Origin of the sequence: Arthrobacter sp. UYCo732, assembly GCF_040547265.1 — a bacterium.
GTDB lineage: Bacteria > Actinomycetota > Actinomycetes > Actinomycetales > Micrococcaceae > Arthrobacter.
This window is the reverse complement of record NZ_JBEPPJ010000011.1, coordinates 1-55,425: the sequence shown is the minus strand read 5'-3', so window position 1 is coordinate 55,425 and position 55,425 is coordinate 1. Positions and strand designations below refer to the sequence as shown.

Annotated in this window: 55 protein-coding genes, 1 tRNA gene and 1 pseudogene (1 of these 57 only partly in view); 36 read left to right on the top strand and 21 right to left on the bottom strand. The window is 66.2% G+C overall.

The window, feature by feature from the left end; genetic code table 11:
- On the bottom strand, positions 1-443 hold the 5' portion of the coding sequence (locus tag ABIB45_RS14480) for a phosphatase PAP2 family protein (protein WP_354216610.1). It extends 250 nt beyond the left edge of the window; the window shows 443 of its 693 coding nt (coding positions 1-443); the start codon lies at positions 441-443; the stop codon falls past the left edge of the window.
- 130 nt (positions 444-573) lie between these two features.
- Here ABIB45_RS14480 and ABIB45_RS14475 point away from each other — a divergent pair, with 130 nt between their 5' ends.
- Positions 574-1,080 (top strand): nucleoside deaminase, encoded by a 507-nt coding sequence (locus ABIB45_RS14475; protein ID WP_354216557.1) that lies wholly within the window; start codon positions 574-576, stop codon positions 1,078-1,080.
- A 69-nt stretch (positions 1,081-1,149) separates the two neighbouring features.
- On the opposite strand, the gene ABIB45_RS14470 is transcribed toward ABIB45_RS14475, so the two are convergent.
- The 4 genes and pseudogenes from ABIB45_RS14470 to ABIB45_RS14455 form a co-directional block, all read right to left on the bottom strand.
- Positions 1,150-2,220: a glycosyltransferase family 4 protein gene (locus tag ABIB45_RS14470; protein WP_354216556.1), complete on the bottom strand. Its 1,071-nt coding sequence runs from the start codon at positions 2,218-2,220 to the stop codon at positions 1,150-1,152.
- Between the two features lie 2 nt (positions 2,221-2,222).
- Positions 2,223-2,618, bottom strand: coding sequence for a 6-pyruvoyl trahydropterin synthase family protein (locus tag ABIB45_RS14465; protein ID WP_354216555.1), 396 nt, complete (start codon positions 2,616-2,618; stop codon positions 2,223-2,225).
- Positions 2,619-2,621: 3 nt separating this feature from the next.
- Entirely contained in the window at positions 2,622-3,665 is a 1,044-nt protein-coding gene (locus tag ABIB45_RS14460; protein WP_354216554.1) for a zinc-dependent alcohol dehydrogenase, read from the bottom strand.
- A gap of 137 nt (positions 3,666-3,802) precedes the next feature.
- Positions 3,803-4,183 (bottom strand): annotated as a pseudogene (locus ABIB45_RS14455) (HNH endonuclease signature motif containing protein); the annotation flags it as partial.
- Between the two features lie 522 nt (positions 4,184-4,705).
- Between ABIB45_RS14455 and ABIB45_RS14450 the strand changes: the two are divergent.
- Positions 4,706-4,795 (top strand) — tRNA-Ser (locus ABIB45_RS14450).
- Positions 4,796-5,013: 218 nt separating this feature from the next.
- On the opposite strand, the gene ABIB45_RS14445 is transcribed toward ABIB45_RS14450, so the two are convergent.
- Genes ABIB45_RS14445 through ABIB45_RS14435 form a run of 3 tightly spaced genes read right to left on the bottom strand, consistent with a single transcriptional unit; the run spans position 5,014 to position 5,794 of the window.
- Positions 5,014-5,232, bottom strand: coding sequence for a hypothetical protein (locus ABIB45_RS14445; protein ID WP_354216553.1), 219 nt, complete (start codon positions 5,230-5,232; stop codon positions 5,014-5,016).
- A complete protein-coding gene (locus ABIB45_RS14440; RefSeq protein WP_354216552.1) occupies positions 5,229-5,633 on the bottom strand; it encodes a substrate-binding domain-containing protein in 405 nt (134 codons plus the stop codon). Before ABIB45_RS14440 ends, ABIB45_RS14445 begins: the two co-directional genes overlap by 4 nt.
- Positions 5,603-5,794 carry a LacI family DNA-binding transcriptional regulator gene (locus tag ABIB45_RS14435; protein ID WP_354216551.1) on the bottom strand — a complete coding sequence of 64 codons (192 nt, stop codon included), beginning with the start codon at positions 5,792-5,794 and terminating at the stop codon, positions 5,603-5,605. Before ABIB45_RS14435 ends, ABIB45_RS14440 begins: the two co-directional genes overlap by 31 nt.
- 112 nt (positions 5,795-5,906) lie before the next feature.
- Between ABIB45_RS14435 and ABIB45_RS14430 the strand changes: the two genes are divergently transcribed.
- Positions 5,907-6,347: a hypothetical protein gene (locus ABIB45_RS14430; protein ID WP_354216550.1), complete on the top strand. Its 441-nt coding sequence runs from the start codon at positions 5,907-5,909 to the stop codon at positions 6,345-6,347.
- A 53-nt stretch (positions 6,348-6,400) separates the two neighbouring features.
- Complete coding sequence (locus ABIB45_RS14425) at positions 6,401-7,549, top strand: cation:proton antiporter (RefSeq protein WP_354216549.1); 1,149 nt, start codon at positions 6,401-6,403, stop codon at positions 7,547-7,549.
- A 105-nt stretch (positions 7,550-7,654) separates the two neighbouring features.
- Here ABIB45_RS14425 and ABIB45_RS14420 read toward each other — a convergent pair whose 3' ends face one another.
- Positions 7,655-7,999, bottom strand: a complete 345-nt coding sequence (locus ABIB45_RS14420; RefSeq protein ID WP_354216548.1) for a hypothetical protein — start codon at positions 7,997-7,999, stop codon at positions 7,655-7,657.
- 175 nt (positions 8,000-8,174) lie between these two features.
- Here ABIB45_RS14420 and ABIB45_RS14415 point away from each other — a divergent pair, with 175 nt between their 5' ends.
- The 8 genes from ABIB45_RS14415 to ABIB45_RS14380 all read left to right on the top strand — a co-directional run bounded on the left by ABIB45_RS14415 (position 8,175) and on the right by ABIB45_RS14380 (position 20,491).
- Positions 8,175-9,251, top strand: coding sequence for an NAD(P)H-dependent flavin oxidoreductase (locus ABIB45_RS14415; RefSeq protein ID WP_354216547.1), 1,077 nt, complete (start codon positions 8,175-8,177; stop codon positions 9,249-9,251).
- Positions 9,252-9,317: 66 nt separating this feature from the next.
- Positions 9,318-10,703 carry a hypothetical protein gene (locus ABIB45_RS14410; protein ID WP_354216546.1) on the top strand — a complete coding sequence of 462 codons (1,386 nt, stop codon included), beginning with the start codon at positions 9,318-9,320 and terminating at the stop codon, positions 10,701-10,703.
- 81 nt (positions 10,704-10,784) lie between these two features.
- Positions 10,785-11,402, top strand: a complete 618-nt coding sequence (locus tag ABIB45_RS14405; protein ID WP_354216545.1) for a hypothetical protein — start codon at positions 10,785-10,787, stop codon at positions 11,400-11,402.
- 88 nt (positions 11,403-11,490) lie between these two features.
- Positions 11,491-12,249 (top strand): YcnI family protein, encoded by a 759-nt coding sequence (locus tag ABIB45_RS14400; RefSeq protein ID WP_354216544.1) that lies wholly within the window; start codon positions 11,491-11,493, stop codon positions 12,247-12,249.
- A 111-nt stretch (positions 12,250-12,360) separates the two neighbouring features.
- Entirely contained in the window at positions 12,361-12,987 is a 627-nt protein-coding gene (locus ABIB45_RS14395) for a DUF4232 domain-containing protein (protein WP_354216543.1), read from the top strand.
- Between the two features lie 43 nt (positions 12,988-13,030).
- Positions 13,031-14,515 (top strand): FAD-dependent oxidoreductase, encoded by a 1,485-nt coding sequence (locus tag ABIB45_RS14390; protein WP_354216542.1) that lies wholly within the window; start codon positions 13,031-13,033, stop codon positions 14,513-14,515.
- Between the two features lie 86 nt (positions 14,516-14,601).
- On the top strand, positions 14,602-19,593 hold the full coding sequence (locus ABIB45_RS14385) for an ATP-dependent helicase (RefSeq protein WP_354216541.1): 4,992 nt from the start codon (positions 14,602-14,604) through the stop codon (positions 19,591-19,593).
- On the top strand, positions 19,586-20,491 hold the full coding sequence (locus ABIB45_RS14380; protein WP_354216540.1) for a DNA-formamidopyrimidine glycosylase family protein: 906 nt from the start codon (positions 19,586-19,588) through the stop codon (positions 20,489-20,491). The genes ABIB45_RS14385 and ABIB45_RS14380 overlap by 8 nt, the downstream gene beginning before the upstream one ends.
- Positions 20,492-20,533: 42 nt before the next feature.
- On the opposite strand, the gene yczE is transcribed toward ABIB45_RS14380, so the two are convergent.
- A complete protein-coding gene (gene yczE, locus ABIB45_RS14375) occupies positions 20,534-21,181 on the bottom strand; it encodes a membrane protein YczE (RefSeq protein WP_354216539.1) in 648 nt (215 codons plus the stop codon).
- Between the two features lie 288 nt (positions 21,182-21,469).
- On the opposite strand from yczE, the gene ABIB45_RS14370 reads away from it, so the two are divergent.
- A complete protein-coding gene (locus tag ABIB45_RS14370; RefSeq protein WP_354216609.1) occupies positions 21,470-22,453 on the top strand; it encodes an RluA family pseudouridine synthase in 984 nt (327 codons plus the stop codon).
- A 41-nt stretch (positions 22,454-22,494) separates the two neighbouring features.
- On the opposite strand, the gene ABIB45_RS14365 is transcribed toward ABIB45_RS14370, so the two are convergent.
- The 4 genes from ABIB45_RS14365 to ABIB45_RS14350 form a co-directional block, all read right to left on the bottom strand.
- The gene (locus tag ABIB45_RS14365) at positions 22,495-23,016 is read right to left on the bottom strand and encodes an O-acetyl-ADP-ribose deacetylase (RefSeq protein WP_354216538.1); all 522 of its coding nucleotides are present in this window, start codon (positions 23,014-23,016) and stop codon (positions 22,495-22,497) included.
- A gap of 59 nt (positions 23,017-23,075) precedes the next feature.
- Complete coding sequence (locus ABIB45_RS14360) at positions 23,076-25,514, bottom strand: hypothetical protein (protein WP_354216537.1); 2,439 nt, start codon at positions 25,512-25,514, stop codon at positions 23,076-23,078.
- Positions 25,515-25,623: 109 nt separating this feature from the next.
- Positions 25,624-25,824 (bottom strand): hypothetical protein, encoded by a 201-nt coding sequence (locus ABIB45_RS14355; protein WP_354216536.1) that lies wholly within the window; start codon positions 25,822-25,824, stop codon positions 25,624-25,626.
- 59 nt (positions 25,825-25,883) lie between these two features.
- Positions 25,884-26,075, bottom strand: coding sequence for a hypothetical protein (locus ABIB45_RS14350; RefSeq protein ID WP_354216535.1), 192 nt, complete (start codon positions 26,073-26,075; stop codon positions 25,884-25,886).
- Positions 26,076-26,291: 216 nt separating this feature from the next.
- Here ABIB45_RS14350 and ABIB45_RS14345 point away from each other — a divergent pair, with 216 nt between their 5' ends.
- From ABIB45_RS14345 to ABIB45_RS14335, 3 genes are all read left to right on the top strand, one after another.
- A complete protein-coding gene (locus tag ABIB45_RS14345; RefSeq protein ID WP_354216534.1) occupies positions 26,292-26,495 on the top strand; it encodes a hypothetical protein in 204 nt (67 codons plus the stop codon).
- A gap of 253 nt (positions 26,496-26,748) precedes the next feature.
- Positions 26,749-27,456, top strand: coding sequence for an AfsR/SARP family transcriptional regulator (locus ABIB45_RS14340; RefSeq protein WP_354216533.1), 708 nt, complete (start codon positions 26,749-26,751; stop codon positions 27,454-27,456).
- A gap of 104 nt (positions 27,457-27,560) precedes the next feature.
- The gene (locus ABIB45_RS14335) at positions 27,561-28,196 is read left to right on the top strand and encodes a DedA family protein (RefSeq protein ID WP_354216532.1); all 636 of its coding nucleotides are present in this window, start codon (positions 27,561-27,563) and stop codon (positions 28,194-28,196) included.
- Between the two features lie 18 nt (positions 28,197-28,214).
- Here ABIB45_RS14335 and ABIB45_RS14330 read toward each other — a convergent pair whose 3' ends face one another.
- Positions 28,215-28,520: a hypothetical protein gene (locus ABIB45_RS14330; RefSeq protein ID WP_354216530.1), complete on the bottom strand. Its 306-nt coding sequence runs from the start codon at positions 28,518-28,520 to the stop codon at positions 28,215-28,217.
- A 401-nt stretch (positions 28,521-28,921) separates the two neighbouring features.
- Here ABIB45_RS14330 and ABIB45_RS14325 point away from each other — a divergent pair, with 401 nt between their 5' ends.
- From ABIB45_RS14325 to ABIB45_RS14275, 12 genes are read left to right on the top strand one after another with little or no spacing between them, the layout of a single operon-like run.
- The gene (locus ABIB45_RS14325) at positions 28,922-29,251 is read left to right on the top strand and encodes a hydrogenase maturation nickel metallochaperone HypA/HybF (protein WP_354216529.1); all 330 of its coding nucleotides are present in this window, start codon (positions 28,922-28,924) and stop codon (positions 29,249-29,251) included.
- Between the two features lie 3 nt (positions 29,252-29,254).
- Positions 29,255-30,199 (top strand): hydrogenase nickel incorporation protein HypB, encoded by a 945-nt coding sequence (hypB, locus tag ABIB45_RS14320; protein WP_354216528.1) that lies wholly within the window; start codon positions 29,255-29,257, stop codon positions 30,197-30,199.
- 29 nt (positions 30,200-30,228) lie between these two features.
- Positions 30,229-31,287, top strand: a complete 1,059-nt coding sequence (locus ABIB45_RS14315) for an NADH-quinone oxidoreductase subunit B family protein (protein WP_354216527.1) — start codon at positions 30,229-30,231, stop codon at positions 31,285-31,287.
- Between the two features lie 30 nt (positions 31,288-31,317).
- Positions 31,318-33,111, top strand: coding sequence for a nickel-dependent hydrogenase large subunit (locus ABIB45_RS14310; protein WP_354216526.1), 1,794 nt, complete (start codon positions 31,318-31,320; stop codon positions 33,109-33,111).
- 6 nt (positions 33,112-33,117) lie between these two features.
- The gene (locus ABIB45_RS14305) at positions 33,118-34,035 is read left to right on the top strand and encodes a NifU family protein (protein WP_354216525.1); all 918 of its coding nucleotides are present in this window, start codon (positions 33,118-33,120) and stop codon (positions 34,033-34,035) included.
- Between the two features lies 1 nt (position 34,036).
- Positions 34,037-34,708, top strand: a complete 672-nt coding sequence (locus ABIB45_RS14300; RefSeq protein ID WP_354216524.1) for a DUF5947 family protein — start codon at positions 34,037-34,039, stop codon at positions 34,706-34,708.
- On the top strand, positions 34,708-35,373 hold the full coding sequence (locus ABIB45_RS14295; protein WP_354216608.1) for a DUF6084 family protein: 666 nt from the start codon (positions 34,708-34,710) through the stop codon (positions 35,371-35,373). Before ABIB45_RS14300 ends, ABIB45_RS14295 begins: the two co-directional genes overlap by 1 nt.
- Entirely contained in the window at positions 35,370-36,761 is a 1,392-nt protein-coding gene (locus tag ABIB45_RS14290) for a hypothetical protein (protein WP_354216523.1), read from the top strand. Before ABIB45_RS14295 ends, ABIB45_RS14290 begins: the two co-directional genes overlap by 4 nt.
- On the top strand, positions 36,758-36,877 hold the full coding sequence (locus ABIB45_RS22635) for a DUF6893 family small protein (protein WP_502909192.1): 120 nt from the start codon (positions 36,758-36,760) through the stop codon (positions 36,875-36,877). The genes ABIB45_RS14290 and ABIB45_RS22635 overlap by 4 nt, the downstream gene beginning before the upstream one ends.
- Positions 36,878-36,884: 7 nt before the next feature.
- A complete protein-coding gene (locus tag ABIB45_RS14285; protein WP_354216522.1) occupies positions 36,885-37,373 on the top strand; it encodes a hydrogenase maturation protease in 489 nt (162 codons plus the stop codon).
- Positions 37,374-37,384: 11 nt separating this feature from the next.
- Positions 37,385-37,711, top strand: a complete 327-nt coding sequence (locus ABIB45_RS14280; protein WP_354216521.1) for a HypC/HybG/HupF family hydrogenase formation chaperone — start codon at positions 37,385-37,387, stop codon at positions 37,709-37,711.
- The gene (locus ABIB45_RS14275) at positions 37,680-38,048 is read left to right on the top strand and encodes a prolipoprotein diacylglyceryl transferase (RefSeq protein WP_354216520.1); all 369 of its coding nucleotides are present in this window, start codon (positions 37,680-37,682) and stop codon (positions 38,046-38,048) included. Before ABIB45_RS14280 ends, ABIB45_RS14275 begins: the two co-directional genes overlap by 32 nt.
- 83 nt (positions 38,049-38,131) lie before the next feature.
- On the opposite strand, the gene ABIB45_RS14270 is transcribed toward ABIB45_RS14275, so the two are convergent.
- Complete coding sequence (locus ABIB45_RS14270; protein ID WP_354216519.1) at positions 38,132-38,905, bottom strand: DUF6390 family protein; 774 nt, start codon at positions 38,903-38,905, stop codon at positions 38,132-38,134.
- A 148-nt stretch (positions 38,906-39,053) separates the two neighbouring features.
- Here ABIB45_RS14270 and ABIB45_RS14265 point away from each other — a divergent pair, with 148 nt between their 5' ends.
- From ABIB45_RS14265 to ABIB45_RS14255, 3 genes are read left to right on the top strand one after another with little or no spacing between them, the layout of a single operon-like run.
- Entirely contained in the window at positions 39,054-40,208 is a 1,155-nt protein-coding gene (locus ABIB45_RS14265) for an ABC transporter substrate-binding protein (RefSeq protein WP_354216518.1), read from the top strand.
- Entirely contained in the window at positions 40,198-41,295 is a 1,098-nt protein-coding gene (locus tag ABIB45_RS14260; protein WP_354216517.1) for a FecCD family ABC transporter permease, read from the top strand. The genes ABIB45_RS14265 and ABIB45_RS14260 overlap by 11 nt, the downstream gene beginning before the upstream one ends.
- Positions 41,288-42,031: an ABC transporter ATP-binding protein gene (locus ABIB45_RS14255; RefSeq protein WP_354216516.1), complete on the top strand. Its 744-nt coding sequence runs from the start codon at positions 41,288-41,290 to the stop codon at positions 42,029-42,031. Before ABIB45_RS14260 ends, ABIB45_RS14255 begins: the two co-directional genes overlap by 8 nt.
- 39 nt (positions 42,032-42,070) lie before the next feature.
- Here ABIB45_RS14255 and ppc read toward each other — a convergent pair whose 3' ends face one another.
- Together ppc and ABIB45_RS14245 are read right to left on the bottom strand one after the other, a co-directional pair.
- The gene (gene ppc / locus ABIB45_RS14250) at positions 42,071-44,902 is read right to left on the bottom strand and encodes a phosphoenolpyruvate carboxylase (RefSeq protein WP_354216515.1); all 2,832 of its coding nucleotides are present in this window, start codon (positions 44,900-44,902) and stop codon (positions 42,071-42,073) included.
- Between the two features lie 338 nt (positions 44,903-45,240).
- Positions 45,241-45,921, bottom strand: a complete 681-nt coding sequence (locus ABIB45_RS14245; protein WP_354216514.1) for an NADPH-dependent F420 reductase — start codon at positions 45,919-45,921, stop codon at positions 45,241-45,243.
- Positions 45,922-46,057: 136 nt separating this feature from the next.
- Here ABIB45_RS14245 and ABIB45_RS14240 point away from each other — a divergent pair, with 136 nt between their 5' ends.
- Positions 46,058-46,894 (top strand): DUF1684 domain-containing protein, encoded by an 837-nt coding sequence (locus ABIB45_RS14240; RefSeq protein ID WP_354216513.1) that lies wholly within the window; start codon positions 46,058-46,060, stop codon positions 46,892-46,894.
- Between the two features lie 2 nt (positions 46,895-46,896).
- On the opposite strand, the gene ABIB45_RS14235 is transcribed toward ABIB45_RS14240, so the two are convergent.
- Both ABIB45_RS14235 and ABIB45_RS14230 read right to left on the bottom strand, forming a co-directional pair.
- Positions 46,897-48,102, bottom strand: coding sequence for an acyl-CoA dehydrogenase family protein (locus ABIB45_RS14235; protein WP_354216512.1), 1,206 nt, complete (start codon positions 48,100-48,102; stop codon positions 46,897-46,899).
- Positions 48,099-48,914 (bottom strand): SDR family NAD(P)-dependent oxidoreductase, encoded by an 816-nt coding sequence (locus tag ABIB45_RS14230; RefSeq protein ID WP_354216511.1) that lies wholly within the window; start codon positions 48,912-48,914, stop codon positions 48,099-48,101. Before ABIB45_RS14230 ends, ABIB45_RS14235 begins: the two co-directional genes overlap by 4 nt.
- Before the next feature lie 133 nt (positions 48,915-49,047).
- On the opposite strand from ABIB45_RS14230, the gene ABIB45_RS14225 reads away from it, so the two are divergent.
- Complete coding sequence (locus tag ABIB45_RS14225) at positions 49,048-50,214, top strand: glycoside hydrolase family 76 protein (RefSeq protein ID WP_354216510.1); 1,167 nt, start codon at positions 49,048-49,050, stop codon at positions 50,212-50,214.
- A 6-nt stretch (positions 50,215-50,220) separates the two neighbouring features.
- Here the strand turns inward: ABIB45_RS14225 and ABIB45_RS14220 are convergent, their stop codons facing one another.
- Positions 50,221-50,970, bottom strand: a complete 750-nt coding sequence (locus ABIB45_RS14220) for an ABC transporter permease (protein WP_354216509.1) — start codon at positions 50,968-50,970, stop codon at positions 50,221-50,223.
- Positions 50,971-51,196: 226 nt separating this feature from the next.
- Between ABIB45_RS14220 and ABIB45_RS14215 the strand changes: the two genes are divergently transcribed.
- Genes ABIB45_RS14215 through ABIB45_RS14205 form a run of 3 tightly spaced genes read left to right on the top strand, consistent with a single transcriptional unit; the run spans position 51,197 to position 55,018 of the window.
- Positions 51,197-52,252, top strand: coding sequence for an iron ABC transporter substrate-binding protein (locus tag ABIB45_RS14215; protein WP_354216508.1), 1,056 nt, complete (start codon positions 51,197-51,199; stop codon positions 52,250-52,252).
- Between the two features lie 4 nt (positions 52,253-52,256).
- The gene (locus tag ABIB45_RS14210; protein WP_354216507.1) at positions 52,257-53,852 is read left to right on the top strand and encodes an ABC transporter permease; all 1,596 of its coding nucleotides are present in this window, start codon (positions 52,257-52,259) and stop codon (positions 53,850-53,852) included.
- On the top strand, positions 53,849-55,018 hold the full coding sequence (locus tag ABIB45_RS14205) for an ABC transporter ATP-binding protein (RefSeq protein ID WP_354216506.1): 1,170 nt from the start codon (positions 53,849-53,851) through the stop codon (positions 55,016-55,018). Before ABIB45_RS14210 ends, ABIB45_RS14205 begins: the two co-directional genes overlap by 4 nt.
- The last annotated feature ends 407 nt before the right edge of the window (positions 55,019-55,425 follow it).

Sequence of the window (55,425 nt, the reverse complement as noted above, 5' to 3'; positions counted from 1 at the left end):
AATTGCAGGCACATGATGTACACAATTACGCCGATCACCACAGTGGTGTTCAACGTGTGACCGCTGGGAAAAGAGGGCGACGTCTCGTAAGGCGGGACCGCGTCGGCATGGTCGGGACGGGTGCGGCCAACCAAACGCTTGCCCACTGTGGTGGCCAGGGTGGACACGGCCGCCGCGCCGCCCACCAGGATGATGGGCCGCCAGGTCCTGCTCAGCACGGTGAGCCAGGCGGTCAGGATGCTTGCCAGGATGGGCATGCCGATTCCGCCGCCAATATTAGTAAAGGCTGTGACGCCCGCGTCCAGTGCGGGGGCCCGCAGGCTCTCGGAAAGCTCCAAAGCGGGCTGGTCCAGGGACGTCAGCCCTGCGTCGTCCACCACGCTGTCATAGACCTCGGCACCCAGCAGCGCCATGATCACCACCAGCACGCCGCCCACCAGCATGGTGACCCACAACGCGGCATACGGTCTGAACCACTGGCCGGCACGGGCCCTGAATGTATCGACGTCCACGAGTTCCTCCTGGCATCGGCGGGTGGCAAGGATGGATATCCCTCGAAACTATCATTGAGCCATGGTCCCCGGCGATAAGAAACACAGTGAGTGGATGGGTCTTGCCCTCGACGAAGCCCGGCGTGCACTGGCCACCGAGGACGTGCCCATCGGTGCCGTTGTCATAGGGCCCGACGGCGGCTTGCTGGGTTCCGGACGGAACCAGCGGGAGGAACTGGGTGACCCCACCGCCCACGCGGAGGTGGTCGCCATCCGCCGGGCAGCGGACCGGCTGCGTGCGCTGTCGAAACTGGATGGCGGCACCGGCGACGGCTGGAGGCTGGAAGATTGCACACTGGTTGTCACGCTGGAGCCGTGCGCCATGTGCGCAGGAGCGGTGGTGCTGGCCAGGATTCCCCGAGTGGTTTTCGGCGCCTGGGACGAGAAAGCCGGGGCGGCCGGCTCAGTGTTCGATGTCCTCCGCGAGCGCCGGCTCAATCATTGGGTGGAGGTCTACGGCGGCGTCAGGGAGGACGAGTGCCGGGCCCTGCTGAGGGATTTCTTTGCCGCCCACCGCGGCAAGCTCTAGGTATCGTGGCAAGTTCTAGGCAACAGATAGCGCTTCGCCCAGAGCCCGGGTCGGTTGTGGCATGTTTGGTCATGCCTGATGGGGCACCTGCGGGAACGCACCGAGGACCGCCGCTACGTTGCGCGCGGTGGATTCCCAGTGGGGCATATGTTTCCGGGCATCAAGCGCTGCGGCTCGCCAATCCGTTCGGAAAGTGCGGTCCGATAGCCACTCCCGGATCGTCCCTGCGAGAATCTCCGGCTCGCCGCTTTCGCTGCCGGCAAGGACGACGGCGCTTCCCGGCAGGACCGGCCGGGCGCCCATGCCCAGTGCTTCCACAGCCCCGGTGCCGGCACGGACGATGACCGGGATTCCCCGGGCCAGCGATTCCGTAACCACCAAACCAAACGCTTCGGCTTTGGAGACAAGCACGCTCAGGTCGGCCCGGTTCCATTCGTCCGTCAGGGCGTGTCCGGCGAGCTGACCGGTTAGCCGGATCCGGCCGTCCAATCCGTGCGAGGATATGGAAGCCTGGAGTTGCGCCGCGTAGGCGGGGTCGGCGTCGTCCGTGCCCACCAGGGATGCCGTCCATGCCAGGTCCTGGAGCTTGGCGAGCGCTTCCACCAGGAGTATCTGGGACTTGTTGGGCAGCAGCGCGGCTACCGAAATAATGTGTACTGGGTCCGAACCCGCCGAAACCGGCGCAGGATCCGTGCCGGGCAGGGCCACCCGGCTGGTCGCAAAGCCGTGTAGTTCCCTGACGTGGTCAGCGGCTGACGTGCTGGAGCAGATCACGCCAGCGGCTGCCTGCAGGGACCGCTGCTCGCCGTCGGTATGGCTGGGGAACGGCATATGGAGCAGCACCCATGCGCTGCGCCCCGCAGCGGCGGCAGCCTCCAGCTCTTCAGGGGCACCGCACGCGATGAGCCCGTCCACCACCGTGACCGCGGCCGACTTGATCTCCGCCTCCGGTTCGCCTGCTCCCAGCAGACTGCCCAGCCGCCGTCGGTCACTCATCCCGGCATCCGGCCACTCCCCCTCCACCGAGAGAACCTCGACGTCGACACCCAAAGTCCTCAACCCCTCGACGAGGCGTGCGTTATAAACGTTGCCGCCTGAGATGTGGCGGACGTTGCCGGGAACCAGGAACCTGACGCGCATGGTCAGGCGGACAGGTCCAGGGAACAGGAAGCCCAGGCGTCAGGATTTTCGCGCAGGGTGACGTCGATACCTGCGAGCTCGCGGCCGTCAGCGTCGTCCTCGACCTGCCCTGCCACGGCCTGGGCGATATATTCGGCCAGCGCCTCGGTGGTGCTCAGCCTGCCGAAGAAGTCCGGGTGCTCGTCGAGGTTGGTGTAATTGAGCCCCGCCAGGACACCTTCAATGATGCCGCCGGCGGCTCCGATATCCAGCACTATCGCATCCTCGTTCAAAGCACGACGCCGGAACGTCACCTCCGCCACGAAGGTGGCCCCGTGCAGGGCCTGGGCGGGGCCGAAGACCTCGCGCGGGAGGCTGTGGGCGATCATGAAATGTCGGCGGATAGTCAGGCTGAACACAGGCTACGTCCTGTCTCCGGGGGCTGGATCACTGTACTTTTCAGCGTTGGGGTATTCGATCACGTGACACAAGGCTTCGAGTTGTCCGGTGGCCAGGTTCTGCACCACGTCCGGCAGGTCTGAGAAGGGAGATGCGCCCGTGAGGAAGGCGTCGAAGACGGGGTCCTTGAGGAGGGATACTGCAAGGTTCAGGCGGTCGGCGGTCGTTCGCCGATGCCGTCGTGCCCGAGCCACAACGCCCACCTGACTGGCCCTGATGGAGAGCCGGCGGGCATGGAAGTCCTCGCCGAGCGGCAAGGTGACGCCGCGGTTGGCGTACCAGGACATTTCGATGACATCGGCCTCGTCGCCGGCCAGTTGCAGGCTGCGTTCCAGACCCTCCTGCGACGCCGAGCAGTGGAATACGACGTCGCAGTCCGCTTCGGCATCATCCGGGTGGGCAAATTCCACGCCGAGCCTGTCCGCCAGCTGCTTCCGTTCCAGGTCCAGGTCCACGAGCTGCAGGCGGGCCAAAGGGAATGTGCGCAGGAGTGTGGCCACCATGCCTCCCACCAGCCCGGCACCGACGACGGCGATCCTGTCCCCGAGCCTCGGTCCGGCTTCCCACAGTGCATTGACGGCTGTCTCCACGGTCCCGGTGAGCACGGCGCGGCGGGCGGGGACGCCGTCGGGAATTCTGGTCAGTGCGGCGGTGTCGATGACGTAGCGGTCTTGGTGGGGACTCAGGCAGAAGACCTTTTGGCCCATCCAGTCTTCCGGGCCCTGTTCAACGATGCCGACAGATAGGTAGCCGAACTTCACTGGAGACGGGAACGATCCCTCCTGGTGTGGCGCACGCATTGCCTCAGCCACCCGAGGCGGGACGGAGCCGGTGTGAACCACAATTTCCGTGCCTTTGCTGATGCCGGAGTAAAGCGTACGTACCAGTGCTTCGCCCGCTCCCGGGGGATGCAACAGCTCGTCCCGGAGTTCACCGTGTTCCGGGCCGGTGGTCCAATACGCCGTTGCCTGAGCTGCCTGAGGGGTTGGTTCATCTGGAGTAGCCATCTTGCTGATGAATCTAGTCCGCTGGAGGTGGCTGGCGGAACCGCGCAACGCTGCTGGCAATGGCGCCACTCGTTAAGGAGTTTCCACCGGATAGGCAGATGATCCCTGGCCGTTGGCATTCGGGATAGCCGTCCGAGGCAGGGCTGGCCAGGGTTCGAGATCCCGGTGGTCCCGCCGTTGGCGCAGGCCAGGTCATGGTCCGCTTCGTTGTCCAGGGACTGGTTATTACAGCCCGGGAAGGGGCATCTCCCGTCCCCCAGCCTGAGCCAGCGTCGTGGGGCTTTGGTGACCCGGTAGCTGGCCCGCCCGATCTCCAGGGGTGCACCGTCACGCGGGTCCATCAGGGCCCGGTGGAAGGAGTCCGCGCCGTCGGCGACCAGCCGCCGGGCCATCGACGGCGGGATCGGACCGTACCCGTCCAACATCGCCGGCTCCTCCCTCGCACCCAGCAAAGCCATCACTGGGACCGTGATCAGCACCTGCGCGCGCGGCGACGGAACACCAGCGCCGGAGCCACCAGGACCGCCGTCGGAACCACCTATAGTCGGAGCTGCCTGGTTCGGGTTCTCTCCGGTGATGGCGTTAACGTCGATGGTGCAGTTACCCCCGAGGAGCCAGGTTGCTCGCGCGAGGGCTTCCGCAGCACGCGAGTAGCCCGCCGCAAGATGGACTCTCAGTGCCGACGTCTTTGCGTCAATCCGGGAAGTCTCAGCTAACCCGTCCAGGAAATCATCCGCCAACATCCGCAGCGGATCAGCTTCGCCACCAGACCCGTTCCGGCAGATCCTGTGCCCCGCAAAGCTACAGCAAGCGCAGTGGCAGAAGCAGCCAAAGCCTCCGCAACCTCCACCGCAGCTCTTCGTTCCATAACTAAATCATCCAGCGAGAGTCCGGCACACGATGTCAGGAAAAACTCGTATGTGGATAACTTTGCGACCGAGGCGCCTGATGTCCTCAATGGCAACCCCGGTACGTGAAACCGAGCCCAATCACCAGCCGTTTTGGGGATGTGAGCCTTGCTCCGGTACCCTAGTCAGGTTGGTGACGTGTCCGAGCGGCCGAAGGTGCAACACTCGAAATGTTGTTTGGTGTCAAAGCCAACGTGGGTTCAAATCCCACCGTCACCGCCAATGAGAAAGGCCCCGGTTCCGTGTAAACACAGGTAACCGGGGCCTTTGCTTTGCCCCATGGCGGTGCCCACTGGCCGGTTGTGTCCAGTCCTTTGGCCAGGGGTGGGCTGACCCCCGTTCCCGAAGATTCTCGTCCAAACTCGATTGTTGCCCCACCGGCTGATCAAGAGAGAAGGATCCCTGTGGCCCTCGCGCCGGCGCTGGGACACAACGGGCATTCATCGGCCGGCGGCAGATGAGTGGCGGGTCTGCCGATGTGCGGCGAAGGCGACCCACTGGCGCAGCATCGGGTATAACCGCATTTCAGCCAGCGGTGGACGTGCCGGCAGGTCACGCTTGTCCGGGAACGGGTGCCCGGAAGTTCCCGGGGCGCCGGCGTCGTGGAAATAGAGCAGTTCCCGGCCATCGGCCAGCCGGGCGGGTGTCGGCTTGTTCACGACGACGGGCCCAAAGTTGCCCCGGGCACGAATTGGCCGGTGAACTTTTTGTGCCGGACCTCGGTCCCGCCCGGATCATTCATGAGACGTTCGAGGACTTCAACCCCGCGCGCCGCGACTTGCTCCACCGGGATGCGCAGAGTCGCCAGTCCGATCAGGTCCAAGCCCTGGATGATGCCATCGCAACCTGTCACCGATACGTCGCCCGGGACGTCGAGGCCGGCGGCGCGGGCCGCGCGGAGGAAGATCATGGCCCGGTTGTCGTTGGGGAACATGGCGGCTGTGGCCGCGCCGTCGCGAGCCAGGTCCACGATCCGGGCGATGCCGGCAGTCGGCTGGCCGAAGGCGTCGGTGTCGACCCGGTGGACGGTCAGCCCGCGGCCCTCCAGATGAACCGCCATGGAGCGGAGACCGGCGGGTTGCCCACCAGCACTTGGGAGACTGTCGCGCGGGACACATTGGCGGCCCGCGCCACGTCTTCCATCCGGACCGTCAGTCCCTCGCGCCGCACGTCCTCGTCCGCCTGGGACCGGCCGCCCGGCGTCTTGCGTGTCCTCGGCATGGGATATCGCCCCTCAGCGGGAGCCGTGGCAAAGGGAAGGCCTGCGTGGCTACGACTTTGAGGCCTTTCGATTGAACGCAGCGTTGACCGTCGTCTCGGTGCGTAAGTACTGTTGAGCACCATCATCCGCGCCGCGGTGCCACCAAGGGAGAACGCCATGCACGGTGAAGACAAAAGCGAAGTTCTCTGGCTGCCCGCACCCGAGGACCAGGATTATCCGAACGCGTCCAGCTACCTGTCCTTGCTGGCTGCGGACGACGTGGCCGGCTCCCTCGTCTCGGCGCTCAGGGATGCCCCGATCGAGCACCGCAAGGCCAAAGACATCCTCCGGGCCGCCCGGTTGGTGCTGCTGCCTCCGGACAACGCCCATGTGGCTTCGGACCTGAAGAAAATCAGGGACGGCAAACGGCTCTCGCCCATCCTGATGGTCTGCGGCGACCTGGCCAGCGGCGTTCCCGCGCAGGTCGCGGACGGCTACCACCGGGTCTGCGCCAGTTACTACACGGACGAGAACACGGACATCCCGCTCAAACTGGCCCGGCTGCCACAGTAACTGCCACCGCGTTCCTCGGGGCGCCAATCACAGAACGCCAGGAGAGGAGGCACGTGTCATTTTTTCAGCTTTCGCTGATCGCCACCGTTGCCTTGCTCGGCCCGCTGCTCGCACTGCCCCAAAAGTGGCACCTTCCCGTAGTGCTGGGACAACTCGTGGCGGGCATCGCCATCGGGCGGACGGGGCTGGGGCTGGTGGATTCGACGGATCCCACGTTCACCTTCGCGGCCGACGTTGGATTCGCCCTAGTTATGTTCGTCGCCGGCACGCACGTTCCCGTCAGGGATAAGGCCCTCCGTCCCGCGCTCGGTACCGGAGCCCTCCGCGCCGGGATCGCGGCAGCGCTCGCCGCCGTCGTCGGAATCCTGATCGCCCTGTCATTCGGCACCGGCCACGCCCCCTTATACGTCGTTCTGCTGGCATCGTCCTCAGCGGCGCTGGTGCTGCCGATCATCGATTCCTTGCGGCTGTCCGGGCCCAAGGTCCTGACCACCACGGCGCAAGTGGCGATCGCCGACATCGCGTGCATTGTTGCTCTTCCGCTGGCTGTTGACCCACCAAATGCCGGGCGGGCCGCCCTCGGAGCCGCGGCCGTTGCCGGTTGCGCAGCGATCCTCTACTTCGTCCTGCGCAGCCTAGAGCGCAACGGTACACGGGCCCGGATGCACGACGTGTCCGAGGACCGGAAGTTCGCCCTTGAACTGCGCATCCAACTAGCTTTGCTGTTCGCACTTGCAGGGCTGGCCGTCGCAGGGCATGTCTCCATCATGCTGGCAGGGTTTTCCTTCGGTCTGGTGGTCTCCGCCGTCGGCGAGCCGCGGCGCCTGGCGCATCAGCTGTTTGCGGTGAACGACGGATTTCTGGGGCCCGTGTTCTTCGTCTGGCTGGGCGCATCCTTGGATTTGAGCGCCTTGGCTGGCAGTCCCCGGATGATCCTCCTGGGGTTGTGCTTGGGAATCGGCACACTGCTGGTGCACGCAAGCCTGCGGATTCTGGGCCAACCACTGCCGCTGGCACTGATGTCGGCATCCCAGCTGGGTGTTCCAGTCGCCGCCGCCACTATCGGCTCACAATTGCACTTGCTGGAACCCGGCGAAGCAGCGGCCATAATCCTGGGGGCCCTCCTCAGCATCGGAGCGAGCGCTGCGGCAGGCGCCCGGGCAGCACTCGCGTACGGAATGCGCATGCAAAAAGCGCCCTAGCGTGCCGCCCGCGGCCGCAAGGAGCGGCCAAGGCAGCCCTGGGTAACCACGTCAGAAGAACCCTGCTGTTCCGCGGCCGAAGCCGTCTCTCCAAAGGCTGACCGGCTACAGCTTGTCCGTTTTGTCTTCTCCCTTGTGTCCGCCGCCGCGGAGGTTTTCCTGGACCTTGCCGAAAAGATCCTTGATGGTGGACTCGGTGTTCGTCAGCATGTCCGGCTGGAGATACACATGCTGAGTGCCAGGGAGGCTGTAACTGGACTGCAGGCCGCCGCTTCCTTCCACACCCCGCAAGGCAATGGTGACTCCGCCTTCCTTCCGGGCTATCGCGCCAATCTTGCCGAACACAAGTGTGAATTCGTCCGGTTCGAAGCTGACCGTCTGACCCACATGCGTCCGGTTGAGCTCGCTGGCCAAAACCGCTTTTTCGTTGCCAGTGCCTGAGTAGTTCATCGTGTTCTCCCTGAGGTAGTTGGCGACTTACGCCAGCAGTCTAGCCGGGCCCCATGTCCGGGTACATACCCCGACGAACCAGCAGGGGAACGTCCCAAAATCCACCCCAACTTGGGGCCAGGAGGCGGCCCTGCGAGACTGGACCCGAAGCCACCGTGACCTTCCAGGAGCCCACATGACGCCCGATCACCGCACCTCCGCCCGGCCGAACCGCATCACTGAACTCCTTGGTACGGACGTTCCGGTGGTTCTGGGGCCCTTCGGCGGAGTATCGTCGGTGGAGCTTACGGCAGCAGTGAGCGACGGCGGCGGGCTGGGTTCCTACGGCCTGTACGGCTACAGCTCCGACGCCATCCTCACCACCGCGGCCCAGCTCAGGAACGCCACTGCCAAGCCGTTCGCCCTCAACCTCTGGATTCCCACCGGCGACGAAACCACTTCCATCCCACACACGGACTTCGACCAGTACGTCGGAACGCTGAAGCCCTACTTCGACGAAGTGGGGCTCCCCCTTCCGGAAATGCCCGGCCAATACATGCCGGACTACGACGAGCAGGTGGCTGCCACGCTCGAGGCGGGTCCCGCCGTCGTGAGTTTTGTCTTCGGCGTACCGGCCCCGGAACTTGTGGAGGAGGCCCATCGCCTTGGAATTGTACTGATCGGCACCGCCACCACCGTGGCCGAAGCAGTTGCCCTGGAAGCCGGCGGCGTGGATGCCGTGGTTGCCAGCGGCATGGAGTCCGGCGGCCACCGGGTCTCTTTTCTGAAGCCCGCGGAAGAATCCCTTATTGGCACCTTCGCTCTGGTGCCCCAGGTAGTGGACGCCATCAGGATCCCGGTGATCGCTGCCGGCGGCATCGCGGACCACCGCGGCTACGCTGCCGCACGGGCCCTCGGCGCAGACGCAGTCCAGGTGGGCTCGGCGTTCCTGGCTACCCGGGAATCCGCCGCCGTGCCGGCCTATCGACACCTCCTCCACAGCGCGGCCGCAGGGGAAACAGTGCTCACACGCGTTCTGAGCGGTCGATTGGCGCGCGGCATCCCCAATCGCATCATCGGCGAACTCTCGCAAGTCACGGAAAGAGCCCCCTTCCCCGTCCAGAACTGGCTGACCGGCCGTTTCCGGCCGCAAGCGGCGGCCCAGGGCAACACGGAGCTGATGTCGCTGTGGGCAGGCCAGGCCACGCCACTGATTCGCCACGAAACTGCCGCTGAAGTGCTGTCCGAACTCCTCGCCGGGAGCGCGGTTTAGTAAGCTCCCCAATAACCCGCGGAACAAACAAAGGCCAATCCCCAACGAGGACCGGAGGCACATCCCTTGACCAAAAGAACCGGCAAGTCCAAGACCAAAAGCAAGAACCAGCGGCACCTCAAGGCGGTACCGTCGGCCCCCAAGATGCCCCTGCAACTGGTTTTGAACCATCGGGTGATTGATTCGATGGCCGTTGACTTCATTCAGCACACCACTGAATTCCCTGATCCTGCCGACGCCTTCGAGTGCCTCGAGCTGGTCAAACTCTTCCTCACCGCACAGCACGCCATCAACGGAACGAGCTCAGCCACGGCCATTGACAGTGAGGGCGTGGAGGCCGCGGCCGGATCGATAGCGGTGTCCCTGGACCCTGAAGAATTTGATGATGCGTTCCACAACATCTACTTCGCATTGCACTCTTTTATCCACTTCCTGAAGGGGACCGGCCGCTGGACCGGCTCCGCGGAAGCTTATGAGGAACTCCATTCGGCACTCGGAAGCGGCATCGCCTCAGCAACCCCGAGCCTTCCGGACATCCAGGTGCCTGACCTCAGCGACGAGGAGCAGGACGCCGCCTTCGAAGCCATGCCGCTCATCCAGCGGGCCTCCTCCCTCCTGGAATGGCTGGGAACGGGCAAGGACGTCACCAGTACCGGCGCCCTGCGGCTGAAGGACATCGAGCCGGCCGCCGCAGCAGTCGGCGTCCTGGCCCGCGGAAAGCGCGCTGCGGGGCGACCTGCGGCGCTTTTCGAGCTGGAAGCTGCTGAGGGCCGGCCGCAAACGCTGCAAGTGGGCACGATGCATGACGTGCCAGTGCTCCGCGAAATCTGGGCGGCACTGGTGGGTACCGGCCTGATCAAGCTCGGCTCCACCCGTGCCGTTCCAAGCCAGGAAGCAGCCGCTTGGAACAGCGCAAAAATCGAAGACCGGCTCGCCCTCCGCCGGGCGCTTTCGTTGGTTGTCCTCGTTGGAGTCCTCACCGATGTGGATCAGGTGTGGGACCAGGAAGCAGTCGCCGGCACGCTGCTGGCCGTCCTTGCGTATGGCAGCACCGACGAGCCGATGCCCGTGGCCGAACTCGAAAGTCTGGCATCGATGGACCTTGCGGGCTCCTTCCTGAGTGACACCGATCTTGAGAACACCTATCCGGGGGACACCGACGTCGACGATCCGGAATCCGACGCGGCCAATCTCCATGCAACCGGCTTCGAAGAAATCTACGCGTCGTTCGCGGCCTTTGAGGCAAAGCATAAACTCACCTTGCTCGCTGAGCTCGGGCTGGTGGAGACCGGCACGGACTATGTTGTTCCACCCGTGGCCATCCAGTGCGTCCAGCAGGCCATGGGGTTCCTGAATCCCGCGGACCAGCCAGCCCAGGTGCTGGATTCCGGGTCCAACGTCGTCGCCCTGCATGGCCCGCCACGGAGCGGCCGCCCGCCTCAAGGCCGGTAGAATCTGAACGTCGCCGCGGGCCCCCACAGTGGCCCGCACCAGCCGGCACGCTGCCGCCAGCATCGAATCCAGGGAGGATCCGTGCGAACTCACCATGCCCGGGCTCCCTTCCATTCCCTCCGTGCCGCGTCGCTGTCCACGGGGATCCTGGCCCTCGCCTCCGGGGCACACGTCCTGGGCGGCGGTGATCTCCCAGCCCCAGGCATCCTGCTCGCCGTCCTCGCACTGACAGTCCTGACGGCCAACACCGCCACCCGGCTAAAGCTGAATGTCGCCACCATGACCACCGTGCTGGGTGCCGGGCAGTTCGCACTGCACGAAGTGTTCACGACCTTCAGCGGTCCGGTCCAAACAGGCAGCCACGCGCCTGCGGCCGCCCACCACCTTTCCGGCGCAGCCATCCCCACGCTGGACGCCGGTCACATCCACGCCGCGGGTTCGCCCGCGGGCATCCTGATGCTCGCGGCCCACACCGTGGCAACCGTCGCGTGCGCGCTCCTCCTCGCCAAGGGTGAGGCTGCCCTCTGGTCACTCGCGGTGTGGCTCGGGCCCGTCGTCCGGCTCCCCGAAGCATTAGCGCCCGACGCCGGTCCCCTGCCGGCGGTGCCCGGCCCACCGGCGGCTCTCCCCCACCTCCCCTGGCGGAACCTCAGGCAACACAGCCGGCGCGGCCCGCCTTCCGTCGTCGCGCTTCCCTGACCCAGCCCGTACCGGACCCACCGCTGGACGGGCCCAACCCCTCTACCTCCGCACGCCCGAAACGGGCGTGCGTCCGAAAGGCCCACCCATGAACACCACCGTCCTCCGCCGTGCCCTCACCTCGGCCGCCGCCGCTGCCGGCACCGCCGCCCTCCTGCTCACCGCCGCCGCCGGCGCGTCGGCCCACGTTGGCGTCACCCCGGACAAGACCGCGGCCAACTCCTACGCGCTGCTGACCTTCGGCATCCCGCACGGTTGCGAGGAGTCCAGCACCACCAAGGTGGCCATCACGCTGCCGGCAGAGCTCAACGACGCCCAGCCCACGGTGAACCCGAACTGGACCGTGGAAAAGGTGACTGAACAGCTCGCCGAGCCCAAAAAACTGGCCGACGGCTCGTCCATCACCAAGCGAACCAGCCAGATCGTCTACACGGCTAGGACCCTGCTGGCCCACGAACTGCGCGACGCCCTGGTGCTGTCCGTGAAGCTCCCCGACGCCGCCGGCTCCACGCTCTACTTCCCCACCCTGCAGAGCTGCGAAACGGGGCTGACGAACTGGTCTGAGATCGCCACGGACGGCCAGGACCCGCACTCCCTGAAGGCGCCGGCTCCGTCCATCACCATTTCTGAGGCAGCGGACGCCCACGCCGCAGACGGCCACGCGGCCGCCACGGGCGACGCCGCTTCCACCGATACCCAGCAGGCAGCCGCCGTGACCGACAGCGGTGCGGACGCCCGCAGTTGGGCAGGCCTCGCCGCCGGCCTCGGCGGACTGGCCCTCGGCGGTGCCGCGTTTGTGCGGAGCGGCGCCACGCGCAAGCAGGCGGCCGGGACCTCCGGCCAGTAACAGCCCTCACCAGGCAATTTGATGCCCGGATCATCACGATCCGGGCATCAAATCGCCCACTGGATACGCGTCGTCGTTGACTCACGCAACCCCTGCCGCGAAGGTTATGGCATGAGGTCTCAGCGAATTTCACAAGGGTTTTTGATTACGACGGCGGCTGCCGCGGCGGCACTGATGCTCACCGCATGCGTTCCAAGCCAGGCGCAACCGCAGGGCACCAGGGAACCCGCCACGGGCTCAGCCAGCCCCACGGCGTCCTCGGCGGCTCCCAGCACGTCGCAGCCGCCGTCGTCGTCCGCTCCTCCAACGAGCGCGGGTCCGGCACTCTGCAAGGCCGCATCCCTCTCCGCGGCCACTGACGCCACCGGCGGCGGGGCCGCCGGCAGCGTCTACATGACCCTGACCCTGACCAATATCGGCACCGAACCGTGTCTCCTGACGGGCTACCCCGGAGTGTCCCTCACAGCGGACGCCAACGGTGCCCCCATCGGCGCCCCAGCCAAACGCGACGAGTCCACCCCCGTTGCCGACGTTCTGCTGGCGCCCGGCCAGGGTGGGAACGCCGTCCTCCGTTATACCCAGGCGGGCAACTACTCCGACTGCGCGCTGACCCCCGCGGCGGGTTACCGGATCTACCCGCCGAAAGATACGGCGTCGCTGTTCCTCGCCGAGCCAAGGCAGGCCTGCAGCAACGCAGCGATCGAACTGTTGACCATCGGAGCCTTCCAGTCGTCCTAGATGATATGGGCGTAACCGCCGATAGTCAGTAGACTTAGCTTCCATGACGTCCATCTGGTTGGACCGCGGGAACGCCTTCAGCCCTGACCCCTTCAACGCAGGCACGAAGTACGACACTGTGGTGGCCGGGGCGGGACTGACCGGACTGGTCACCGCGCTGTTGCTGGCCCGGTCCGGGCAGAAGATCCTGGTGATCGAAGCCCGGTTCCCGGGGGCTGCCACTACCGGAAATACGACGGCCAAGGTCAGCCTGCTGCAGGGGACCGTCCTGGCCGCTTTGTCCCGGCAGTATTCGGACAAGCAGGTCCAGGCCTACGTGGACGCCAACCGGGAGGGGCAGGCCTGGTTGCTGCGCTACCTCGACGAGAACGGCGTCCCCTACCAACGCCGGCACGCCTACACGTACGCCACCACCGGCGGGGGTGCCGAGAAGCTCCGTGAGGAGCTGATCGCGGCAACCACCGCTGGACTCAACGTGGAGTACGTGCTCGACGCCGGCCTCCCCTTCCCCATCCAGGGCGCCTTGCTGCTGGCGGACCAGGCCCAGACCAACCCGATGGATGTTCTGGACACGCTCCTGGGTGACATCCGTGCCCGGGGCGGCAGTGTGGCGGGCGGGGTCCGGCTGCGGGATGTCAGCGGAAGCGGGCCCCTGACAGTCCAGACGGATCAGGGCACCGTCACGGCCGAGCACGTTGTGCTGGCCACCGGGATCCCGGTACTTGACCGGGGCCTCTACTTCGCGAAGCTGAAGCCGCACCGGTCCTATGCGGCGGCGCTGGAACTGGCGCCCGGCCTCACTCCGCCGCCGGGCATGTACCTTTCCGCCGAGGAGCCCACGCATTCCCTCCGCGACTACGAGGCGGACGGACGCAGGCTCCTGCTCGTGGGCGGGCACGGGCATCACGTGGGGCGGACCTCGTCGGAAAAGTCCCACCTGGCGGACCTGCTCGGCTGGGCGGGGACACACTTCCCCGGCGCCGCGGCCACCCACACGTGGTCCGCGCAGGACTACCAGGCCACCAACCTCATGCCGTTCTTTGGCAAACTGCCGCGAGGGCGGGGACGGATTCTTTTCGGCACCGGCTACAACAAGTGGGGCATGACGAACGCCGTGGCGGTCGCCCTTGGGATTTCTGCCGACATCCTGGGCGGCCAGCTCCCGTGGGCGGACACCATCCATCACCGGGTCACGTCGGCCGCCGGCGCGTTCTCGGCCGTGGCCGTCAACGCCAAGGTGGCTGCGACGCTGGCCACCGGCTGGCGGAAGCTCGCTTCTGACGGGACGCCACCGCCCGACGGCGAAGGGAAAGTCTTCCGCGACGGCATCCGGCCGGTGGCGGTCTCCACAGTGGACGGAACCACGTGCAGGCTCTCCGCCGTCTGCACCCACCTCGGCGGAATCGTGCACTGGAACGACAGTGAGCTGACTTGGGACTGCCCACTCCACGGTTCCCGTTTCAGCCGTGACGGCCAGCTTCTCGAGGGACCCGCCACGAAGAACCTCCCCCGGGCAGGGCAGGGTTGATTGGTCCATCCCGCGGGTCCGGCCGTCCTGGCCCTGGCAATCGTGGACCCCGGAACCCTGTCAGTGGGGTAGGGCATGATGGAGGAATGCAGGAGCAGCTACCGCCGGGAGCGCGTCCGGACGCCGTGCCCGGCCCTCAAATGGGCCGGTTCAGCCGCCCCACCCGCGACTGGTTTTTGGGCGCCTTTGCGGAGCCAACCCCTGCCCAGGAGGGTGCTTGGGACGCCATCGCCTCAGGGTCGCATGCCCTGGTTGTAGCCCCCACCGGCTCCGGCAAAACGCTCGCCGCTTTTCTGTGGGCCCTTGACCGGCTGCTCGTTTCGGCTCCTGCCCCGGCCCAGGAACTGCCCAGGCTGGACGCCGCGCCCGCCAAAGGCCGCCGCGGTTCCCGGCCGCCCAAGCGCAAAACCCGGGTCCTGTACATCTCACCGCTGAAGGCCCTTGGGGTGGACGTCGAGCGGAACCTGCGCGCGCCCCTGATCGGCATCACGCAGACGGCCATGCGGCTGGATCTGCCCGCTCCGCTCATCACCGTGGGGGTCAGGTCCGGGGACACGACGACGGCGGACCGGCGTTCGCTGCTCAGCAACCCGCCGGACATCCTGATCACCACGCCGGAATCGCTGTTCCTGATGCTCACCTCCAAGGCCCGGGAAACCCTCACCGAGGTGGACACCGTGATCGTGGACGAGGTCCACGCCGTTGCCGGAACCAAACGGGGCGCGCATCTGGCGGTCTCCCTGGAACGGCTGGATGCCTTGCTGCCGAAGCCCGCCCAGCGGATCGGGCTGTCGGCCACGGTGGAACCGCGGGAGCTGGTGGCCCAGTTCCTGGCCGGATCCGCGCCGGTGGCGATCGTAGCGCCGCCGTCGCGGAAAAACTGGGACCTGACCGTGTCCGTGCCTGTGGAGGATATGTCGGATCTCCAGGGTGCGGCGGGCGCCTTTGACTCCGGGCCGGCCTCCGGGCTGCAGCCACAGGCGTCGATCTGGCCCCATGTGGAGGAAAAAATTGTCGACCTGGTGCTGGCCAACCAGTCCACCATCGTTTTTGCCAACTCGCGCCGCCTGGCTGAGCGGCTCACGGCGCGGCTGAATGAGGTCTACGCTGAACGTCAGCTGGTGGCCGTCGGTGGCGGCTGGGACCCGCCGGCCGCGGAGCCGGGGCTTCCAAGCATTCCCACATCCACGTCCACGCCGGCCCACATGATGGCGCAGGCCGGCAGCACCGCTGGAGCAGATCCGTTGCTGGCCCGCGCCCACCACGGGTCAGTCTCCAAGGACCAGCGGGCCATGATCGAGGATGACCTGAAGTCCGGCCGGCTGCGGTGCGTTGTGGCCACGTCGTCCCTGGAACTCGGCATCGACATGGGTGCGGTGGATCTGGTGGTGCAGGTGGAGTCGCCGCCGTCGGTGGCCAGCGGCCTGCAGCGCGTAGGCCGTGCCGGGCACCAGGTCGGCGAAATCTCCCAGGGCGTGCTTTTCCCCAAGCACCGTGCGGACCTGGTGCACACTGCCATCACGGTCGAACGGATGCTCGAGGGAAAGATCGAGCGGCTTTTTGTGCCTGCCAACCCGCTGGACATCCTGGCCCAGCAGACCGTGGCTGCCACGGCGCTGGGCAGCATCGATGTGGAGGAGTGGTTCGCCACGGTCCGGCGGTCAGCGCCCTTCGCGTCCCTTCCCCGCTCGGCGTACGAGGCAACCCTGGACCTGCTGGCGGGCCGCTATCCCTCCGACGAATTCGCCGAACTGCGGCCGCGGATTATCTGGGACCGGAACGCCGGCACCATCGAAGGCCGGCCCGGCGCCCAGCGGCTGGCCGTTGTCTCCGGCGGCACCATCCCTGACCGCGGTTTGTTCGGCGTCTACATCGTCGGCACCGAAGTTGAGGGCTCGGCCTCACCGTCCGGTGATGGCAAGACGTCCACCCCCTCCCCGGCCAAGGGAGGCCGCCGCGTGGGCGAGTTGGACGAAGAGATGGTGTACGAGTCCAGGGTGGGCGATATCTTTGCCCTCGGCGCCACCAGCTGGAAAATCGAAGACATTACGCACGACCGTGTCCTGGTCTCCCCGGCCTTCGGCCAGCCCGGCAAGCTGCCGTTCTGGAAAGGCGACTCCCTGGGCAGGCCGGTGGACCTGGGCCGGGCACTCGGCACATTCATCCGCGAACTGTCAGCGTCCGACGTCGGCCCTGCCACGGAGCGCTGTACGGCCAGCGGGCTGGACGCGTTCGCCGCGAACAACCTCATCCAGTACCTGAGCGAGCAAAAGCTCGCCACCGAAGTGGTCCCCAGCGATACCACCCTGGTGGTGGAACGCTTCCACGACGAACTCGGTGACTGGCGGGTTATCCTCCACAGCCCGTTTGGGATGCCGGTGCACGCGCCGTGGGCACTCGCCGTCGGGCAGCGGCTCCACCAGCGGTACGGTATGGACGGATCCGCCATGGCGGCTGACGACGGCATCGTGCTCCGCGTCCCCATGATGGAGGACGAACCGCCCGGAGCCGAGCTGTTCCTGTTCGATCCCGAGGAACTGGAGCAGATTGTCACCGCGGAAGTGGGCGGCAGCGCGCTGTTTGCCTCGCGGTTCCGGGAATGCGCCGCTCGTGCCCTGCTGCTGCCCCGCCAAACGCCGGGCAAGCGGCAGCCACTGTGGCAGCAGCGCCAACGGTCCGCGCAACTGCTCGACGTCGCGCGGAAATACCCCACTTTCCCGATCGTGCTGGAAACCGTCCGCGAATGTCTCCAGGACGTGTACGATCTCCCGGCGCTGAAGGACATCGCAGCCTCCGTGGAACGCCGCGAGTTGAGGATCGTCGAGATCACCACGCAGCAGCCGTCGCCGTTCGCCAAGTCCCTGCTGTTCGGGTACGTGGCCCAGTTCCTCTACGAGGGTGACTCTCCCCTGGCCGAGCGCCGGGCCGCAGCACTGGCGTTGGATTCGACGCTGTTGAATGAGCTGCTCGGACGCGTGGAACTCCGTGAGTTGCTCGATGCGAAAGTCATCGACGCTACCGAGTTCGAACTCCAGCGGCTTGCACCGGACCGCCGTGCCCGCGGAATGGAAGGTGTGGCGGACCTGCTCCGGTTGCTCGGTCCGCTGACACCGGACGAAGTGGCCTCCCGGTTGGAAGGGGTGGTTGAGGCCGCCCCGGTGGTTGAGCCTGTCGAAACCCCGCATGCCGATACCGCCTTTGCCACCGCCCACTTGACCGCCCTGCAGCGCGCCAACCGCGCCATCAAGGTAAACATCGGTGGTGCCGAACGATTTGCCGCTGTCGAGGACGCAGCGCGCCTGCGGGATGCCATCGGCGTGCCGCTGCCCATGGGCGTGCCCCTGGCCTTCATCGAACCGGTGGCCGATCCGCTCGGCGATCTTGTCTCCCGTTACGCCCGTACCCACGGACCATTCACCGCGATGGAAGCTGCCGCGCGGCTGGGCCTCGGCGTTGCTGTAGTCGGCACCGCGCTGAAGCGGCTCGCGGCCGACGGCCGTGTGGTCGAAGGCGAGTTCCGGCCGCACGCTGCGTCGCCGGAAAGCCCAGCCGTCGGACCTGATGGACAGCCCCAGCCGGTCCCCCAGGGACAACAACAGGAACACCAACAACCCAGCACCAGCGAGTGGTGCGACGCCGAAGTCCTCCGGAAGCTCCGCCGTCGTTCGCTGGCTGCGTTGCGCGCCGAAGTTGAACCGGTGGACGCGGCCGCCTACGGACGTTTCCTCCCTGTCTGGCAACATGTCCGTACCCCCGGCTCCGGCCGCGGTCAGCCGTCCCTGCGCGGTCTGGACGGAATCGTCACGGCAATCGACCAGCTGTCCGGCGTGCCGGTCCCCGCGTCGGCGTGGGAGCCGCTGCTGCTGGCCAGCCGGGTTTCCAACTACCAGCCCGCCATGCTGGACGAACTCATGGCCGCCGGTGAAGTCCTCTGGTCCGGTGCGGGAGCACTCCCCGGCAACGACGGCTGGGTCAGCATGCACTTGGCCGATTCGGCCGACCTGACCCTGAACCCGGCCATCGATTACGAGCCAGGAGATGCACAGCAGCGGCTGCTGGATCACCTGCGAAAAAACGGCGGGGGCTACTTCTTCCGGCAACTGACGGACGTCGCCGGCGGAATGGACTCGGTGCTGAGCGACCAGGACGTGGTTTCGGCGCTATGGGATCTGGCCTGGGCCGGGAGGATCACCGGGGACACCTTCGCGCCGATCCGCGCCCTCATCGCCGGCGGCCATACCGCCCACCGCCAAGTGGCCAAAGCACCCCGGTCACGCGCCCCCAGGTTAAGCAGGCTGGGCCGCTCCCACGGCACCGGCCTGTTAGGTTCCTCGGGGCTCGGCTCGGCCGGCCTCAGCGGCGGGCGGTACGGCTCCGCGGCCGGCGGTGCGGCCACGCCGGCGATGGCCGCCGGACGGTGGTCGGCGCTGCCTTTGCCCGAGCTGGATCCCACCATCCACGCCCGCGCCACGGCCGAACTGTTGCTGGACCGGTATGGCGTGGTGACGCGGGGATCAGTGATGGCGGAGCAGATTCTGGGCGGCTTTGGCCTGATGTACAAGGTCCTGGCCCGGCTGGAGGAGGCTGGCCGCTGCCGGCGCGGGTACTTCATCGAACACCTCGGTGCAGCCCAGTTCGCCGTCCCGGCCACCGTGGACCGGCTGCGGTCCTATTCCGAGGACAGCCAGCTCGCGAAGCCCGAACCTATTGCCCTCGCCCTCGCGGCCACCGATCCGGCCAACCCGTACGGCGGGGCTCTGTCGTGGCCTGCCCTCAATGTCGAGGCCGGCACCGGCCACCGTCCCGGACGGAAAGCCGGTGCCCTGGTGGTGCTGGTTAACGGCGCCCTGATCCTCTACGTGGAGCGAGGCGGCAAAACCCTCCTTGCATTCAGTGAAGACGAAGCCATCCTGTCTGCTGCAGGCACCGCGCTGGTAGGAGTGGTCACCCGCGGTGCTGTTGACAAGCTGATCATGGAAAAAGTCAACGGCCACGGCATCCTGGACACTGCCGTCGCCAAAGCACTGGCTGCCGCGGGCGCCTACTCCACTCCCAAGGGGCTGAGGATCCGTGCCTGAGGGGGACTCCGTCTGGCGGGCCGCTGCCCAGCTCCACCGCGCCCTGGCCGGACAGACGCTCACCGCCTCGGATTTCAGGGTGCCCCGTTTTGCCACGCTGAACCTGGCCGGGTGGACCGTGACAGAAGTGGTGCCGCGTGGCAAACACCTCCTCATGCGTGTGGTGGAACCTTTTGGGCAAGGCCCGGACGGGGAGGGTGGTGGCGCCAAGCGTCCGGGCGCACAGGGCCCCGTTCAACACAGTGCAGAGCAGCGAAAGCTCACCATTCATTCGCACCTGAAAATGGAAGGCGCTTGGCAGGTCTATCCACCCGGCGGACGCTGGCGAAAGCCGGGATTCACGGCCCGGTGCGTGCTGCGCACTGCGGTGGCGGACGCCGTCGGCTTCTCGTTGGGAATTGTGGAAGTTGTGCGCACCGCCGATGAGGACAAGATCGTGGGTCATCTGGGACCGGATCTCCTGGGCACGGACTGGGACCCGGCCGAAGCCGAACGTCGGATGGTCGCGGCGCCGGACGTCCCCGTCGGTGTGGCCCTGCTGGATCAGCGCAACCTCGCGGGCATCGGCAACATCTACCGCTGCGAAACCTGCTTCCTGTCCGGCATCCACCCGGCTTCGCCCGTCTCCGCCGTCGTCGACCTCCGGACCATGATGGCCGATGCTAAGCAACTGCTCGAAGCGAACCTCGGCCCGGGACGGCGGGTCACCATCCTGAATCCGCGCGGCATGCCGGTGGGAAGAATGGCCGGCCGGCCCGGATACTGGGTCTACCGCCGCGAACACCAGCCGTGCCTTAAATGCGGCACCCCCGTCCGCCGCAGTGTTTTGGGGAAGCCCAACGGCGAGGAAGAGCGGGACATCTATTTCTGCCCGCATTGCCAGCCGCGGCTGGCCTAGGTGTATCAACCACGGGCGTTAAAACCGGCTGAACCACGGGCGTTAGGGCCGTTGCCGGTCAGGCTCCCGGGACTCGGGCGCCACAGCTGCGTCCTTGACTGCGTCCTTGGCTGAGGCCGGGACCATGAACCAAGGCAGCAGCATCTGAACCAGCGGGCCGATGGCCAGGGCGTAGAGCACCGTGCCCACTCCGACCGATCCGCCCAGCAGCCAGCCGACCCCCAGCACCACCACTTCGATCAGCGATCGTGACAGTCGCACGGACCAGCCGGTCCGCCGTGCCAGGCCGGTCATCAGCCCGTCGCGGGCGCCGGGGCCAAGGCGTGCACCGATGTAGCAGGCCGAAGCAATTCCGTTGAGCACAACCGCTCCGGCCAGCATGGCGATCTGGCCTCCCAGGTGCGCAAAAGCGGGGATCAGTGCCAGCCCAACGTCGGCGCACACGCCTACCAGCACGGCATTGGCCAGCGTTCCGAAGCCGGGCTTCTGGCGCAGCGGGATCCAGAGCAGGAGCACCAGGAAACTCACCGCCACCACCACCGTGCCGATGCTGAACCCGCTCAAACGGGCCAGGCCCTGATGGAATACGTCCCAGGGGTCCAACCCGAGGCCGGCACGGATAAACATAGCCAGGGAGATGCCATACATCGCGAGGCCGATAAGGAGCTGGGTGACTCTGCGGGTCATCATCAAAATATACTCGTCCCAGGACAGACTCGACGCCGACCCGCAGCTCCGGCGCACGCTCACAGCGGCGCCGCATGGGGCGACCGCCTAAGCCTTGGACGCGATAATGGTTTGGCGACACGGAAATGGCCTGGCGACTCGCGGATACCGGTGTCGCCTGACCGTTTGCGCGTCGCCGGGGAAGATGCGCGTCCTGAGCGGACCTAGGTCAGGAACCCGTTCAAGGCCTCTGTGGGCAGCACCGGCCCCGAGGCAGGCAGAGTAGGACCCGCAAAGTAGAATGGACCAGTGATGCAATCCCCCCTCCCCGTGCGCGACGGCGTCAACGCCACCCGCCTGCGCCTGCCGGACGAGGGACCGTGGACCACCGCGATGGACTACATGATGCACCGCTGGGGCCACATCGATCCGCAGGGCATCGAGGACAGGTTCGACGCCGGCGAGATCGTGGGCGAAGGCGGTATCCGATTGGACCGGGCCACCAGGCTCGAGGATCATACCTTCATCTGGTACTACCGGACCCTGCCTCCAGAGACCCGCATCCCGGTGGACATCACCATCCTGCACCAGGACGCACACCTGCTGGTGGTGGACAAGCCGCACTTCCTGCCCACCACCCCGGGCGGCACGTACATCCAGGAATCGGCCCTGGTCCGGCTGCGGAACCAGCTGGACCTGCCGGACCTGATCCCCATGCACCGTCTGGACCGCATGACCGCCGGCGTGCTCCTGCTGTCCACCAACCCGGAGACGCGCGGCAAATACCAGGTGCTCTTCGAGAAGCGCCAGGTCCAGAAGGAGTACGAGTGCGTCGCCGCCGCGGAACCCGCTGCGGGCTACCCCGCCGTCGACTTCCCTGTGGTGGTGCGCAACCGGATGACCAAGTCCCGCAGCTACCTGCTGGCCGAAGTGATCGCCGGCGAACCGAACGCGGAGACCCGGATCGATCGGCTGGAAACGTTCGACGGCGCCGCCTCCCCGCGTGCCGGTGTCACCGCGACCGGCGGGAGCCACGGTGCGTCCCGGCTTGCGCGCTACCAGTTGGAGCCGCACTCCGGGAAGACGCACCAGCTGAGGGTTCACATGGCATCGCTGGGCCTGGGCATCGTCAACGACGCGTTCTACCCGGACCTGCTGGACAAGGCTCCCGACGACTACACCAAACCCCTGCAGCTCCTCGCCCGGGGCATCCGCTTTGTGGACCCCATCATCAAAAAGCCTGTGGAATACCGCAGCCGGCTGGACCTCAGCGAAGCTGCTCAAACGGCGAGTTGATCAAACACAGGTGATCGACAACAGGGTGCTCCAACACGGCGCTAATCAAAAACCGCGTTAAAGGCGTCCGCCATGTCGGAGCTGAACAGCACAAACTCCACCAGCTCAACCGCGCTGGCCGCCTGCGAGGCACCAAACCCGGTGACGGCGTCGTACGCGGCTTCTGCCACCTGACGCCCTGCCCAACCGTAAACGCCGCCGCCCACCGCCGGGAACGCGACGGAAGCAGCACCCAGCGACTCCGCCAGCCGCAGGCTTTCGCTGAAGCACGAAACCAGCAGCGCGCTGTTGGTCTGCCCGGCACGCCGGTTTGGCCCCACCGTATGGATGACCCAGCGGGCCGGGAGCCGGAACCCGGGAGTGGCGACAGCGGCGCCCACGGCGAGCCCGTGCGGGAGGTCTGTGTCGCGGAGTTCGCGGCAGGCTGCCAGCAGCCCGGGCCCGGCGGCCCGGTGGATGGCGCCGTCCACGCCGCCGCCGCCCAGGAGCGACGAGTTTGCCGCGTTCACGATCACGTCCACGGCCCGGGTGGTGATGTCGGCCTGGAGAATGCTGATCCGCATGCCGCCAGTTTCGCACATGCAGGCTTGCGGATAACCGTGCCCGCTAGTTCGGGAACAGCTCACAACCCCTGCATCACGGCAGCCGAGGCACGCAGCCAGGCCTCGCGGGCGCCCGGCTGCAGTGCCTGGTAGTTTAGCGGACCGCCGGAGACCAGTGAACTATCGTAGGGAACATCGAGGACTTCCCTCGTCACGCTCTCGAAATGCGCCCGTGTCCGCCGATGCAGCTCTAGATCGGTCTGCCGCGACGGTGCGGCAAGTAGGGTCACAGCGTTGCTGACCTTGGCCTCGTAGCCGCGCTCGCGCAGCCCGTCCACAAGCCAGACAGCACTGGCCACGGTGTCTTCCCTCAGGGTGGAAATGATGACCAGCTCGTCCGCCGCCGCTACCGCCGCTTCCCAGTTGGAGGACCGCATGTTGTTGCCGGTGTCCACCATAATGATCCGGTAGAAGCGGCGCAGCGCAGAGTGCAGCCGGTCAAACTCACGGCTTCCGATGGTGGCGGCTCCTGCGGCGTCCTCGTCCGAGGCCAGCACGTCGAAGTGTGCGGAACCCTGGTACCGGACATAGCGGTCCAGGTCCCCGATACGGCCCAGGACGGGGTCCTCGAAGCGGTCCACCTCATGCATCAGGTCAACTGCCGTGCCCGTGTGCCCGGCCAGCGGTGCCCGCCACCCCAGCGTGCCCCGCGTTTCATTGTTGTCCCACGCGAGCGTGTAACCGCCGCGCTGGATGCCGAGCGTCGCGGCAAGAAGCAGCGTGGCGGTGGTTTTGTGCGCGCCGCCCTTGGGGTTGACCACCACCACCGTCCTGGGGCCATCCAGCCGGCGTTGTACGTCTTCGACGGCCCTCAGGTGGATGAGTTCGCGAAGCCCTGGACCCGGGCTGATCGAATTGCGGCTGAGCCGCCGGACTGCACCCTGCCAGCCAGCTTCGGCCAGTGCCGATGGCGGAGTGGGCCGGTCGGCGAGGAAGTCCCGGAGGGTGGGGACGCCGTCGTCGCGCTTCCCTGCGGACGGGACGTCGTCGCCTTGCTTGGCCGCTGGAGCCTGCAACGGTGCGGGAGGCACGTCGTCGTGGGGCATGGCCGCGGGAGAGACTGCGACAGCCATGGCGGACCTTCCTTTCAGTAGTGGCTTGCCTGTCTCCGGCCGCTGCCCCGCCCTGAAATGCCGTGGCACACCGACCGTTGGCTCCGCCGTTGTACTCCACAGGCGCCTGGCGAGGCGCCGCAGGAGAGCGAGCAGGACAGTCAGCAGCCGGTACAGCAGAATGGCCAGGCCCACCACGGGCACGGACAACATGAGGATGGACACGATGGACAGCGCCGCAGCAGGCGGGTCACCGGCCTCGACCGCGGCGCCGGCCAGCCCCGCGTGCAGCCGGATGGAAGTGGCCGTCTGCTCAATGATGGCGGGCAGGTTGAATAGCATCCAGCCGCACGCCAGGAACAGGAGCGGCACGACGGTGACAACCCAGATGGTGACGATGCGGCGGGCAAAGGGGCGGAGCTCAAGTACCCGCGGATCGAGGGGGCGGCCGGGAACAAGGCTCAGCAGCACGGGCCGGATCCGGTTGAAGAGGTCCGGAACGCCGGCAATATCGGCCAGCACGAAGTAGCCGTCAAAGCGCAGCGTCGGAACCAGCTGCTGGATCATCTGGAAATGCATCAGACCCGCCGCCAGCAGAAAGAATCCCTGCTCCGTCAGCAGATACGCCCCACCCAGGCCGATGAGGCAGAGGCAGTTGAAGTACAGTCCACCAAGATCCGTGCGGATCCTGCCCGTCCGTCCCAGCCGGTAAGAGTCGGTGACGTTGGTGAAGAATGCGGGAAAGACCAGATAAACGCCGACGCCGATCACCCCTGGCCTGGCGCCCCCGTACCGGCACGCCGTGGCATGGCCCAGTTCGTGGATCACGGCCGCCGCTGTCAGGAGCGCGAAGATGCCCAGGAGCAGCGCCGGGGTGAGCAGTATCTGTTCCAGGGAGGCCATGAAGTCACTCCTGGCAATCACCAGGACATCGACGGCGGCCAACACCAGCAGGACGGCCACCACCACCGGACCCCAATACAGCGGGGCCAGGATCCGGGCCAACGCGTTGACGGCCCTTTCTGGAACAAGCGTCCCCCGCAGTCGGAGAGCCAGCAGCGGGTCTGCCTTCGGCGGCGGCGGGGCGTCGGCAGCGTCGGCCCCGGCTTTGTGGACCAGACCCATCGGCGCCAGCCTGGTGTCGATGAGGTGGCGGAGCCCGCTCACCCCCAGTTCACGGCCATAGGCGTCGCTGATGTCGCGCGCCGTATCTTCGAGGGGTTCATCGGCCGAAAGGGAGACCATCACTAAATTGAGCAACTCCGAAAGCTGCACAATCTGCCCGTCTCCGCGCTGCAAAAGGTAGCTGCGGTCCTTAAGCCCCGAACCTTCAACAGGGCCCAGGAAAACAATCCCGTGCGCAGGGGACCAGCGGCCTGCAAATGCGGCATCAGCTGTTGTTGTCACTTTCCCCACCACGTTGTCATTTTCCCCACAAAGATGTTGAGCCACCAGGTCCGGTGAGCATGCCCCGACATTGGAGCACGCCCACCGGGTTGAGAAATCCTTGCAGGGCCTACTGTTGAACTACCAACAGGTTCTGCCAGGCGCCCGAGTTCGCAACCGAACCGATTGAGGCCGCATTGATGGCCATCGAAAGATTCACAGCGATTACGGGAGCGACGTTAAAGTCGAAGAACAGCGTTTCCCGCACGGGCAGCAGTTCCAGGACCTCAGCGTCGAGTTCCATCGGTGATAGCTCGGTTGATGCCGTCATAGCACCTCACCCCTCTCCCCCGGGCACTCCCGGGGTCCAGATATCGGATGGTTGGCGGACTAACTCTGGGCTACAAGGATTGTTTGAACGGCAGAGCTGTGCGCCGTGGCGAGCAGTGAGCCGGCGTTCAGTGCCAGAGAGGTGTTGGTCGCGTAAACGCTTGCCCAGTTGGCGTTCAGAAACAGGGTCTCCCGCGAAGGCAACAGCTCCACCTGCTGGCCTTCCAGTTCCTGAATGGTGAGTTCCTTCATGTCAATCACCCCCTCTCAAAGTCTCCCGATCATTCAACGCGGCATCCCGTGGCAGGTTCGTTACTGCAGTGTTATTTTTCCGTTGTTTTGTGCAACTATGCCGGGACAGTCTTTTGACTAAGGCGCCGATTAATCTATGCCTAGGATGGTCATACCGGGCAGTAATGTTCGTGGCTGATTTGCGAATTCCAGACGAGGAAAGCAGGGCGCCCGCTCATGGCGGACATTGAAGGCACGATGATTATCCGCGCGTGGGCCGAGCCCGCCCAGAATAGCCCGATTCGCGCCCGGCTGATCTTCAGCCGCCCCGGCCAGAGCGGCGAATTCGTGGAGGCTGCGGGCGACGCGGACGAAATCCTCCTGGCTGTCCAGCGCTGGCTCGATTCCCTTCGGGCGGAAGAAAATACCGCCAACGCCTAATACGGCGCTCCATAAAAGCGTGCTCACGCCAACGGGTTTTTGTGACCACCCGGGCGGCCCCGCTGGTGGCCAACAGGTAGGCCCGATTCCGGTCGGCACGCTGCCCTACCCCACTTGATAACCCGCCCTACCCTTGTTACTAAAATGACTTGACATGGTTTGGCTGGGTGCCACGATGGTAGCTGGAGAACGCGTGGAATCCGGCCGCTTGAGAGGGAAAAGCATGACGGTGGCTCTCGCACAGGATTGGGACTTGAGTCTGCTGGGGGCTTGGCGGTTGCGCTGCGGCAGCAATACAGTGACGGTAGCCAGCCGTGAGCAGCGGCTCATCGCCTGCGTGGGACTTCTGGGCTGCCGACACCGGAGTTTTTTGGCCGGCCTCCTGTGGCCGAAGAGCAGCGAACCGCAGGCTGCGGGAAACCTCAGGACCACTGTCTGGTGCATCGCCCACGCATACCCCCACCTCCTCCATACCGGCGCCGACACACTGGAACTGGAAGAATCCGTCCGCGTCGATGTCGCAACCCTGCAGCGGCACGTCGCCAGAATGCACGCGCAGCCTGGAGCGCAGATTCCGGACAGCTACCTGGAGCACCTGAGCCGGGCCGAACTGCTGCCCGGCTGGTACGACGACTGGGTAATCTTTGAACAGGAGCGGCTCCGGCAAATGCGCCTCAGCGCTCTTGAGCTCATGGCACGGCAGCATCTGGCGGCCGGTGAACCCGGCGATGCCGTCATCGCGGCACTGTTCGCGGCGAGCATCGAACCGCTCAGGGAATCTGCGCATCTCCTGCTGGTTCAGGCCCATCTTGCCGCTGGCAACAGGGCTGCTGCCGTCCGTGCCTACACGATGTTTGCCAGCCGCCTGGAAGGTGAACTGGGCGTCGTGCCCTCAACCCAACTGAGCGAACTCGTGTCAGCATTCCGTCCGCACTGCAGCCTCGCGCCTGGCGGAAGATAACCAAGCATCCCGGAAGCCGTGCACTGACGCTAACGCGGCCCCAGATGCCGCTGTGCTCCATCCATGCGCCATCCTGCCGTCCGAAAGTGCGGTACTTTGTGGCCATGGACTTTGGCAACGCGGACAGCTGGGGGGCCGCGATCTACTTCTGGATCATCCCTCTGGTACTCGGCGACGCCATCTTCCCGCCCATCCCCTCCGAAATGGTGGTGATCACCGGCGGTGCCCTCGCGGCAGACGGACGGGCCAACATCTTCCTCGTTGCGGCCTTGTCCGCGCTGGCGTCCTGGCTCGGAGACATGGTGGTTTTCCAGCTCTTCAAGCGCCGCCTCAGCCATGTGCTTGACCGGTGGCGCTGGGGCGCAAAGGTCCATCACGGCATCCACCGGGCCATCGCCAAGGTTGGCCGCTCCTCTACGTACGGGACCATCATCGGCGCCCGCTTCATCCCGGGCGGACGGCTGGCGACGTCCGCCGCAGCCGGAATCGCGGACGTGTCAGTCTCCGGCTTCAGCTTCTGCGCCGGGCTCGGCGCCGTTTTGTGGGCCAGCTGGCTGGTAGGCCTGGGCTACTTCACGGGATCGGCAACCAGGCTGCCATTTTGGGCCAGTTCCCTGATCGGGGTGGGAGTGGGGCTGTTGATCGGCGCGGTCGTCGGGATCATCGTCACGCGCCGCCGCGGCACCCGCTCCCCGGTTGACGAACCGCCCCCGATGATCGAGCCCTCCCCGGGCGACTGAGCTACACAGGCGACTAAACTACACGGGTGCCCAGCGGCCGCGGTTGCGGCGCAGCAGCGTCAGTGAGCCGGTCAGCGCAACGCGTTCGACGGCGTCGCGCATCATGGCTGCCGATTCGTGCGCCTGCTGGTTCTCACCGTGATATTCGGTGGCCGCAACGAGGAACCGGAGGTTCAGCTGCGGGACGCCACCGGCGAGCTCCAGCTGATTGGACTCCACATGGTGACGGGTCTCCAGCGCCTCCACGGCTGCGGCCATCACCGCTTCCGGCCGGTTCCCAGGCTTCAGTCCGGTGATTTTCAGGCGGGTCTGGAACGAAGGCATGCCTTCCACCCTATCCCGGCCGGCGTTCAGGCCGGCTCCTCCGAGCCGCCTTCGGAGGCGCGACCGGACCAACGCTGCTCAATGTGGCCGAAGCGCCACGCCCAAGGCCAGCAGCCATGTGGCGACGAACAGCCCCACCGTGGTGTGAGCCCACGCATCGACGCCCACTCCCGGCCGGTCAGTTTCCGGCCGGTCACCGCGGCCGTTGACCGTCCAGTCCAGGCCTTCGGCGGCGGGTTGTGTCCTGCTTCCCGTTTGTTTAATTTCCGGGCCTCCGGCTTCCGGGCCCCTGCAGAATGATGGCATAACTTCACGCCCCTACCCGACTAGTGCGCAGCCGTCAAATACTGGTTGCTTTATGGACGGGACGAGCCTATCTTGACATGAAGGAGGCACATCCGATGCACGAACTCTCAATCGTTCAAAGCCTCATAGACGAAGTCCTGGACAAGACCGGCGGCCGGGCAGTCAGCAGCGTAAACCTTCGTATCGGGCCGTTGTCAGGTGTTCTCCCGGATGCCCTCCGTTTCTGTTTTGACGTTGCTTCGGCGGGTACTGCCTTGGCAGGCGCGCGGCTGCGGATCGACGAGCCGCAAGGCCGCGGGCGATGCCGCACCTGTGGCGACCACTTCGCACTGACTGACATATTCCTCCTGTGTCCCTGCGGCAGCGCGGACGTCGACGTGGTCGCCGGGCGCGAACTGAGGCTCGTTTCGGTGGAGGTGGCGTAGGAAATGTGCACAACATGCGGCTGCGGCGAGGACACCAACCCGAGGGTTTACTCCCTGGGCATGCCGGGCGGAATTGAAGGAGCCGAAACGCCGGACGAGTCGGGCATCCAGGCGCATGATCACCCTCACGGGGCTGAACACGTCCACTCGCATGACGGACATACCCACGTCCACGCCGAGGACGTCCACGCCGAGGACGGGCACTCCCACACCGGCCACAGCCATCAGGGGCACGGCCAGGCGCCCGAGCTGATTTCCCTGGAGCAGGACCTGCTGGCCAAAAACGGCCTCTTGGCGGAACGGAACCGTGGCTGGCTCTCGGGACGGCGGATCCGCGCGCTGAACATGATGAGCTCCCCTGGCGCCGGGAAGACCACCCTCCTGGTCCGCACGCTCACGGAGCTGGGCGACGGGCTGCAGGCAGGTGTCGTCGAAGGGGACCAGGAAACTTCCCTCGATGCCGACCGAATCCGCGCTGCCGGCAGGCCCGTGGTCCAGATTAACACCGGAGCGGGCTGCCACCTCGACGCCGATATGCTCCGCCGCGGGCTCGAAGTACTCGATCCTCCGATGGGATCAACAGTGTTCATCGAGAATGTGGGAAATCTCGTCTGCCCCGCCCTTTTCGACCTGGGCGAAGCAGCCAAAGTAGTAATCGTGTCAGTGACGGAAGGTGATGACAAACCACAGAAGTACCCGCACATGTTCATCGCAGCCGACCTGGTGATCATCAACAAGTCAGACCTGCTCCCCTATGTTGATTTCGACGTCGACGAGTGCCTGCACCGCATACGTCACCTCAACGACCACGCGCAGTTCCTGGTCCTCTCGGCCACTACCGGCGACGGCCTTGCCGCCTGGTACGAATGGCTGGACGGCCGCATTTCCCGGACAGAGGCAGAGTCTTTGACCGGTTCTCTGGAAGAGTCCCTGACAGACGCAAACTGAGCCCCCCACGGGCCGCGGAAAGAGCAACGATGCCTACCGAAACTTCCCTCAAGGCCGAAGAAACGCTGATCCACGTGCTGTGGATCAATGCCGGGCTGAGCTGCGACGGCGATTCCGTCGCCCTGACCGCGGCAACCCAGCCCAGCGTGGAGGAGATAGCACTCGGCGCACTGCCCGGCCTGCCCCGCATCGCCATGCACTGGCCCCTGATCGACTTCGAGTGCGGCCCCCAGGAAGGGGCGGACGATTTCCTCGAGTGGTTCCGCAAGGCGGACCGCGGCGAGCTGGAACCGTTTGTCCTGGTGGTTGAAGGGTCCATCCCCAACGAAAAACTGCACGACGAGGGCGGCTACTGGTGCGGCTTCGGCAACGACCTTGCGACCGGACAACCCATCACCACCAGCGAGTGGCTGGACCGTCTGGCGCCCAAAGCCACAGCCATCATCGCTGCAGGAACCTGCGCCACATACGGCGGCATCCATGCAATGGCGGGAAACCCGACAGGAGCCATGGGAGTCCCTGACTACCTTGGCTACGACTGGAAGTCCAAGGCCGGCATCCCGATCGTCTGCGTCCCCGGCTGCCCCATCCAACCGGACAACCTCTCCGAGACCATGACCTACCTGTTGTACCAGGCCACCGGACAAGCCCCCATGATTCCGCTGGACGACGCGCTGCGGCCAACCTGGCTGTTCGGCAAGACAGTCCACGAAGGCTGCGACCGGGCCGGCTACTACGAGCAGGGCGACTTCGCCACCGAATACGGCTCTCCCAAATGCATCGTCAAACTGGGGTGCTGGGGTCCGGTGGTCAAGTGCAACGTGCCCAAGCGCGGCTGGATGAACGGCATCGGCGGCTGCCCGAACGTCGGCGGCATCTGCATCGGCTGCACCATGCCGGGCTTCCCCGACAAGTTCATGCCCTTCATGGATGAGCCACCAGGCGGCAAACTCTCAACCAGCACCATCCGCCCCTATGGGGCCGCCATCAGGGCGTTGCGCGGCATCACCACCCACACCCTGGACCAGGAGCCCAAGTGGCGCCGGCCCGGGCGCGAACTGCTGACTGGCGCGAAGCGCACTTGGTAACCATCCACTCCTCCAGACAGGCGAAGCACAATGACCTCAACGATTCCCATGCCGTCCGGGAGCGGAACGGACAACAGCAACTTGGTGGAGATGAACTGGGATCCCATCACCAGGATCGTCGGCAGCCTCGGCATCTACACGAAGATCGATTTCGCGAACAACCAGGTGGTGGAGTGTAAAAGCACGTCCTCGATCTTCCGGGGCTACTCCATCTTCATGAAGGGCAAGGACCCCAGGGACGCCCACTTCATCACCAGCCGCATCTGCGGGATCTGCGGCGACAACCATGCCACCTGCTCCTGCTACGCGCAGAACATGGCCTACGGCGTGAAGCCCCCGAACCTGGGCGAATGGATCGTCAACCTGGGCGAGGCTGCCGAATACATGTTCGACCACAACATCTTCCAGGAAAACCTGGTGGGCGTGGATTACTGCGAAAAGATGGTGTCGGAGACGAACCCCGGGGTCCTTGCCAAGGCCGAAAATACCCGGGCCCCGCACGAGGGCGACCACGGCTACCGGACCATCGCGGACATCATGCGCTCGCTGAATCCGTTCACCGGGGAGTTCTATCGCGAGGCGCTGCAGGTCAGCCGGGCCACCCGCGAGATGTTCTGCCTCATGGAAGGCCGCCACGTGCACCCTTCCACGCTCTATCCCGGCGGGGTGGGAACCGTGGCCACCATCCAGCTCATGACGGACTACATCACCCGGCTGATGCGCTACGTGGAATTCATGAAAAAGGTTGTCCCCATGCACGACGACCTTTTCGATTTCTTCTACGAGGCGCTGCCCGGCTACGAACAGGTAGGCCTGCGCCGGACGCTGCTGGGCTGCTGGGGTTCACTCCAGGACCCTGACTACTGCAACTTCGAATACAAGGACATGACCCAGTGGGGCCGGAAGATGTTCGTCACCCCCGGCGTGGTGGTGGACGGCAAGCTGGTCACTACGGATCTGGTCCGCATCAACCTGGGCATCCGGATCATGCTGGGCTCCTCCTACTACGAGGACTGGGAAGACCAGGAAATGTTTGTGACCCACGATCCGCTGGGCAACCCGGTGGACCGCCGCCATCCCTGGAACCAGCACACCAATCCGCGGCCGCAGAAGAGGGACCTGAAAGAGAAGTACAGCTGGGTCATGTCCCCGCGGTGGTTCGATGGCCAGGACAACCTGGCGTTGGACACCGGGGGCGGACCATTGGCCAGGCTGTGGGCAACCTCGCTGGCCGGACTGGTGGACATCGGCTACATCAAGGCAACCGGGAAGAGCGTCCAGATCAACCTGCCCAAGACCGCATTGAAGGGCCCGGTATCCTTCGAATGGAACATTCCGCAGTGGAGCAACACCATTGAACGCAACCGCGCCCGCACCTATTTCCAGGCCTATGCCGCCGCGGCCGCCCTGCACTTCGCGGAGAAAGCCTTGGAGGAGATCCGGGCAGGCCGGACCAAGACGTGGGAGACGTTCACGGTCCCGGACGAAGCCATCAGTTGCGGCTTCACGGAGGCTGTGCGCGGCGTCCTGTCACACCACATGGTGATCCGGGACGGCAAGATCGCCAACTACCATCCGTACCCGCCCACCCCTTGGAACGCCAGCCCCACCGACTCGTCCGGGACCGCCGGCCCTTATGAGGACGCTGTGCAGGGCCAGCCCATCTTCGAGGAGAATGACCGCGAGCATTTCAAAGGGATCGACATCATGCGGACCGTCCGCAGCTTTGACCCGTGCCTGCCGTGCGGTGTCCACATGTATCTGGGCAACGGCCAGACCCTGGACAGGCTGCACTCGCCCACCCAAGCGCTCACCGGAGAGTAACCTGCCATGCCCGGCGGGGACCGGCCGCTGCAGACCGGCGAACGGATAGGCACCCTCCTCGACGCCCTCGGAGCCGGCGGGGCGGTGGCCCGCGGGCGCGCCGAAGACCTGGTCCGCCAGGTCACCGACATGTACGGCTCGGGGCTGGAACGCATGCTGGAAATCCTCGACGAGCAAGGAAAGCTCGACGCCGGCACGCTGGCGGCGCTCGCCGCCGACGAACTGGTGTCCGGCCTGCTGATCATCCACGGCTTGCATCCCGAGTCGATGGAGACGAGGGTGGCCGGAGCCCTGGACAGCGTCCGGCCTTATCTGGGCTCGCATGGCGGGGACGTGGAACTCCTGGACATCAGCCCGGAGGGCGTCGTGCGGCTGAAGCTGCTCGGTACCTGCCAGGGCTGCCCGTCGTCGTCCGTCACGCTGAAGTTCGCCGTGGAAGAGGCCATCGAAACGGCAGCTCCCGAGGTTACGGCCATACAAGTGGTGGAAGCTGAAAAGCACGCTGCCACCCCTGCGCTGATCCCGGTGGACGCCCTGATGGTCCGGTTGAATAGCGCTGATCAGCCGGAAGGCTCCTGGGAGCCGGTCCCCGGCATCGCCGACCTGGAACCCGGCGACGTCGCCGGGTTCCAGGTGGGCGGCTATTCGCTCCTGGCCTGCCGGACGGGGCAGGACGTCTACGCATACCGTGACTGCTGCCCACGCTGCGCCGGCCCCATGGCGGGCGCAGCACTGCAACGCGCCCTCGCAGCCCCGGCCGGCGGAGGACTCCTGCGCTGCCCCACCTGCCACGCACACTTCGACGTCCGCCAGGCCGGCTCTTGCTTGGAGGACCGCACCCTGCACCTTGACCCGCTTCCGCTGCTCGTGCGCGGCGGTGTGATGTCCGTGGCCGTGCCGGCCGCTGCCGGGAAGGGCGGCTGAGATGAACGCGCCTGGCCTGCCCGTTGGACTCCTGCGCCGGATCGCCGCTGCCCCGCCTGCTGCCCCCGCCGGCGAGCGCTGCGAAATGTGCGGGGAACCCATCGCCGCGGAACACCAGCACGTAGTGGACCTGGACAGCCACGCCATGATGTGCACCTGCCGGCCGTGCTACCTGCTCTTCACGGACAGCGATGCCCATCTCCGGTACCGGTCGGTGCCGGACCGGTACCTGTCCTTCCCCGATTTTGAGCTTGGCCCGGGCCAGTGGGACGAGCTGGAGATTCCGGTGGGGCTGGCGTTCTTCTTCCGCAGTTCCACGATGGAGCGGACCGTTGCCTTCTATCCCGGCCCTGCCGGCGCCACCGAATCCGAGCTTCCGCTGGACGCCTGGGATGCCGTCATGGCGCGGAATCCCGCCCTGTCCGTGGCCGCCGCGGACACCGAGGCGCTCCTGATCCGGGGACCCGGCGTCGACCGTCCCCAGGCTGACTGCCACCTGGTTCCCGTGGACGCCTGCTATGAGCTGGTTGGGCACCTGCGGCGGCTGTGGCGGGGGTTCGACGGCGGCCAGGAGGCCCGCGACCAGCTCACCGCGTTCTTCGGGAGGGTCAGCAGCCGCAGCAAGCCGGTCCGCGAAGCCAGGCGGGAACCAACGTCCCGGGGCCCACAGTGATGGCACTGGCATTCGAGGTCCTGGATATCCAGCCCGAGCCCTACGCGGCGGCCCCGCAGCTCACCGCGACGCTGCGCGTGACCGAGTCCACCGGCGCCGCAGTGCACGCCATCGCCCTGCGGTGCCAGGTCCGGATCCTGCCCCAGCGCCGCGGTTACACCCCCGCCGAAGAGGCCGGCCTGCTGGACCTCTTCGGCGAGCGCAGCCGGTGGCCCACCACGCTCAAGTCCTTCCTCTGGCTGCAGTGCAGCACCATGGTCCAAGGCTTCAGCGGCGAAACGGAACTTCACCTCCCGCTGCCCTGCACCTTCGACTTCGACGTTGCCGCCGCCAAGTACCTTCAGTCCCTGCGTGACGGACTGGTCCCGCTGGAACTGCTGTTCTCCGGCACGGTCTTCACCAAGGGCCAGAACGGCTTCGGTGTGGAGCAGGTGCCCTGGGACCTCGAAGCCTCCTATCGGCTTCCCGTGGACGCATGGCGCCGGCTCATGGACCAGTACTTCCCCAACACCGGCTGGCTCCGCCTGGACCGGGACGTGCTCGCTGCCCTGTCGCATTACAAGGCGGCCCGGGGCCTGACCTCATGGGATGCCACCGTGGAAACCCTCCTCGCGAATGCCGCAGCGGTGTCCCCGGCAGTGCTGTCGGGAGACCCACTGCCATGAATATGAGCCTCAGCCTTGCCCGCGCCGTGGCAGATGCCGTCCTCTATGAGGGCTACCTGCTCTACCCGTACCGCGCGTCCTCGCAGAAGAACCAGGCCCGGTGGCAGTTCGGCATCCTTGGCCCGCCGGGCGCAGCCGCTGCCGGTACCGGCGAGGAGCCGGACATGTTCGCGGACTGCCTGCTCACCCCTGGCCCGCATGCCGCCGTCGAAGTCCACCTGCGCTTCCTGCAGCTCCAGAGCCGGTCTGCGGAGAAAATGGACGACGACGGCGGGTTCACGGCGGTTGACGAGCTCACGGTCGGTGCTGCCCGCTGGCTGAGCTGGGATGAGGCAGTGGAACGGGAAATCGCGCTGGGGCCCTTCCCCGCAGTCCGGCTCAGCGGCCAGGAGACGGTCCTGCCCGTGGAAGTTCCCGGCGGAGAGGACGTGGAAGAACTCCGTGACACCTCGGGGCGGGTGGCAGGCCGGCTGGTCCGCCGTCGTCGTGCGCTACATGGTGACGTGAGGCTGGAAGCTGCAACTGCCGGCGGGGGCCTGATCAGGCTGCGCATCTCAGTGGTTAATAGGGCTGTGACCCCGGCGGCGGGCACGGCGGATGCCCGGACCAGGGAGGATGCCATCGCGGAATCGTTCATCGGCACGCACCTGCTGCTGAGCCTTGACGACGCCGACTTCGTCTCCTTGCTTGAGCCACCACCCGAGGCCCAGGCTGCGGCGGCGGGCTGCGGGCAACGCCGTTGCTGGCCCGTCCTGGCTGGTCCGGAGGGGCAGTCGGACGTACTGCTGATATCCCCGATCATCCTCTACGACCACCCCGCAGTGGCTGCGGAAAGCTCGGTGGCGCTGTACGACTCCACGGAGATCGACGAAATCCTCACCCTGCGGGTGCTGACACTTACCGAAGACGAGAAGGCCGAAGCCCGCGCCACGGATCCACGGGCGGCGGCCATCATCGACCGGTGCGAGGCCATGTCCCCGGAGGAATTGCAGCAACTGCACGGCATCCTGCGCAATCCCCATGCCCTGGACATTCCCGAAGCCCCAGCCGCGGCCCCCGGCGCGGAAAACGCGTGGTGGACGCCGGAGGCGGAAGCCCTGGTCCAGCCACACCTGGATGCCGTCCTGATCAACGGGGTTGCGGTGGCCCGGGGCAGCAGGGTGAGGGTGAATCCGAACAGGCGCGCCGACGCACAGGACCTGTTCTTCGCGGGGCAGACGGCCCGCGTCACCAACGTCCACTTCGATGTTGACGGCAGCACCCACGTTGGCCTTGTCCTCGACCAGGACCCGGCCGCAGACCTCCACGAGGGCTACGGCAGGTCCTTCTACTACTCACCCGAAGAGCTTGAACCCCTGGGTTCGGATGGAAAGGAAAGCCCGCCATGAGAATCATAGGAATGGCCACCGTAACGTTGCTGGCAGGGTTGGCACTCGGCGCCATCTACGTGGGGATCCGGTCGGTTCCTGACATCCAGCGTTATCTGACGGCACGGCGGATGTGAGCCCGGCGTGACTGTGCTGGTGGCAGGTGTGGGCAACATGTTCCTGCGCGATGACGGTTTCGGGCCGGAAGTTGCCCGCCGGCTGGCCACGGACGAAAGCCTTCCGGCCGGTGTGGACGTGGTGGACTATGGCATCCGCGGCATGCACCTCGCCTACGACCTCCTCGCCGGCGTGGAGGTGCTTGTGCTCGTGGACGCGGTGCCGCCGGACCATGGGACAGAACACGATGGGGCGCCGGGCAGCCTCAGAGTGCTCCGGATTCGCAGCGAGGATCTCGACGACGGCGCCTCGCTGGACCCCCACGGCATGGACCCTGCCGCTGTCCTGGGCAAGCTCCGGACGCTGGGCGGCAAGGTTCCAGTGACCTACGTAGTGGGCTGCGTTCCGGCCGATGTCACCGAGGGCGTCGGCCTGACGCCACCGGTGGCAGCAGCCCTGCCGGGGGCGGTTGCCGCCGTCGTTCATCTCCTCAGCCAGCACACCTTCACGACCTAAGGCGGACCACCATGTGCCTCGGAATCCCCGGCCAGGTCATCGGCCCGATTGATGGCTACGGCAATCAGCTCGCACTGGTGGACGTGGCCGGCGTGCAGCGGAGGATCAACATCGGCCTGCTGGACGACGGACCGCTGCCACCGGGCAGCTGGGTCCTGATCCACATGGGTTTCGCGCTCGAGCGGGTGGATCCCGCGGGCGCCGAACGGGCCATGAGCGGCCTGGAACTGATGGGCCAGCCGCGGCAATCCGGCGACGACGACATCCCGCCGCCGGCTGACCACCAGCTCGATCAAGGAGAACGCCATGACACCGATGAATCCCTCCGAACCAACTGACTCTGCACCCCGCGCTACTGGAACACGCGGCGGGGAGCAGGGAACCTCGCCGGGCACCGCCCGTGCGTGGGGCAGCGAGCCGCCCTTGAAGGAGCCCGCGCAGCCGGGTGCTGATGAGACGCCCGAGGACGCGGCCATGGCTCCGGACGGCGTGGGCGAGAGCACCACACGGCGTGGCGAAGACGTAGTCAAGGAGGAAGGCAAAGAGACCGGCCGCGAAGACACCGGCACCGACGCGGGTCCGGTGGAGCGTCCCACCGGTGAATCCGCTCCCCGGGACGCGACCGGCGTTCAGCCGCCGGACGATCCCGATTCCGCGGCCCCGCAATCCCCGTAGGCCCGGGTTCCACGGCTCGTGATGAGGGACCCAGCGCTTTCAGGGTTTTGGCGGTCCAGGTCCAGCCCTTATCGTTCGAGTGCTTATCGTCCGAGGGCGATGGCTGCGCCGCGGTGCTCAACACCGGTGTTGGCAATCCTGAGGTGCCTACCGGTGAAGAGCACCAACTGCTGCAGCTGGTGGGGTGTCAGCCGGTCGCAGACCCAGTCCCAGTGGAGCGACACCACATCACCCGCTGCGAGCCCGGCAATGAAGCCGGTTCCGTTCACGGCATACTTGGCGGTCTCCACCACGGGTTCGCCCACGGCCAGAGATGTGCCGTCCCAGGTCAGGGGTCGCGATTTCACTACGGCTTCGTCGCCCGTGGTGGCCAGAACCTCGCCCCACCGGATCCGGCAGCGGTCCAGAACGTTCAGTGCGGTGGCGTAGCGGCGGTCATCACGCAGCAGGCCCAGCCAGGGATAAATTTCGAAGACGTGGAAGCTGTGGTGCGGGACGCCGCCGGCCAGCACGCCTTCCACTAGGTGCGGAAACTGCCGGCCCGTGCGGGCCCGGAATCGGTCTTCCATCGAGTTGCCCATGTTGCCGATGCCCACCGTGTCCAGCAGGCTGTTTCCCACCCAATAGGCCTCCACCACGCGAGAGTCGAGCGGATCCGGGATGCCGTGCGCGCCGGCAATCAGCTTCAGGTAAGGCCAGGCGCCAGCAAACCCCTTAGCGAGTTCCCGCAGGCCCTGGTCAGTGACGCCGGACTGGCCGTAGTGCAGGAGGGCGTCACTGTCGGGAGGGCCGCAGCTGCCCCGCGAATTGGGCGGGTAGGCGTACCGGACAAACAACTGGGCACCATCGACAACCATGGCATGGCCACCTTCTCCGAGGGTCTTTCGAACCTAGCACCGCAGCCTGCCCCAGACAAGGGCCGGTTGGCCGCCTGGGCACCACAAACCGTTGACAGCCTCCGCTCACCAGCGGATGCTGTGAAGACTAAGCACAGGGGGTCACACCATGGCAACCGCGGACCTGAACCGCCGGACCGCACTTCAACTCCTTGCAGCGGGAGGAACGGCAGCCCTCCTGGCCGGATGCGCCGGCACCCCTGGTTCCCCGCCGCCGTCGGGCCCTGCCACGAACGGCACGAACGGCGGCAGTGGCGCAATCAGCGTCACCGATCAGCGCGGCAAAACCCTCACCTTTGCCCGGCCCGTGACGCGGGTGGTAACCATCCCCATGCCGGCGGCGTCCCTGCTGCTGGCAGTAGACCGGACCGCGGACCACCTCGCGGCCATGCACAACGCGTCCTGGGTGGCCATGCGGGACGGCATCATGGGCACGATGTTTCCCAAGGCCCTGGACCTGCCGCACGAGATCGCCACCCAAGACTTCACGGCCAACGTGGAGAGCGTGCGTGCCCTCAACCCGGACGTGGTGATTCAGTGGTCCGACGCGCAGCTCATCGATCCGTTGGAGAAAGCCGGCCTGAACGTCATCGGCCTGACGAATACGGGCAAGCAGGAGGATGTGGACGCTTGGGTGGCCATGTTCGCGGCCATGCTGGGGAAGCCCGAGCGGGCAGTGGAAATCAAGGCGCGGAGCGACGCGGAACTGGCCGCCACTAAGGAACTCGCGGCGGCCAGGAGTTCCAAGGGACCCAGCATTTTGTACTTTAACCGGTTCACTGGCGGGCTCAAGGTAGCCGCGGCCAATAGCTATAACGACTTCTACATCAAACTGGTAGGTGCCACAAATCCCGCCACCGGGGATGATCCACTCAAGGGATCGGGGATGGTTGGCCTGGACGTGGAGCAGGTGCTCCGGTGGGATCCGGAGGTCATCCTGCTCGGGAATTTTGACGCCGCCATGCCCCAGGACCTGTACTCGGACCCGGTCTGGCAGTCCGTGTCCGCGGTGAAGTCCCGGCGCGTGTACAAGGTGCCGCTTGGCGGGTACCGCTGGGATCCCCCCGGGCAGGAATCACCGCTGATGTGGCACTGGCTCAGCGACATCGCGTTCCCCCAGCGGCAGTCCAGGCTCCAGAGCAAAGTCACCGAATACTTCGATTTCCTGTACAGCCACAAGCCGACGGCGGCCGAACTGGACAAGATCCTGTGGACCGCGGCGAACGGGCGCTCTGACCACTACCAGCAGTTCAATGCTGCATGACGCCAGGGACCACATGCTTGATGCCCGCCACGGCCGGTCGTCCACGGTCCAGAACGGTAACAAAAGGCACGGACCGCCGGCCCTGAAGCCTATCGCCAGCAGCACAGTCTTCCTGGTTGCCGTGGCGCTGGTGGCTTTGGCGGTGGGCCGTTACAACGTGCCACTCTGGCACGTTGTCCAAATTTTGGCGGGGCAGGTCCTACCGCTCCCGGTCGAGGCAACAGACACCGAGCAGAGTGTGGTGCTGCTCGTCAGGCTGCCCCGTGTGCTGCTGGCTATGCTAGTGGGCGGCGGCCTGGCCATCGGCGGCGCCGCCCTGCAGGCCATCTTTCACAATCCGCTGGTCAGCCCGGACATCATCGGCGTGTCCGCTGGCGCGTCCTTCGGCGGCGCGCTTGCGCTGCTCCTGGGTCTGGGGACGTTCGCGCTGATCACGAGTTCTTTCGCGTTCGGCCTGGTAGCCCTGGCCACGCTGTTCCTCATCACGTCCGGGCGCGGAGGGACGCCCCTGCTGATGATCGTGCTGGGGGGCGTGGTCACGGGATCCTTCTTTTCCGCGCTGGTCGCCCTGGTCACGTACATCGCGGACCCGAACACGACGTTGCCGGCCATCGTCTTCTGGCTCCTGGGCAGCGTGGCCACTGCCACCTTCGGCAAGGTGGCAGCGGCACTGATTCCCGTCGTGGGCGGCGCGGTGGTGCTCCTGGCGCTGCGCTGGCGCATCAACGTACTCTCGCTTGGCGACGACGACGCCACTGCCCTTGGGATTCGTCCCCGCCCGCTGCGCTGGGTGGTACTGGTGTCGGTGGCACTGATCGTGGCCGGGGCGGTGGCGGTCAGCGGTGCCGTCAGCTGGGTGGGCCTGGTGATCCCGCACCTGGCGAGGATGTGGGTGGGTCCGGACCACAGGGTGCTGCTGCCGGTGTCCTTCCTCCTGGGTGGCGCCTACATCATGCTGGTGGACACGGTGGCACGTACCGCGACGGCGGGCGAGATTCCGCTCGGCGTGCTGACAGCGTTGATCGGTGCGCCCGTGTTTTTTGTGCTGCTGCGCCGGAACCGGGACAGGATCTGGGAAAGTGCTTGAGCTGGACGGCGTGGGCTTCGGGTACAGCCGGACCGAGTGGGTCTTCCGCGACGTGAGCTTCCATGTACTCCCCGGGACTGCCACTGCCGTCCTGGGGCCCAACGGCAGCGGCAAGACCACGCTGGTCCGCTGCGCCGCAGGACTGCTGAACCCTGTGGAGGGCAGCATCCGGCGGACGGACCGGGCCGGCTACGTCCCGCAGGCGCACGGCAGTACCTTCGCCTACCGGGCCCTGGACATGGTGCTGATGGGACGGGCCCGGCAGATCGGCCTCTTCCGCTCGCCGGGTGCGGCGGACCGGGCTGCTTCCCTGGAGGCGATGGACAGGGTGGGCATTGCCGGCCTCCGAAACCGGTTCTTCCCCACTCTTAGCGGCGGCGAGCAGCAACTCGTGCTGATTGCCCGAGCCATCGCTGCCGGCTGCCCCGTCCTGGTACTGGACGAGCCCGCTACCGGACTGGACCTGAAGAACCAGGTCCGCGTCCTGCGGCTCCTGCGCGAACTGATGACGGACGGCATGGCCGTGCTCCTCAGTACCCACCACCCGGAGCATGCCCTGTACCTGGCGGACCGCGCGGTCCTTCTCACCCCCAAGGGACCCCGGACCGGTGACGCTCTGGAACTCCTGACTCAGAAGGAACTGACGGCGCTTTATGACGTGGGCGTCAGCACCATGGCCTACACCGACGGCCCCAGCACCCGCCGGACCGTCGTGGTGCACTACGGCGGCCGGTGAGCGAGCGTCCGGGAAAACCGGAAGGATGTGAGAGCGCGTTTAGCCGGTGTTGCGCAGGCCGGCAGCCACCCCGTTGACGGTGATCAGCATGGCCCGCTGGAGGCGTTCGCCGATCTCGGTATTACTAATGCTTTCGCCGTCAGTACCTTGGACGCCCTGTGCTTCACGCACGCGGCGCAGCAGCTCGACCTGCAGGTAGCTGATGGGGTCGAGGTACTGGTCGCGGATCTCCAGCGAACGCTTGAGCGTGGGATGGGCATCCAGGATGGTGTGCTCGCCGGTGAGGTTCCGGATTTCCGCGACGGTGAGTTCGTACTCCTCGCGGATGTCATGGAACAGGCGGTGCAGCTCCTGCGGAACCAGGGTTGATACGTAGTAGCCGGCGATGTCCAGGTCCGTCTTGGCCAGGGTCATCTCCACGTTGGACAGGACCGACCGGAAGAAATGCCAGTGCCCGATCATTTCCGCAAGCTGGGCGGAGTGGCCGGCTTCGCGGGCCGCCTTCAGGCCGGACCCCACGCCGAACCAGCCCGGCACGATCTGCCGGGACTGGGTCCAGCCGAACACCCATGGAATGGCGCGCAGGCCTTCAAGCCCGGCCCCGGAATCCGGGCGCTTGGACGGACGCGAGCCGATGTTCAGCGAGCCGAGCTGCTCCACCGGAGTCGACGCCAAGAAATAGGCCGGCAGGTCCGGATCGTCGATCAGACGGCGGTACCGGTCGAAGGCTCCGTCGGAGATGGTCTCCATGACGTCTCCGTACCGCCCGCGCTGATCGTCAGACGTCCGGGGGTCGCGGTGCAGGGCCGAACCCTGTAGCACGGCGGCCAGCGAAAGTTCCAGGTTTTCCCGGGCCAGCTCGGGCAGGGAGTACTTGTCCGAGATGACCTCGCCCTGTTCGGTGAACTTGATCTCGCCCTCCAGCACGCCGTTGGGCTGCGCCATGATGGCATCGTACGTAGGGCCGCCGCCGCGGCCCACGGACCCGCCGCGGCCGTGGAACAGCCGGACCCGGACACCGTGCTTGGCCGCGATGTCGCGCAGGTTGCGCTGGGTCTTGTGAATCTCCCACTGGCTGGTCATCACCCCGGATTCCTTGTTGGAGTCCGAGTAACCCAGCATGATTTCCTGGACATCGCCGCGCAGCCGGACCAGGTCGCGGTAGGACGGGACGGACAGCAACTGGTCCACGATTTCCGCCGAGGCGCGCAGTTCCTCGACGGTTTCCAGCAGCGGCGCGAAGCCGATCTTGGCGAAAGGGGCTTCACCGAAGAGGTTGATCAGGCCGGCTTCGCGCGCCAGGACCGCTGCGGCCAGGACGTCGTCCGCGCCGCGGGTCATGGAAATGATGTAGGTCTCGATGACGTCCGGACCGTACAGGCGCAGCGCGCGGCGGATCTCACGGAAGACGTCGTATGTGCCGTCAGCAACACCGTCGAGCTTGATTGGGTGGCCGGACAGCGGACGGCGGGAGGCCAGCTCCGAGCCCAGCACCTCGAATCGCTCGGCGCGGCTGAGCTCGGCGTAGCGGAGGCCCGGGCCGCCAATCCGGTCCATCAGCTGCCCGACGGCGTCGTGGTGGTGGTCCGCGTGCTCGCGGATGTCCAGGGTGGCCAGGTGCAGGCCAAAGGAGGCAACAGCGCGGCGTACGCGGGCCAGCGCACCGTCGGCAACGAGCGACGCCGAGTGGTTGCGGAGGGAAATTTCCAGCAGTTCGAGATCGGCCAGGAGCTCCGCGGTGGAGCTGTAGTCGCGGCCGTGTTCGTGGTTGGAGCCTGCGGCCACGCGCTTGCCTGTGTTGATGAGCTTGGCCTTGATGCAGGTGAGCTTGAGTCGGTAGGGTTCCTGGGCGTTGAGTTCCAGGACACGGCGGTCCAGGCCCGGGAGATTCTTCAGGTCCACATCGATCGAGTCCAGCAGGCCCTGGTCCGTCCCGGCCAGCGAGGTGGAGTTGGAGAGGATGGAGATCAGGTCGTCCATCATCGCAATGCTGATGCGGACGGCGTGCTGGTTCTGGATCTGCAGGATCTCCCGGGTGACTGCGGCCGTGACGTTGGGGTTGCCGTCGCGGTCGCCGCCGATCCAGGAGCCAAACCGGATGGGGGCGGCCTGGGACGAGAGGCTGACGCCGTGTTCGCCCAGCAGGTCCGATAAATCCGAGAGCATCTCCGGCATGGCGTCCGTCAGGATTCCACCGAGATAGTAGATCGCATTACGGGCCTCGTCCACTGGAGTGGGGCGCACCTGGCGCAGCTCGTCGGTCTGCCACATCTGGTCGATGACCTCGGACAGCTGCCGGTCCTGCCGGCGGCGCGCTGTCGTACCTTCCTGGGTGGGTTGGGCCAGGACGTCGGAGAGTTTGCGGATTTTGTCCAGCACCGAGCGGCGGGAGGCCTCGGTGGGGTGAGCGGTGAAGATCGGCCGGACGTCCAGCCCGTTCACTACTTCCTGGAGCCGTTCGGGGCCCGCCTGGGCGGCGATGTCGGCAACGGCCCTGGCCAGCCAGCCGTCCTTTTCCTGTCTGGTCCGCAGGGTACGGACACGGTGGACCTGCTCGGCCGCGTTTGCGAGGTGGAAGAAGAAGGCGAAGGCTCGCACCAGGTCGGTTGCCTGCTCGATCGGCAGGGAGCCGAGCAGTTCGCGGACCTGGTCCACGACGTCGTGCGCGCTCCAGGGGCCCGTGGCATCGGCGCCGCCGCGGGCCGCTTCCTTGGATTCCTTGGTGAGGAGGCGGACCTGCTCCACCAGGGAAAGGAGTTCTGGGCCGTGCTGTCGTACCAGGGATTCACCGAGGAGGGTGGAGACGCGCCGGACGTCTGCCCGCAGTTCGGAAGCGAGGTCGGTTGAGGGATTCACTGCAGTGTTAGCCATGGAAACTATCTTTCGAGGGTTCGGACTTGGCTCGTACACTGCGCTGGATACTGTGAGCCGCGTTACTACCAGTCGATGCTACCTGTCCGGGACGGCGAAGGCGGAATCCGTCTCCGATCATGTCCTTGCCCGCGACGTCCGCCGCAGACGCGGTCTGCTGGGTCGCCGTCCGGGGCGCATCGACTTTGCTGTTCGGCGCAACCACCGATTTGTGGGCCTCACCAGCCGGTGGTACCGAAACCCGGATGGTGATTTTCCTCCGCAGGCGCCGTCTCCGTCACTGCGATCAGGGCCAGGCAAACCACCGGGACCGCGCTGCTTCCAGGATCACGGCTGCTTCAGCGGACAATCTTGAAATTGAAGTCCGGCGTGCCCAGCGCCGACCACAGACGCAGCCATACCGGCAGCATCATTTCAGCGCCGCGGGCTGTGGTGATGTCTCCAAGGTCGATGATGTCACGGTGGCCGAGTGCCTCGAGGAGTTCAGTCACCGTCGTCTTGGCATCGGCGTCATCGCCGGAGACAAACACCGAGTGATCCCCGCCGGCAACCCGCCCAGGGTCGACCATCAGCGCCGCGTTCATGGTGTTCAACGACTTGACCACGCGGGCGTCCGGGAACGAACTCTGGATCCTTTCCGCGTTGCTGTCAGTGTTGACCGGGTTCAGCACCGGCGGCATGCCTTGGGAAAAGTCGAGCGGGTTGGACACGTCCAACAAGACTTTCCCGGACAGGTTGGCCGACCCGGCAGCGCTGAGGGCTGCAAGTGCGCCTGCTCCGTTAGTGGCATTCACCACCAACTCGCCGGCAGCTGCGGCATCCGCGAACGATCCCACGGCGATGCGCTGGTTGGCTGCGTGCCATTCACTGAAAGGAGGGGTGCCCATGGCGTCGGGTCCGCTGCGGGCCAACGTCTCCCCGGGATCGCGGGTGCCCACCACCACCTCATGTCCCAGCCTGGACAGTGCACCCGCGAGGGTCCGGCCTACCATGCCCGTGCCAAGAATCGCGATCTTCATGCGTCCGACGTTACTCGCCGGTGGCCGCTTTGCAAGGGCAACTGCGCGCCGCCGCCCGCGTGGAATCAAGGGCGCGGAATGAATTACATACCGCCACGGTTGAAACGCAGGAACCGGAAACCATCCTGGAGGAACCATGAGCACCGCAGTAGCCGCGCAGCTGGAACGCTGGCAGCGTTTCCGCACCAACCGGAACAAAGCCCTCGCCGCCCGCCACGGCTGGCTGACCCTCACCTCCTTCCAGTGGCTGGAATCCGTTCCCGCCGCCGTCGACCTCGCCCCCGGCCTGTGGTCAACGGACGGTACGACGGCGGTCCTCACCGCAGCGGTGCAGGCCGGCCTGACGCTGGTGGCCACCGGTGAGCCCGTTGACGGAACCGTCACCGCCGCCCTCGCCGATGAGGAATCCCTGATGTGGGTGCAGTTCGGCGGCGCGGACGGGCAGCAGGTGGTGGTTGAACTGGCAGTGCGCGCCGACCGGTACGCCATCCGCACCCGGGATTCAGCCTCGCCCGTCCTGACGGAGTTCGACGGCGTCCCCACCTTCGACTACAACCCGCACCTGGTCATTGACGCAACCTACGAGCCGTACCCCGGGCCGGTGGCGATCCCGATTGGAACGGCCAACCCGCTGGTGGATGGCGTTCATTATTCGGTGGGCGAAGTGGTTTTCCGGCTGCCCGGGGTTGACCATGAATACCGCCTGCACGCCGAGGAGGAAAAGCTGGGTGCACTGACCGTCACGTTCCACGACGGCACCAACGGGGACTCAACGGACGAGTGGCGCAAAGTATCCACGCCCCGGCCCAGGGTGGACGCCGCCGGCAACGCAACGGTGGTGCTCGATTTCAACCGTGCCATCAACTACCCCAGCGCATTCACCCCGTTCGGGACCTGCCCCATGCCAGTTAAGAACAACAGCCTGGACGCAAAGATTGAGGCCGGCGAGAAGCAGCCAACCTTGGCTGACTGACGCTACACAATCGCCGAGACCCCGGTGACCGCCCGGCCCACGATCAGCGTGTTGATCTCAAACGAGCCTTCATACGTGAAGATTGCTTCGGCGTCGGCGAAGATCTTGCCCATCCGGTAGTCGGTCACGATGCCGTTGCCGCCCAGGATGGACCGGCCCAGCGCCACCGTCTCGCGCATCCTGGCACTGGTGTAGGACTTGGCGAGGGCCACCTGCGGCATGTGGGCGGCGCCGTCGTCCTGCAGTTGGGCGAGCCGCGCCATCATGCCCATGCTCGCCACGGTATTGCCCAGCATGGTCACCAGCTGCTGCTGGATGAGCTGGAACTTCGCCAGCGGCCGGCCGAACTGCTGGCGTTCGACGGCGTACTGCCGGGCGACGTCGAACGCCGCCAGCTGCTGCCCCACCGCTTGCCAGGCCACCATGATCCGCGAGCCACGCAGGAGCTGGTTGGCGTCCTCGAAACTGCTGATCCCGGCAAACCGGTCAGCCTCGGCGACCTGGACGTCCTTGAAAACAATGTCGGCGTTCTGCACCGTCCGCAGCGCGATCTTGTTCTCGATCCGGCTCCTGCTCACCCCAGGCAAGGACGCATCAACAATGAAGCCGCGGACCGCGCCGGGCCCGTCGGCACCGGCGGATTCGTCCCTGGCCCACACCAGCATGTAGTCGCAGAACGTACCGTTCCCGATCCAGCGCTTGGCGCCGTTGAGCACCCAGGCGTCGCCGTCGTCGTCGGGCTCGCCGGTACTGCTGGAAATCCGCCGGGCACCGGTCTCCATCCCGCCGGCCACGTCGGAGCCGTGCCCGGGCTCGGTCAGGGCGAACGCGCCGGTGATGCGCAGGCTCGAGGCGTCCGCGAGCAGCCGGTCCTTCTGGGCTGCCGAGCCAAAGCCGTAGAGCGACTCGACGAACAGGTCATGGTGGACCAGGAAGAAGGTGGCGATGGAGGTGTCCACACGGGTCATCTCAGCAATGACCAGGCCTGCGAACAGGTGGCTGTAGCCGCGCTGGGCCGGTGTGCTCAGCTCAAGCGCGGCGAGCTTGGGCAGAAGGTGCGCCGGAAACTCGGCCTTGTTCCACCAGCCGGACGCGTAGGGGGCGATCTCCGCGGCGAGGAATTCGCGCAGGTCGGCCAGCTTGGCCCGCTCCTTCGAGCTGAGGAGGGACTCGAATGCGAAAAAGTCGGCGGTGGGCAGTTCGGTCATTTCGGGCCCATCCGGATGGCGCCGTCGAGCCTGATAGTTTCCCCGTTGAGCATGGCGTTCTCGACGATGTGGGCCACCAGGCTGGCGTATTCGGCCGGCCGGCCCAGGCGGGAAGGATGCGGGACCTGCTGGCCCAGCGAATCCTGCGGGTCCTGCGGCAGGGTGGCCATCATGGGTGTTTCGAAGATGCCCGGAGCGATGGTCACCACCCGCACCAGCGAGCGCGCCAGTTCCCGGGCCAGCGGCAACGTCATGGCGGCGACGGCGCCTTTGGAGGCGGCGTAGGCCGGCTGGCCGATCTGCCCGTCGAAGGCCGCTACGGATGCCGTGTTCACAATGACGCCGCGCTCGGAGCCGCCCAGGCTGGTGCTGACCGGCTCGGTGGCCACCATGGCTGCAGCGGCGAGCCGCAGCACGTTGAACGTCCCGATGAGGTTCACCTGAATCACGCGATTAAAGGTGTCCAGAGGGAGAACCCCCTCCCGGCCCAGCACCTTGCCGGGGGTAGCGATACCGGCGCAGTTCACTACAATCCGGAGCGGCCCCAGGGTTACGGCGGTGTCGACGGCGGCCTGCACCTCCGCTTCGTTGGTGACGTCCGCGGGGACAAAGACTGCTCGCTGGCTGGTGCCGGTGCTGGTGCCCCCATCGGTGCTCGCGGCATTCAACTCCTCCGCATAGGCTGCGCCCGCAGCGGACGGCAGGTCGATCAGAACCACCGAGGCGCCGTCGTTGAACAGGCGTTTCGCCGTAGCAGCGCCCAAACCGGATGCCCCGCCCGTAATCAGCGCGACCGTACCCTTGACGTCCATACATCCTCCCTGATGCGGCCCCGCATGTATGCCTGCACGGAACATTGGTTAGTGAATCTTAACTGAAATCCATGCGGCCCGCACCCGTACGCCCTCCGAAAGACAACAGTGCGGCGCCGGTTAGGCTGGACGCATGACTCCGCCGGACACCACTCCACCTGCCGTCGACTGGCCGGCGCGCGCCAATGAAGCCGCCCGCGCGGTGACGTCACGGTTCGGCCAGCGGCTACTGTTTTTGCCCGGTACGCATTTAGGCTCGGTCCTGTGGCCGTCGAACCGGCTGACGAACCTCGTCAGCCCCTGGCACTACTGGTGGCAGGCGCACTATGTGGACTGCCTGGTGGACACCGGCCGCCGCGAACTGGGCAACGGCGCCACCCCGGCGGCACGCTTCAACGGCCCCGGCAATCCCAGCGCAGGCAAGCTGGCGTCCAGGCTCGTCACGGGCATGAGGATGCGGAACCTCTTTACCTTCGTCAACAACTACTACGACGACATGGCATGGCTGGCCCTTGCCACCCTGCGGCTCCAGTCCCTGGCCGAAGAAACGCGCAAACCGGGCCGCCGCCGCAACGCCCGGATCCACAAAACCCTGACCCTGCAGTTCGAGTCCGCCTCCACCGACGACCTGGGCGGCGGGACCTTCTGGAGCAAGAAGCGCGACTTCAAAAACACCCCGGCAACCGCCCCCGTCGCGCTCTACTACGCCCGCACCAGCCAGCAGGCAAAGGCGCAGCGGCTGGTGGACTGGCTCAATACCGTGCTGTTCGACCAGGCCCAGGGCCTCTACGTCGATGGGGCGCGTCTTAATGCGGCCGGCGAGATAACCGTAGAGAACACCATCTATACCTACAACCAGGGGCCGGTGCTTGGGGCGCTGCTGGAGCTCGGCGGCGAGGAAAACCTCGCACGGGCCGCCACCGTGATCGGGGCGGTGGACAGGCATCTGACGGTACCTGCCCACGCAGTGGTGCCCGGGAGTGAACCGGATACCCGCACCAGCATCCTCCGCTGCGATGGAACGGGCGACGGCGGACTCTTCACCGGGATCCTGTGCCGTTACCTGGCGCTCGCCGCCCTCGATGCCAGGCTCCCGGAGGAGGTCCGGTCTACCGCAGCCGAACTCATCACCGCGACGGCGGAGGCCTTCTGGGTGGGCCGGCGGACGGACGGCGGGCCGCTCTTCTCCGTCCACGCAGCACAGCCGGCGGCCGGCACCTACCCGGCGGGCGCCGCCGTCGAACTCTCCACCCAGCTGCAGGCCTGGATGGTACTGGAGGCCGCTGCCAGCCTTAAGTAGCATCCGTCAGCGGGGCAGTGCCGGCAGCTGGCGGACCGGAGCAAGCTGGGCGACCACCAGGACAGCGGTAACGGCACCGGCAGCCATGATGGCGGCGAGCACCACAATCTGAAACCGGCCCGCTTCCAACGGCGAAATCCCACCGAAGATGGCGCCCACGAATGCGCCGGGCAGCGTGACCAGACCCGTAGTTTTGGTCTGGTCGGTGGCTGGAATGAGGGCCGAGCGGACGGAACGCCGGGCGAGATCCAGGGTGGCCCGCCGCGGCGAAGCGCCCAGCGCCAGCCAGCCCTCCACCTCATCCCAATGGTCGTGGACGGTTTCGGCGAAGCGCCGGCCGGCCAGGACGGCCACAGTCATGGCGTTGCCGATCACTATTCCGCCGATTGCGAGGGCATAGCGGGGACTGAACTCGATGGCACCGGAACCGAAGATGATCAGGAGCGTGGCGCCGACGCCGGCCGCCATGGACCCGCCGACCAGCCCCAGGTGTGGCCAGCTCCAGCCGACCCGCCGGGTGGCGCTGACCGCCGCGACGGCGAACATCACCAGCAACGCCAAGGCAACCCAGCCAGGACTGGTGATGATGCCGCTGAGGACAAAGCTCACTGCCGCCAGCTGGACGGCGCCCCTGAAGATGGCCAGCGCCGGCGAAAACCCGGACGGTACGCGGAAGGCCAGGAGCACCGCCGTAGCCAGCACCAGCAGCAGCCCAACGCCCGCAAGAGTGGGGACGAAGTAGTCGAGCTCAGGCATGGAGTTAGCATATCCACGAGGGCGCCGGCGGCCACTCCCAGCCTCCCCAGCCCAAACTAATTACGTCACGCAATAGTTTCGTAATGGATGTGATCCTGATCACATCAGGCCGCATGCGTTTGCTGCCTTAGGTTTGGCTAACCTACAGTTCCAATGTGAGCCACCCCCCGTCCGCGGCTCACCAGGGACTCCCGGTCCCCCAACTTTTCCCCAGAAAGCAGCCCTCATGAAGATCCGCAACAGCGCACTGGCCGGCATCGCGCTCGCCGCCACTGCAGCCCTCGGTCTGACCGCCTGTGGCGGCAGCACCACCCCGGCGGCCACCGGTTCCGCGTCCTCGGATACCAAACCTTCCGGCGAGATTACGGTGTACAACGCCCAGCACGAAAGCCTCACCCAGGAATGGGTCGACGCATTCACGGCTGAGACCGGCGTCAAGGTGACCTTGCGCCAGGGTTCGGACACCGAACTGTCCAACCAGATCGTCCAGGAAGGCGCAGCCTCCCCGGCTGACGTATTCCTCACCGAAAACTCCCCTGCAATGGCGCAGGTTGAAAATGAAGGCCTCTTTGCCGACGTCGACAAGGCCACCGTTGACCAGGTTCCCGCCGAGTTCCGCCCGAGTACCAACAAGTGGACGGGCATCGCCGCCCGCTCCACCGTCCTGGTCTACGACAAAGCCAAGCTGACCGAGGACAAGCTGCCCAAGTCCATGCTGGACCTGGCCAACCCGGAGTGGAAGGGCAAGTGGGCCGCATCGCCGTCCGGCGCCGACTTCCAGGCCATCGTGGCCGCGCTGCTCGAGCTCAAGGGCGAAGCCGCCACCGAGGATTGGCTCAAGGGCATGAAGGAAAACTTCACCGCATACAAGGGCAACAGCACCGCCATGAAGCAAGTCAACGCCGGCGAAATCGATGCCGCCCTGATCTACCACTACTACTACTACGGCGACCAGGCCAAGACCGGCGAGAACTCGAAGAACGTCACGCCGTACTACTTCAAGAACCAGGATCCGGGCGCGTTTGTCTCCGTGTCGGGCGGCGGCGTGCTGAAGACCTCCAAGAATGCGGCCGCCGGGCAGGCGTTCCTGAAGTTCATCACCGGCAAGAAGGGCCAGGAAGTCCTGAAGAACGGCACCTCCTTCGAGTACGCCATCGCCTCTGATGTGCCGGCCAACGACAAGCTGGTTCCGCTCAAGGGCCTGCAGGCTCCCACCGTGGACCCGGCCAAGCTCAACTCCGCCAAGGTCACCGAGATGATGACCAAGGCAGGACTCCTGTAATCCAGTGACCTCCGATCTATCGGCTCCCCCGGCAGCGGGGATCACGACGACGACGGCGGGCCGGGGCAAGCGCCCCCGCCCGCCTTTCGGCGTTTCCACGGTGTCCATCCTGGCGGTGCTGATCGCCCTGTTTTCCCTCATCCCGCTGGGGTACGTCGTGTACATGACGGCGGCAACGGGGTGGAACACCGCCGTCGAACTGATCTTCCGGCCGCGCGTTGGCGAACTTCTGCTCAACACCATCATGCTGATGGTGATCACCGTTCCGCTCTGCATTTTCCTGGGCGTGGGCGGTGCGTGGCTGGTGGAACGGACGCGTCTGCGTGGCCGGAAGATCTGGGCGGTCCTGTTGGCCGCGCCCCTGGCTATTCCGGCGTTCGTAAACAGCTATGCCTGGGTGTCCGCCGTTCCATCCCTGGAGGGGCTGGGCTCAGGGGTACTGATCGCCACGCTCTCCTATTTCCCCTTGGTGTATATCCCGGCGGCGGCAACGCTCGGCCGCCTTGACCCTGCCATCGAACAGTCCGCCGCCGCACTGGGGCTTGGCAATTGGCGGGTCTTCTTCCGGGTAGTGCTTCCCCAACTGCGCATCGCCATGACCGGCGGTGCGCTGCTGGTGGCGTTGCACCTGCTCGCCGAATATGGCGCGTTCGCGATGATCCGCTTCGATACCTTCACCACCGCGATCATGATCCAGTACCAGTCCACGTTCAACGGTACTGCCGGCAACATGCTGGCCAGTGTGCTGGTGTTTTTCTGCCTGATCCTGCTGGTGGTGGAAGTACGCGGCCGAGGCACAGCACGCTACGCCCGGATCGGCTCGGGCGCCCAGGCCAAGTCACTGCGCCTGCCGCTGCACGCCTACCAGATCCCGGCCCAGCTCGCCCTGCTTGCCCTGACGGCGTTGGCCTTCGGGCTGCCGCTGTTTCTGGTCCTGCGCTGGATCACGGCGGGCGGTTCGGCGATCTGGGTGGCGGACGAGTTCCTGCCGGCCCTGGTGTCCACCCTGGGCTACGGGCTTGCCGGCGCCGTGGTGACCACGGTCGTCGCCTTTCCCATGGCTTTCCTGGCGGTGCGGCACCCCAGTTGGTTCAGCAAATCCCTGGAACTCTCCAACTACGTCACCAGCTCGTTGCCGGGAATTGTGGTGGGTCTGGCGTTTGTGACGGTCAGCATCCGGCTGGTGCCCGGCATCTACCAGAGCGCCGGGGTGCTGGTGGCCGCCTACGTCCTGCTGTTCCTGCCACGGGCGCTGGTGAACCTGCGCGCGGGCCTGTCCCAGGCCCCGAAGGAACTCGACGAAGCCGCCCAGGCTTTGGGCAAACCGCCGTTCCTGTCCTTCATCCGGGTGACGCTGCGGCTCACAGCTCCCGCCGCCGCCGGCGGCGCGGCCCTGGTTTTCCTTGCCATCGCCAACGAGCTCACCGCCACGCTCCTGCTCTCACCGAACGGGACGCGCACACTGGCCACCGAGTTCTGGAGCAAAAGCAGCGAGATCGACTATGCGGGTGCCGCACCGTATGCCTTGCTGATGATCCTGCTCTCCGCCCCCATGACCTACCTTCTCTTCCAGCAGTCCAAGAAAGTGGCCGGACAGTGACCGAACAATCCCCTTCCAGGCTCCCCGGACCGCGGATCGCGCCATCCGTGGAGCCGTCCACGAACAGCCACCTGCAGATAGCGGACGTCACCAAGAATTTCGGGACTCAGGCTGTACTCAAGGGCGTCAACCTGTCCGTGGCCAAGGGCGGCACCACTGCCATTGTGGGCCCCTCCGGGTCCGGCAAGACCACGCTGCTGCGGCTGATCGCGGGATTTGAACACCCCGCCACCGGCACTATCTCGCTCAATGGCACCAAGGTGGCGGGCGACGGCGTTTGGCTCCCGGCCCACAAACGGCATGTGGGGTACGTTGCCCAGGACGGTGCGCTCTTCCCCCATCTCACGGTGGGCCAGAACGTCGCCTTCGGGCTTGACTCAGCCAAGCTGCCGGGCGGCCGCCCGGCAGTGGCTGACCGGATCACGGAGCTGCTGGACATGGTCTCCCTGGACCCCGCCATGGCCAAACGGCGCCCACATCAGCTTTCCGGCGGGCAACAACAGCGTGTGGCCCTGGCCCGCGCACTGGCCCGCGAACCCGAACTCATGCTGCTGGACGAGCCGTTCTCGGCTTTGGACGCGGGGCTGCGGGTGGCAACCCGGCGGGCCGTGGCAAAGGTCCTGAGCGACGCCGGCGTCACCACCATCCTGGTCACCCACGACCAGGCAGAAGCGCTGTCCTTCGCGGACCAGGTGGCCGTGATGCGCGGCGGCAAGCTGGCGCAGATCGGTAACCCGTTTGTGGTCTACACGCGCCCCGCCGACCGTGCCACCGCCGAATTCCTGGGCGACGCCGTGATCCTGGACGCCTGGATGGAGGGCTCACTGGCCACCTGCTCGCTCGGTGCAATCCCCGTCCGCCGGCCACCGGCCCAGGGCCGCGTGCAGGTGATGCTGAGGCCCGAGCAGATCCGCATTGCGGAGGACGGGCCCATCCGCGGCGTCGTGGTGGACACCGACTACTTCGGGCCCGAAACCACCGTGCGGCTCAAGCTGTCCGTACCACCGGGACTGGCCGGCGGCAGCGACCACCGTTATCCCGGCGGCGGCGAGGTCATCACCATCCGGCACTGGAACGCCTCCATTGCACGGCCGGGCATGGAACTTTGCCTGCGCGTGGTGGGCGAAGCGGTGGCGTTTCCCTTGGATCCGGCCGAACCCAACTAGGTAGCGTGACGTTGATTCCTTTGGATATGGTTTTTTGTCAGACTTGATCCATGGTTTGTCTGGCAAGGGCTTTGGAATTGCGTGACGGGGACCGGGGGGCTTTGGAGGCGTTGACTCGTGGGAATTCTTCCTCCGCGTCGTTGGCGTTGCGGTCGCGCACGGTTTTGTTGGCTGCCGACGGGAGGCGAACTAACCCAGAAGGCGGAACCCTCCCTGAGCCGTCCAATTCCATTCCACCTTCACCATGGCCGCCGATAGGCCCCCATGAGGGTTGCATTCTCCTGCTCCCCTTACGGATGTACACAGATGCCTCTAGGTGCGTGGGTCAGAAATGACAGGCCCTAATTCTTAAAACGCCGACAGAATAACCATGTCCTCGTAGGGGCGGCTGGGAGAATCGTGGGCAT

Excerpts from the sequence above, each read along its gene's own strand:
- ABIB45_RS14475 (WP_354216557.1), top strand. The coding sequence starts at position 574 with ATGGTCCCCGGCGATAAGAAACACAGTGAGTGGATGGGTCTTGCCCTC.
- ABIB45_RS14470 (WP_354216556.1), bottom strand. The coding sequence starts at position 2,220 with ATGCGCGTCAGGTTCCTGGTTCCCGGCAACGTCCGCCACATCTCAGGC.
- ABIB45_RS14460 (WP_354216554.1), bottom strand. The coding sequence starts at position 3,665 with ATGGCTACTCCAGATGAACCAACCCCTCAGGCAGCTCAGGCAACGGCG.
- ABIB45_RS14440 (WP_354216552.1), bottom strand. The coding sequence starts at position 5,633 with ATGGCGGTTCATCTGGAGGGCCGCGGGCTGACCGTCCACCGGGTCGAC.
- ABIB45_RS14435 (WP_354216551.1), bottom strand. The coding sequence starts at position 5,794 with ATGCCGAGGACACGCAAGACGCCGGGCGGCCGGTCCCAGGCGGACGAG.
- ABIB45_RS14420 (WP_354216548.1), bottom strand. The coding sequence starts at position 7,999 with ATGAACTACTCAGGCACTGGCAACGAAAAAGCGGTTTTGGCCAGCGAG.
- ABIB45_RS14415 (WP_354216547.1), top strand. The coding sequence starts at position 8,175 with ATGACGCCCGATCACCGCACCTCCGCCCGGCCGAACCGCATCACTGAA.
- ABIB45_RS14400 (WP_354216544.1), top strand. The coding sequence starts at position 11,491 with ATGAACACCACCGTCCTCCGCCGTGCCCTCACCTCGGCCGCCGCCGCT.
- ABIB45_RS14395 (WP_354216543.1), top strand. The coding sequence starts at position 12,361 with ATGAGGTCTCAGCGAATTTCACAAGGGTTTTTGATTACGACGGCGGCT.
- ABIB45_RS14390 (WP_354216542.1), top strand. The coding sequence starts at position 13,031 with ATGACGTCCATCTGGTTGGACCGCGGGAACGCCTTCAGCCCTGACCCC.
- ABIB45_RS14385 (WP_354216541.1), top strand. The coding sequence starts at position 14,602 with ATGCAGGAGCAGCTACCGCCGGGAGCGCGTCCGGACGCCGTGCCCGGC.
- yczE (WP_354216539.1), bottom strand. The coding sequence starts at position 21,181 with ATGATGACCCGCAGAGTCACCCAGCTCCTTATCGGCCTCGCGATGTAT.
- ABIB45_RS14370 (WP_354216609.1), top strand. The coding sequence starts at position 21,470 with ATGCAATCCCCCCTCCCCGTGCGCGACGGCGTCAACGCCACCCGCCTG.
- ABIB45_RS14365 (WP_354216538.1), bottom strand. The coding sequence starts at position 23,016 with ATGCGGATCAGCATTCTCCAGGCCGACATCACCACCCGGGCCGTGGAC.
- ABIB45_RS14355 (WP_354216536.1), bottom strand. The coding sequence starts at position 25,824 with ATGACGGCATCAACCGAGCTATCACCGATGGAACTCGACGCTGAGGTC.
- ABIB45_RS14350 (WP_354216535.1), bottom strand. The coding sequence starts at position 26,075 with ATGAAGGAACTCACCATTCAGGAACTGGAAGGCCAGCAGGTGGAGCTG.
- ABIB45_RS14345 (WP_354216534.1), top strand. The coding sequence starts at position 26,292 with ATGGCGGACATTGAAGGCACGATGATTATCCGCGCGTGGGCCGAGCCC.
- ABIB45_RS14335 (WP_354216532.1), top strand. The coding sequence starts at position 27,561 with ATGGACTTTGGCAACGCGGACAGCTGGGGGGCCGCGATCTACTTCTGG.
- ABIB45_RS14330 (WP_354216530.1), bottom strand. The coding sequence starts at position 28,520 with ATGCCTTCGTTCCAGACCCGCCTGAAAATCACCGGACTGAAGCCTGGG.
- ABIB45_RS14325 (WP_354216529.1), top strand. The coding sequence starts at position 28,922 with ATGCACGAACTCTCAATCGTTCAAAGCCTCATAGACGAAGTCCTGGAC.
- hypB (WP_354216528.1), top strand. The coding sequence starts at position 29,255 with ATGTGCACAACATGCGGCTGCGGCGAGGACACCAACCCGAGGGTTTAC.
- ABIB45_RS14315 (WP_354216527.1), top strand. The coding sequence starts at position 30,229 with ATGCCTACCGAAACTTCCCTCAAGGCCGAAGAAACGCTGATCCACGTG.
- ABIB45_RS14310 (WP_354216526.1), top strand. The coding sequence starts at position 31,318 with ATGACCTCAACGATTCCCATGCCGTCCGGGAGCGGAACGGACAACAGC.
- ABIB45_RS14305 (WP_354216525.1), top strand. The coding sequence starts at position 33,118 with ATGCCCGGCGGGGACCGGCCGCTGCAGACCGGCGAACGGATAGGCACC.
- ABIB45_RS14300 (WP_354216524.1), top strand. The coding sequence starts at position 34,037 with ATGAACGCGCCTGGCCTGCCCGTTGGACTCCTGCGCCGGATCGCCGCT.
- ABIB45_RS14295 (WP_354216608.1), top strand. The coding sequence starts at position 34,708 with ATGGCACTGGCATTCGAGGTCCTGGATATCCAGCCCGAGCCCTACGCG.
- ABIB45_RS14290 (WP_354216523.1), top strand. The coding sequence starts at position 35,370 with ATGAATATGAGCCTCAGCCTTGCCCGCGCCGTGGCAGATGCCGTCCTC.
- ABIB45_RS22635 (WP_502909192.1), top strand. The coding sequence starts at position 36,758 with ATGAGAATCATAGGAATGGCCACCGTAACGTTGCTGGCAGGGTTGGCA.
- ABIB45_RS14280 (WP_354216521.1), top strand. The coding sequence starts at position 37,385 with ATGTGCCTCGGAATCCCCGGCCAGGTCATCGGCCCGATTGATGGCTAC.
- ABIB45_RS14275 (WP_354216520.1), top strand. The coding sequence starts at position 37,680 with ATGACACCGATGAATCCCTCCGAACCAACTGACTCTGCACCCCGCGCT.
- ABIB45_RS14270 (WP_354216519.1), bottom strand. The coding sequence starts at position 38,905 with ATGGTTGTCGATGGTGCCCAGTTGTTTGTCCGGTACGCCTACCCGCCC.
- ABIB45_RS14265 (WP_354216518.1), top strand. The coding sequence starts at position 39,054 with ATGGCAACCGCGGACCTGAACCGCCGGACCGCACTTCAACTCCTTGCA.
- ABIB45_RS14260 (WP_354216517.1), top strand. The coding sequence starts at position 40,198 with ATGCTGCATGACGCCAGGGACCACATGCTTGATGCCCGCCACGGCCGG.
- ppc (WP_354216515.1), bottom strand. The coding sequence starts at position 44,902 with ATGGCTAACACTGCAGTGAATCCCTCAACCGACCTCGCTTCCGAACTG.
- ABIB45_RS14245 (WP_354216514.1), bottom strand. The coding sequence starts at position 45,921 with ATGAAGATCGCGATTCTTGGCACGGGCATGGTAGGCCGGACCCTCGCG.
- ABIB45_RS14240 (WP_354216513.1), top strand. The coding sequence starts at position 46,058 with ATGAGCACCGCAGTAGCCGCGCAGCTGGAACGCTGGCAGCGTTTCCGC.
- ABIB45_RS14235 (WP_354216512.1), bottom strand. The coding sequence starts at position 48,102 with ATGACCGAACTGCCCACCGCCGACTTTTTCGCATTCGAGTCCCTCCTC.
- ABIB45_RS14230 (WP_354216511.1), bottom strand. The coding sequence starts at position 48,914 with ATGGACGTCAAGGGTACGGTCGCGCTGATTACGGGCGGGGCATCCGGT.
- ABIB45_RS14225 (WP_354216510.1), top strand. The coding sequence starts at position 49,048 with ATGACTCCGCCGGACACCACTCCACCTGCCGTCGACTGGCCGGCGCGC.
- ABIB45_RS14220 (WP_354216509.1), bottom strand. The coding sequence starts at position 50,970 with ATGCCTGAGCTCGACTACTTCGTCCCCACTCTTGCGGGCGTTGGGCTG.
- ABIB45_RS14215 (WP_354216508.1), top strand. The coding sequence starts at position 51,197 with ATGAAGATCCGCAACAGCGCACTGGCCGGCATCGCGCTCGCCGCCACT.